The organism is Streptomyces sp. NPDC127129, from assembly GCF_042671585.1.
Taxonomy (GTDB): domain Bacteria; phylum Actinomycetota; class Actinomycetes; order Streptomycetales; family Streptomycetaceae; genus Streptomyces.
Genome location: NZ_JBHXTV010000027.1, coordinates 1 through 44,718, shown reverse-complemented (window position 1 = coordinate 44,718; position 44,718 = coordinate 1). Strand labels below are relative to the sequence as shown.

34 protein-coding genes are annotated in these 44,718 nt (G+C 70.8%); 18 read left to right on the top strand and 16 right to left on the bottom strand.

Annotated features, from left to right (window positions below):
• The first annotated feature begins 286 nt into the window (after positions 1-286).
• Positions 287-3,982 carry a trypsin-like peptidase domain-containing protein gene (locus tag ACFVGW_RS34770; RefSeq protein WP_385854800.1) on the top strand — a complete coding sequence of 1,232 codons (3,696 nt, stop codon included), beginning with the start codon at positions 287-289 and terminating at the stop codon, positions 3,980-3,982.
• 31 nt (positions 3,983-4,013) lie between these two features.
• Entirely contained in the window at positions 4,014-4,970 is a 957-nt protein-coding gene (locus ACFVGW_RS34765; protein ID WP_383228212.1) for a bifunctional riboflavin kinase/FAD synthetase, read from the top strand.
• 27 nt (positions 4,971-4,997) lie between these two features.
• Here the strand turns inward: ACFVGW_RS34765 and ACFVGW_RS34760 are convergent, their stop codons facing one another.
• From ACFVGW_RS34760 to eccE, 8 genes are all read right to left on the bottom strand, one after another.
• On the bottom strand, positions 4,998-6,089 hold the full coding sequence (locus ACFVGW_RS34760; RefSeq protein WP_385854799.1) for an ABC transporter ATP-binding protein: 1,092 nt from the start codon (positions 6,087-6,089) through the stop codon (positions 4,998-5,000).
• Positions 6,086-7,051 carry an ABC transporter ATP-binding protein gene (locus tag ACFVGW_RS34755; protein ID WP_385854798.1) on the bottom strand — a complete coding sequence of 322 codons (966 nt, stop codon included), beginning with the start codon at positions 7,049-7,051 and terminating at the stop codon, positions 6,086-6,088. The genes ACFVGW_RS34760 and ACFVGW_RS34755 overlap by 4 nt, the downstream gene beginning before the upstream one ends.
• Positions 7,048-7,947, bottom strand: a complete 900-nt coding sequence (locus ACFVGW_RS34750; RefSeq protein ID WP_383228218.1) for an ABC transporter permease — start codon at positions 7,945-7,947, stop codon at positions 7,048-7,050. The genes ACFVGW_RS34755 and ACFVGW_RS34750 overlap by 4 nt, the downstream gene beginning before the upstream one ends.
• Positions 7,944-9,005 carry an ABC transporter permease gene (locus ACFVGW_RS34745; RefSeq protein WP_383228219.1) on the bottom strand — a complete coding sequence of 354 codons (1,062 nt, stop codon included), beginning with the start codon at positions 9,003-9,005 and terminating at the stop codon, positions 7,944-7,946. Before ACFVGW_RS34745 ends, ACFVGW_RS34750 begins: the two co-directional genes overlap by 4 nt.
• 12 nt (positions 9,006-9,017) lie before the next feature.
• On the bottom strand, positions 9,018-10,874 hold the full coding sequence (locus tag ACFVGW_RS34740; protein WP_385854797.1) for an ABC transporter substrate-binding protein: 1,857 nt from the start codon (positions 10,872-10,874) through the stop codon (positions 9,018-9,020).
• 177 nt (positions 10,875-11,051) lie between these two features.
• Positions 11,052-14,660: an SCO5717 family growth-regulating ATPase gene (locus ACFVGW_RS34735; RefSeq protein WP_385854796.1), complete on the bottom strand. Its 3,609-nt coding sequence runs from the start codon at positions 14,658-14,660 to the stop codon at positions 11,052-11,054.
• A 227-nt stretch (positions 14,661-14,887) separates the two neighbouring features.
• Positions 14,888-15,772 (bottom strand): hypothetical protein, encoded by an 885-nt coding sequence (locus tag ACFVGW_RS34730; RefSeq protein ID WP_385854795.1) that lies wholly within the window; start codon positions 15,770-15,772, stop codon positions 14,888-14,890.
• The gene (eccE, locus tag ACFVGW_RS34725; protein WP_383228225.1) at positions 15,772-17,085 is read right to left on the bottom strand and encodes a type VII secretion protein EccE; all 1,314 of its coding nucleotides are present in this window, start codon (positions 17,083-17,085) and stop codon (positions 15,772-15,774) included. The genes ACFVGW_RS34730 and eccE overlap by 1 nt, the downstream gene beginning before the upstream one ends.
• A gap of 189 nt (positions 17,086-17,274) precedes the next feature.
• On the opposite strand from eccE, the gene eccB reads away from it, so the two are divergent.
• The 7 genes from eccB (at position 17,275) to ACFVGW_RS34690 (ending at position 23,946) form a co-directional block, all read left to right on the top strand.
• Entirely contained in the window at positions 17,275-18,834 is a 1,560-nt protein-coding gene (gene eccB / locus ACFVGW_RS34720; RefSeq protein ID WP_385854794.1) for a type VII secretion protein EccB, read from the top strand.
• Between the two features lie 12 nt (positions 18,835-18,846).
• On the top strand, positions 18,847-20,088 hold the full coding sequence (gene mycP / locus ACFVGW_RS34715) for a type VII secretion-associated serine protease mycosin (protein ID WP_385854793.1): 1,242 nt from the start codon (positions 18,847-18,849) through the stop codon (positions 20,086-20,088).
• 75 nt (positions 20,089-20,163) lie between these two features.
• Positions 20,164-20,643, top strand: coding sequence for a hypothetical protein (locus tag ACFVGW_RS34710; RefSeq protein ID WP_352191440.1), 480 nt, complete (start codon positions 20,164-20,166; stop codon positions 20,641-20,643).
• Between the two features lie 18 nt (positions 20,644-20,661).
• Positions 20,662-21,987 carry a hypothetical protein gene (locus ACFVGW_RS34705; RefSeq protein ID WP_385854792.1) on the top strand — a complete coding sequence of 442 codons (1,326 nt, stop codon included), beginning with the start codon at positions 20,662-20,664 and terminating at the stop codon, positions 21,985-21,987.
• Between the two features lie 14 nt (positions 21,988-22,001).
• Positions 22,002-23,243, top strand: coding sequence for a S8 family serine peptidase (locus ACFVGW_RS34700; protein ID WP_385854791.1), 1,242 nt, complete (start codon positions 22,002-22,004; stop codon positions 23,241-23,243).
• A 51-nt stretch (positions 23,244-23,294) separates the two neighbouring features.
• Positions 23,295-23,621: a WXG100 family type VII secretion target gene (locus tag ACFVGW_RS34695; RefSeq protein ID WP_383228234.1), complete on the top strand. Its 327-nt coding sequence runs from the start codon at positions 23,295-23,297 to the stop codon at positions 23,619-23,621.
• Positions 23,622-23,637: 16 nt separating this feature from the next.
• Positions 23,638-23,946: a WXG100 family type VII secretion target gene (locus ACFVGW_RS34690; protein WP_383228235.1), complete on the top strand. Its 309-nt coding sequence runs from the start codon at positions 23,638-23,640 to the stop codon at positions 23,944-23,946.
• An 83-nt stretch (positions 23,947-24,029) separates the two neighbouring features.
• On the opposite strand, the gene ACFVGW_RS34685 is transcribed toward ACFVGW_RS34690, so the two are convergent.
• The 6 genes from ACFVGW_RS34685 to eccCa form a co-directional block, all read right to left on the bottom strand.
• Positions 24,030-24,263, bottom strand: coding sequence for a DUF397 domain-containing protein (locus ACFVGW_RS34685; RefSeq protein ID WP_352191445.1), 234 nt, complete (start codon positions 24,261-24,263; stop codon positions 24,030-24,032).
• 86 nt (positions 24,264-24,349) lie between these two features.
• Positions 24,350-25,006 (bottom strand): hypothetical protein, encoded by a 657-nt coding sequence (locus ACFVGW_RS34680; protein ID WP_385854790.1) that lies wholly within the window; start codon positions 25,004-25,006, stop codon positions 24,350-24,352.
• 9 nt (positions 25,007-25,015) lie between these two features.
• A complete protein-coding gene (locus tag ACFVGW_RS34675; protein WP_385854789.1) occupies positions 25,016-25,687 on the bottom strand; it encodes a hypothetical protein in 672 nt (223 codons plus the stop codon).
• Positions 25,684-27,840, bottom strand: coding sequence for a hypothetical protein (locus tag ACFVGW_RS34670; protein WP_385854788.1), 2,157 nt, complete (start codon positions 27,838-27,840; stop codon positions 25,684-25,686). The genes ACFVGW_RS34675 and ACFVGW_RS34670 overlap by 4 nt, the downstream gene beginning before the upstream one ends.
• A gap of 34 nt (positions 27,841-27,874) precedes the next feature.
• Positions 27,875-28,303 (bottom strand): hypothetical protein, encoded by a 429-nt coding sequence (locus ACFVGW_RS34665; protein WP_383228241.1) that lies wholly within the window; start codon positions 28,301-28,303, stop codon positions 27,875-27,877.
• Positions 28,304-28,428: 125 nt separating this feature from the next.
• Positions 28,429-32,382, bottom strand: coding sequence for a type VII secretion protein EccCa (gene eccCa, locus ACFVGW_RS34660; RefSeq protein WP_385854787.1), 3,954 nt, complete (start codon positions 32,380-32,382; stop codon positions 28,429-28,431).
• Between the two features lie 173 nt (positions 32,383-32,555).
• Between eccCa and eccD the strand changes: the two genes are divergently transcribed.
• The 6 genes from eccD to ACFVGW_RS34630 all read left to right on the top strand — a co-directional run bounded on the left by eccD (position 32,556) and on the right by ACFVGW_RS34630 (position 39,620).
• Positions 32,556-34,031, top strand: coding sequence for a type VII secretion integral membrane protein EccD (eccD, locus tag ACFVGW_RS34655; protein ID WP_385854786.1), 1,476 nt, complete (start codon positions 32,556-32,558; stop codon positions 34,029-34,031).
• A gap of 192 nt (positions 34,032-34,223) precedes the next feature.
• The gene (rpsO, locus tag ACFVGW_RS34650) at positions 34,224-34,514 is read left to right on the top strand and encodes a 30S ribosomal protein S15 (RefSeq protein WP_147979976.1); all 291 of its coding nucleotides are present in this window, start codon (positions 34,224-34,226) and stop codon (positions 34,512-34,514) included.
• A 279-nt stretch (positions 34,515-34,793) separates the two neighbouring features.
• Positions 34,794-37,016 (top strand): polyribonucleotide nucleotidyltransferase, encoded by a 2,223-nt coding sequence (locus tag ACFVGW_RS34645; protein WP_352191452.1) that lies wholly within the window; start codon positions 34,794-34,796, stop codon positions 37,014-37,016.
• Positions 37,013-38,392, top strand: coding sequence for a M16 family metallopeptidase (locus ACFVGW_RS34640; protein ID WP_385854785.1), 1,380 nt, complete (start codon positions 37,013-37,015; stop codon positions 38,390-38,392). The genes ACFVGW_RS34645 and ACFVGW_RS34640 overlap by 4 nt, the downstream gene beginning before the upstream one ends.
• Before the next feature lie 17 nt (positions 38,393-38,409).
• Positions 38,410-39,162, top strand: a complete 753-nt coding sequence (gene dapB, locus ACFVGW_RS34635) for a 4-hydroxy-tetrahydrodipicolinate reductase (RefSeq protein WP_352191454.1) — start codon at positions 38,410-38,412, stop codon at positions 39,160-39,162.
• 5 nt (positions 39,163-39,167) lie between these two features.
• Positions 39,168-39,620: a hypothetical protein gene (locus tag ACFVGW_RS34630; RefSeq protein ID WP_383228246.1), complete on the top strand. Its 453-nt coding sequence runs from the start codon at positions 39,168-39,170 to the stop codon at positions 39,618-39,620.
• On the opposite strand, the gene ACFVGW_RS34625 is transcribed toward ACFVGW_RS34630, so the two are convergent.
• Both ACFVGW_RS34625 and ACFVGW_RS34620 read right to left on the bottom strand, forming a co-directional pair.
• Positions 39,610-40,188, bottom strand: coding sequence for a hypothetical protein (locus tag ACFVGW_RS34625; RefSeq protein ID WP_385854784.1), 579 nt, complete (start codon positions 40,186-40,188; stop codon positions 39,610-39,612). The genes ACFVGW_RS34630 and ACFVGW_RS34625 overlap by 11 nt on opposite strands.
• 95 nt (positions 40,189-40,283) lie before the next feature.
• Positions 40,284-40,523, bottom strand: a complete 240-nt coding sequence (locus tag ACFVGW_RS34620) for a hypothetical protein (RefSeq protein ID WP_352191457.1) — start codon at positions 40,521-40,523, stop codon at positions 40,284-40,286.
• Positions 40,524-40,725: 202 nt separating this feature from the next.
• Between ACFVGW_RS34620 and thyX the strand changes: the two genes are divergently transcribed.
• The 3 genes from thyX (at position 40,726) to ACFVGW_RS34605 (ending at position 44,350) form a co-directional block, all read left to right on the top strand.
• Entirely contained in the window at positions 40,726-41,466 is a 741-nt protein-coding gene (gene thyX, locus ACFVGW_RS34615; protein WP_385854783.1) for an FAD-dependent thymidylate synthase, read from the top strand.
• A 178-nt stretch (positions 41,467-41,644) separates the two neighbouring features.
• The gene (dapA, locus tag ACFVGW_RS34610; protein ID WP_352191459.1) at positions 41,645-42,544 is read left to right on the top strand and encodes a 4-hydroxy-tetrahydrodipicolinate synthase; all 900 of its coding nucleotides are present in this window, start codon (positions 41,645-41,647) and stop codon (positions 42,542-42,544) included.
• Between the two features lie 120 nt (positions 42,545-42,664).
• A complete protein-coding gene (locus ACFVGW_RS34605; protein ID WP_383228253.1) occupies positions 42,665-44,350 on the top strand; it encodes a ribonuclease J in 1,686 nt (561 codons plus the stop codon).
• The last annotated feature ends 368 nt before the right edge of the window (positions 44,351-44,718 follow it).

The window sequence follows — 44,718 nt, the reverse complement described above, 5'->3', positions numbered from 1 at the left end:
CGGGGCCCGGGCGGCTCCCCGGGGGGGTGGAGCATATGGGCATGCCAACGCGCCCCCCCTTTTGGGGCTGCCCGGCGCACCTATCTGGGGGGCGGGGCCCCCCCCGGGGCCCCGCTCCACACTCCCCCCGGGTGATCCCCCGATCCCCCCGGGCGAGTATCTATCCACTCCGGTCCGCGTATTCACCCCTTCGGGCGGGCGCTTGGAGTGAAACGGGGGAGCGCTGGGGGGCGCGTTCGGCCTGTGTGGTTCTCGGAGTGATCACCGCCGACCTACCGTCGACACCATGGGACGCGGGGACCTCGGCACGCTGGTACGGATCTGCGATCCGGCGGGCCGACCGCGGGGAACGGGCTTCGTGGCCGACGACCGGGGAACGGTCGTCACCAGTCACGAGGCCGTCGACGGGCTCGTGGGGATCGTCCTGCACGCCCCCGGCGACCGGACACACCTCGCCGGCGCCGACGCCGTCACCGCCCTGCCCGGGACCGGTCTCGCGCTCGTGGCGACGGAGGGGCTCGACGTCAGGCCGATGCCGGTCTCCGCACGGACGGAGGTCGAGCCGGGGACGTACGTACGGATCGCGGCCCACGGCTGGCGCGAGGCGCGGGTCCTCGGCGCGGCGGCCGTCAGCCACACGGAAGCAGGCCGTGGACGGGCCCGCGGCCACGCCTGGGAGCTGGCCATCGGTACCGAAGGCGCGGAGGCCCTGCGGCTGGGCGGACAGGCCACGGGCGGTCCCGTGGTGGACCCGGAGACCGGGGCCGTCCTCGCCGTCCTCGCCACCGCCCTGCACGGCGACCACCGTGCCGCCGGATACGCCCTGCCGCTCGCCCCGGTCGACCGGCTGGCCGAGCTGCTGAGGCGCAACGCGGCGACCGCGCCCTGCTACGGATCCGAGCTCAATCTGGCGGCCGTCCTGGAGCTCACCGCCACCTCCACCGGAGCCGTGGACACCGCGGGGCCGGGTCCCGCGCCCGTCGAACGGGCCGACTGCGTCCGGGAGTTCGCCGCCTTCACCGCCTCCGGCGCGCTGGTCCTCGCCCTCGCCGGCGCCCCCGGCAGCGGCCGCACGACCGCGCTCGACGCCCACCGGGCCGAGCGGGCCCGCGGCGCCGAGCCCGCCCCCACGGTCCGGCTGCGCGGGGCCGACCTGCGGGCTGACGACACCTCCGTCGCCGACGCCGTGCGCCGCGTCCTGAGCCAGGCCGGACGCATCGTCACCGCCTCCGGAGCACGCGGTGACACCACGACCGCCACCCCCGAACGCGCCGCCGCACTGGCGTGCGCTGCCGGCCGGCCGCTCCTGATCGTCCTCGACGGCCCCGAGGAGATGCCCCCGGCCCTCGCGCACCGCCTCCCCGTGTGGACGACGGGCACCGAGACCTGGCTCCGCGCCCACGGCGCCCGGCTGATGCTCGGCTGCCGGCCGGAGCACTGGGACGTGGCGTACCGGCACTACAGCCCCGACTCGCTCCACCGTCCCTCCGACGAGGCGCTGCCCGGAGCGGTGCCCGGTGCCGTACGGCTCGGCGATCTCACCGAGGACGAGGCGCGGCTCGCCCGCGCGCGGTACGGCCTCGACCTCACCCCTCCCACCGCCGACGACGCCCGGCACCCCCTCACGCTGCGGCTGCTCGCCGAGGTACGCGACGCCATGCCCGGGGGAGCGCCCGGGACACCGGGCCGGGAGGAGGTCTTCGCCGCCCACCTCGACCTGATGTGTCTGCGGGTGGCCGTACGGATCGCCGCCGGAACCCGCCCCGTCCCGCACGGCACCGCCGTCCGCAGACTCGCCACGCGCGTCGCCGGGCAGGTCCACGAGGCGGCCCGCAGATGCCTGGGGCCCGGGCAGGGCGAGCTGGACCGCGGCTCCTTCGAGGAGCTGTTCCCCTGGCGGACCGGCTGGGCCTCCGCCGTCCTGACCGAGGGCCTCCTCGTCCCGGCCGGCTCCGGCTACCGCTTCGGCCACGAGGAGCTCGCCGACTGGATCCAGGGCGCCCACCTGGACGTCGACGGAGCGCTCTCCACACTCGCCGAGGTCCCCCCGCCCACGTCGGCCGGTTCGGTCGCCCCGCACGCGCCCGCCGGTTCGGTCGCCCCGCACGCGCCCGCCGGTTCGGTCGCCCCGCACGCGCCCGCCGACCCGGGCTCCCCGCACGCGGCCGCCGGTTGGGTCACCCCGTCCACGCCCGCCGACCCGGGCTCCGCGCACGCCGGCCCGCCGCAGCGCCCGCTGCCCGTGCCGCGTCACCGGATCGGGCCCGTCGTGCAGGCCCTGCTCCTGATGGGCCGCGAGCACGGCTCCGACGCGCTCGGGCTCCGCCTGACCGGTCTCGCCGACGCCCTCGACCGGCTCCGCGCCGAGGGCCGCGCGGTCGGCGACACCGGCTGGTGGGCCTCCCGCCTCCTCGCCCAGACCCTGCTCCGCCTCCCCGACCCCCGGCCCTACCTCCCGGTCCTCCGCCGGCTCGCCGACCGGCTGGGCGCCCCCCGGCCGGCCCCGCGCCCCGGGGAGGGCATCCCCCAGCAGCGCCCCGCGCCGGAAGCCCGGCCCCCGGCCGCCGCCACGCACGCCGACATCCCGCCCGCACCGCGCTCCCACGCCTCCGGGCCGACCGCCCCCGTCTTCGGACCCGCGTTCTGGCAGGCGCTGCGGATCGGGGAGGGGGAGCGGATCGACCTGCTGCGCAGACTCGTCCCGGCCGACCCGCCCGTCGGCGTGACCACGGTGCCCCGGTTCCTCGACGTCGTCGCCGAACGCCTCGTCACCGAGCCCCGTGGCGTACAGCCGCTGCTCTGCCGCTGGTTCGGCGACGGACGCGCCCTCGCCGCCGCCCCGTACGCCACCGTCGGCACCGCCGCCCAGGCCCTGCTCCACACCCATCGGCACCTGGCCGTCGACGACCTGTGCGAGGCGCTCGCCGCCACCGCCCACCCGCTCGCCGAAGGGCTGCTCACCGCCCTCACCGAGGACGAGCCGTCGGCCGTCTGCCGGGCCGTCGACCGCTGGGCCCACGACGACGGCCGGCCCGCGCGCCGCGCCGCGGCCGCCACATACGGCAGTCTGGTCGCCCCGCACGCCACGACCGACCCCGACCGCGAGCTCCTCCGGTACGCCGCCCTCGCCCTGCTCGCCCGCCCCGGCGACGCCGTCCTGCACGGTCCCGCCCTCGGTCTCCTCGTCCGCGACCCGCACACCCGCTCCCGGCATCTGCCCCGCGCCCTGACCCATCCCCGCGTCCCCGCGGACGCCCTCGCCGCCGCGCTCGCCACCCACCCCGAACCCGTCCTCGCCGCCCTCCAGTCCCGCCTGCACGGACCCGGCGAGGCCGCCGGAGAGGCCCTGCGCGCGCTCGCCGAGGTCACCACGCCCGCCCTCGCCCGGCGCGCGGCCGCACTCGTCGGCGCCTACGTCGACCGCCACCCCGACGGCGCCCGGCACGCCGCCGCCTTCGTCGACCGCCGCCTCGAACACGGGCCCGCCGCCCGCGCCGTCCTGTTCCCCCTGGTCACCGGCCTGCTCCGAGGCCGGCCCGTCCAGGTCCGCAGCGCCCTCGCCCCCGTGCTCGCCGCGCCCGGCACGGGGGCCTCCCGCCTGCTGCGCACCGAACTCCTCGACGTACTCCTCGACCACGAGCAGTACGCGGCGCGGGACCTCACCGTGCTCGACGCCCTGCTGCGCGCCGCCGCCCTCGGCTGCGAGAGGCGCCCCGAGGTCCGCACCCGCGACCTCGTCCGCCGCACCGCCCTCCTCCTCGTCCGTACGCCCGAGGGGGCCACCTGCTGCGACCGGCGGCTCGTCGAGCTCGCCCGCGAAGTGCCCGCGTTCGCCGTCCAGCTGGCGCGCTGGATCGCCGACGCGCCCGACGACTGGTCCGTCCTGGTCGGCCCCGCAGCCGCCCGTACGGTCCAGAGCGTCGGCAGGTCCATGCCGATGCGAGGAGAAGGCCGTGGGCATGGCAGTCTTAGACCGGCGTAATCGGCGAACAGGCGGACGAGGAGCGGTCACAGTGCAACGCTGGCGTGGCTTGGAGGACATCCCCCAGGACTGGGGGCGCAGCGTCGTCACCATCGGCTCCTACGACGGGGTGCACCGCGGGCACCAGCTGATCATCGGAAGGGCCGTGGAGCGCGCCCGCGAGCTGGGCGTGCCCTCGGTCGTGGTCACCTTCGAGCCGCACCCCTCCGAGGTCGTGCGGCCCGGTAGCCACCCCCCGCTGCTCGCCCCGCACCCCCGCCGCGCCGAGCTGATGGCGGGGCTGGGCGTGGACGCGGTCCTCGTCCTGCCGTTCACGGCCGACTTCTCGCAGCTCTCCCCGGCGGACTTCATCGTGAAGGTCCTCGTCGACAAGCTGCACGCCAAGGCCGTCATCGAGGGACCGAACTTCCGCTTCGGCCACCGCGCCGCCGGCAACGTCGCCTACCTCGCCGAACTCGGCGTCACATACGACTACGAGGTCGAGGTCATCGACCTCTTCGTGAGCGGCACGGCGGGCGGCGGGGAGCCGTTCTCCTCCACGCTCACCCGCCGGCTGGTCGCCGAGGGCGACGTGGAGGGCGCCGCCGAGATCCTCGGACGCCCGCACCGCGTCGAGGGCATCGTGGTCCGAGGCGCCCAGCGCGGCCGCGAGCTCGGCTTCCCCACGGCCAACGTCGAGACCCTGCCGCACACCGCCATCCCGGCGGACGGCGTGTACGCCGGCTGGCTGACCGCCGCAGGGGAGCGCATGCCCGCCGCGATCTCGGTCGGTACGAACCCCCAGTTCGACGGGACGGAGCGGACGGTCGAGGCGTACGCCATCGACCGCGAGGGCCTCGACCTGTACGGCCTGCACGTGGCCGTCGACTTCCTGGCGTACGTCCGCGGCATGCTCAAGTTCGAGACCCTGGACGACCTGCTCGAAGCGATGGCCGGGGACGTGAAGCAGGCCCGCGAACTCACCGCGGTGTACGACAGGAAGAACTGACCCGACGCCCCCGGCCCGGCCCGGGCGTCAGACCGTCCTCGCGCCGTCCGTCAGCCAGTGGCAGGCCACCTCCCGCGTACCGCCGCCGCCGAGCACCGGCAGGTCCTCGCTCCGGCAGCGGTCCGCGACCGCCGCGGCCTCGCCCGAGGCCAGCACCTGGCAGCGGGCGTGGAAACGGCACCCGGTGGGGATCCGGGCCGGGTCCGGCGGCTCGCCGGCCAGTACCACCGGCGCCCCCTCGGACTCCGGCAGCACCGACAACAGCGCCCGGGTGTACGGATGCTGGGGGGCCGTCAGGACGGACTCCACCGTTCCGGTCTCCACGATCCGCCCCAGGTACATCACCGCGACCCGGTCCGCGATGTTCCACGCGAGGCCGAGGTCGTGCGTCACGACCAGCGCCGAGAGCCCCAGTTCGTCGCGGAGCCGCAGCAGCAGTGCCAGGATCTCGCCCCGTACCGACGCGTCCAGCGAGGCCACCGGCTCGTCCGCGACGATCAGCTCCGGCTGCAGCACCAGCGCGCCCGCGATGACGACACGCTGACGCTGGCCCCCGGACAGCTCGTGCGGATAGCGCAGGAAGAACCGCTCCGGCGGGCGCAGACCGGCACGGGACAGGGCCTCCGCGACGGCCGCCCGCTCGTCCCCGTCGTACCCGTGGATCCGCAGCCCCTCGGCCACCGCGTCGTACACGGTGTGCCGGGGGTTCAGCGAGCCGCTCGGGTCCTGCAGGACCAGCTGGGCGCGCCTGCGGTACGCCTTGAGGGCGCGCGAGGTGTACGCGAGCGGCTCACCGGCGAAGGCCACGGAGCCCGCCGTCGGCGGCACCAGCCCGAGCAGCGACCGCGCGAGCGTCGTCTTGCCGCACCCCGACTCGCCGACCAGGGCCACGATCTCCCCGGCGCCGATGTCCAGATCCACCCCGTCCACCGCCCGCGCGGGGGGAGCGCCCCGCCGCCCGGGGAAGGTCACCCGCAGCCCCCGCGCGGACAGCAGCGGACCGGCGTCCCCCGCCGCGCCCTCCACGGGCGCCGCGGCCACCGACGCGCCCGCGCCCGCACCCGGGCCGGCGCCCGCACCCATGCCCGTCGGTGCGGCGTCCGGTGTCAGCGGGTTCATGAGCCACTCCCTACGTGTACGCAGGCGGCGCGGCGCCCCGCGCCCGCCTCCCGCAGCTCCTGGTCCTGCTCCCCGCAGACCTCCACGGCCGCCGGACAGCGCGGATGGAACGCGCATCCGGCCGGCAGGTCGGCGGGGTCCGGCGGATCGCCCGGAAGGCCGCGCGGCGCCCGGCGCGACCCCGGGTCGCCGATCCTCGGGAAGGCCGACGACAGGGCGCGCCCGTACGGGTGCTCCGCCGCGTCGTACACCTGGCGCGCCGGGCCCTCCTCCACCACCCGCCCCGCGTACATCACCGCGAGCCGGTCGCAGGTGTCGGCGAGGACCGCCAGATCGTGACTGATCATCAGCAGGCTGATGCCGTCGTCGGCCACCAGACGCTCGATCAGCCGCAGGATCTGCGCCTGGATCATCACGTCGAGCGCCGTCGTCGGCTCGTCCGCCACGATCAGGCGCGGATCGCAGGCCAGCGCCATCGCGATCATCACCCGCTGCCGCTGCCCGCCGGACAGCTCGTGCGGATAGGCCGCCGCCCGCGCCGCCGGCAGGCCGACGTGCTCCAGGAGCTCGCCGACCCGTTTCCGCGCCTCCGCCGGGGTCGGCCGCCCGTGCACGAGCAGCGGCTCGGCGATCTGGTCGCCGATCCGCTGCACCGCGTTCAGCGAGTGCATCGCGCCCTGGAAGACGATCGACGCGCCCGCCCAGCGCACGGCCCGCAGCCGGCCCCACTTCATGGCGAGGACGTCCTCGCCGTCGAGCAGGATCTGCCCCGTCAGCCGCGCCGAGGCGGGCAGCAGGCGCAGCAGCGCCAGCGCCATCGTGGACTTCCCGCACCCCGACTCGCCCGCGACCCCGAGCTTCTGGCCGGCCTCCAGGGTGAGATCGACGCCCCGTACGGCGGGGACGGCGGACGCCCCCGACCCGTACGTCACCGTCAGGTTCCGTACCTCGAGCAGGCTCATCGCCCCACCCCCAGCTTCGGGTTCAGCACGGACTCGACCGCCCGCCCGCACAGCGTGAAGGCCAGCGCGACCAGCGCGATCGCGATCCCGGGCGGCGCCAGGTACCACCAGTGGCCGGACGAGACCGCGCCCGCCTCCCGGGCGTCCTGGAGCATGCCGCCCCAGGAGACCACCGTCGGATCGCCGAGGCCCAGGAAGGCCAGCGTCGCCTCCGTGAGGATCGCGGTGGAGATGCCGAGCGTGGTCTGGGCGAGCACCAGCGGCATCACGTTGGGCAGCACGTGCCGGCTCATGACGTGCCCGTGTCCGCCGCCGAGCGCAGTGGCCCGCTCGATGTACGGACGGGACTCCACCGCGATCGTCTGGGCGCGCACCAGCCGGGCCGTGGTCGGCCATGTGGTGACGCCGATCGCGAGGATCACCGTCCACATCGAGCGGGACATCACCGTCGCCAGCACGATCGCGAGGACGAGCGTCGGCATGACCAGGAACCAGTCGGTGATGCGCATGACGACCGTCGAGAACCAGCCGCCGTAGTGCCCGGCGATGATGCCGACAAGGGTGCCGATGGCGACCGACAGGGCGGCCGCGAGCAGCCCTACGAGAAGCGAGATCCGCGCGCCCCAGATCAGCAGACCGAGCAGCGACCGCCCGAACTGGTCCGTCCCGAGGAGGAATTCGGTGCTCGGCGGCTCCAGTGCCGTACCCGGCGCGTTCGTCACGGACTGCACGTCCGAGCCGACGATCAGCGGGGCGGCGAGCGCGAGCAGGGCGATCAGGGAGAGCCCGGCGAGGCCGTAGAGGCCCGCGCGGTGGGTGCGGTACTGCTTCCAGAAGCGGGACACCGTACCGCGTCGGCGTTCCCAGGCCAGAGACGAGAGTGACGAGGAGGTCATCGGCCCACCCGGGGGTCGAGCAGCGGATAGAGCAGATCGGCGATCAGGTTCATCACGATCATCGCGCCGGCGAAGACCACGAACAGGCCCTGGACCAGCGGCAGATCGGGCACGCTGAGCGCCTGGTAGAACAGCCCGCCGAGCCCCGGCCAGGAGAACACCGTCTCCACCAGGATCGAACCCGCCGCCACATGGCCGAGGTTGATGAAGACCATGGTCACCGTCGGCAGGAGCGCGTTCGGCACGGCGTGCCGGCGCCTGACGACGTCGTCGCGCAGCCCCTTCGCCCGCGCCGTCGTCAGATAGTCGCTGCCCATCTCGTCGAGCAGCGACGAGCGCATGACGAGCAGCGTCTGCGCATAGCCGACCGCCACCAGGGTGACGACCGGCAGCACCATGTGGTGGGCGACGTCGAGGACGTACGCGAAGCCGGTCTCACCCGTGCCCGACTCCATGCCGCCGGTCGGGAAGAGACCGGGGACCGGCCCCATGCCGACCGAGAAGACGATGATCAGAAGCAGCCCGAGCCAGAACGAGGGCACGGACCACAGGGTCAGCGCGACGCCCGTGCTCACCTTGTCGCCGAGCCCGCCGTGGCGCCAGGCGGAGCGGGTGCCGAGCCAGAGGCCGAGCGCCGAGTAGATCACCACGGCGACACCGGTCAGCAGCAGCGTCGCCGGCAGCTTCGTCGCGATGAGATCGCCGACCGGGGCGTGGAACTGGTACGACGTGCCGAGATCGCCGCTCAGCGCCTTGGCGCAGTAGTCGGTGAACTGCTGCCACAGCGGCAGATCGAGCCCGAACTGCCGGCGCAGCGTCGCCAGCTGCTCCGCCGAGGTGGGGATCCCGTGCGTCATCGCCTTGACCGGGTCGCCGGGGATGATCCGGAACAGGAAGAAGCTGGTGACCAGGACGGCGAAGAGCGAAACGGCCGCGCCGCCCAGCTTCCCGGCCACGTAGCGGAGGTACTGGAGGGTCGTACCGGTGCGGGACGCGCCGTCCGTGGTGCGGACCTTCTCGGTCCGCACCACGTCGGCGGGGGTGCTTGCTGTCGTCACGTCGCCGCTCGTCTACTCGCGGTCGTCGGCGGTGGTGCGCCGCCGCATGCCGAGGAAGACGCCGACGCCGACCACGACCACCACGGCCGCGCCGATACCGAGGATCACGCCGTTGGAGGACTCGCTCTCCGATCCGGCGGCGGTGGACGCCGGGGTCGGCACGGCCGACCACCAGCTCCAGTAGCCGTCCTGCCCCCAGAGGTTGCCGGCGGCCGCGGGCATGGTCGTGATGGACTTGATCTGGTCCGAGCGGTACGCCTCCAGGGCGTTCGGGTAGGCCATGATGTTCATGTACCCGGTGTCGTACAGTCTCGACTGCATCTGCTTGACGAGATCCGCCCGCTTGGCGGCGTCGTACTCCGCCGACTGCTGCGCGTACAGCGTGTCGAACTGCTTGTCGCAGATGAAGTTGTCGGTGGCGCCGGTGTCCTTCGGGGTCGCGGGCAGCGTGCCGCAGGTGTGGATCGACAGGACGTAGTCGGGGTCGGGGTTGACCGACCAGCCGTCGAAGGCGAGGTCGTAGTCGCCCTTGGTCCAGGGATCGCCGACGTTGTCCAGGCACTCGACCTTCAGCCCGATGCCGAGCTCGCCCCACCACTCCTGGAGGTACTTGCCGACCGCCTTGTCGTTCGGGTCGGTGGCGTGACAGAGGATCCGGAAGTCGAGCGGCCTGCCGTTCTTGCCGACCCGCTTGCCCGCGCCGTTCTTCTTGTAGCCGGCCTGGTCCAGGAGCTGCGCGGCCCTGGCCGGGTCGTAGCCGAGCTTCTGCTCGGCGCCCGGCTTCCAGAAGTACGAGCCGAAGCGCGGCGGGATGTAGCCCTCGCCCTCGACGGCGTGGCCCTGGAAGACCTTGTCGACGATGGTCGTCCGGTCGACGGCGAGGAAGAGCGCCTTGCGGACCGCCGGGTCCAGGAGCGCCGGGTGGCCGTTGCCGAAGGTCTTGCCGTCCCTGGAGCGCGCGCCCGGGTTGGTGGCCAGGGCGAAGAAGCGCCGGCCGGGAGCGTCGTTGACCTCGATGTTCTCGGCGGACTTCAGCGCCGCGGCCTGTGCGGGCGTCAGGTTCGAGACGAAGGACACCTCGCCCTTCTGCAGTGCGGCGACGGCGGCGTCACCGTCCTTGTAGTACTTGAACACCAGCTCGTCGAACTTGGGTGCGCCACGCCAGAAGCCCTTGTTCGGCTTCATCTTGATGTACTGGTCGACCTTGAAGTCCGTGATGACGAACGGTCCGTTGCCGACGATCGGGAACTGCTGGTCGTTGTTGAACTTCGAGAAGTCGCCGACCTTCTCCCACACGTGCTTGGGCACGATCGGCACGTCCAGCGCCGTCATGGTGGCCTGCGGCTTCTTCAGCTCGATGACGAGGGTCCGCGGGTCGGGCGCGGTGACCTTCTTGAAGTTGGACGTGAAGCTGCCGTTCGCGGTGGCGGCGTTCGGGTCCGTCATCATCTTGTTGAAGGTCCAGGCGGCGTCCTCGGCGGTGGCCTTCTTCCCGTCGGACCACGTCGAGTCCTCGCGGATCGTGTACGTCCAGGTGAGCTTGTCCGCCGAGGACGTCCACGCGGTCGCGAGACCCGGGATCGCCCGGGCGTCCTCGGCGTCGTAGTTCGTCAGGTACTCGTACGCCAGACGGTGGATGCTGGTCGAGACGAGCTTCTGGGCGAGGAACGGGCTCAGCGAGTCGACGCTCTGCGAGACGGCGACGGTGAGGGTGGTGCCGCCGCTCTTGGCGTCGCCCTCGGCGGCCGGCGCGGCCTGGGCCGTGACCTGGGGGACGGCCATGAGCGTGGTGGCGGCGACGCCCGCGGCGAGCAGCAGCCGGGGGAGTCTTCGGGAGACGGCGGGGCGGGGCGGGACCTTCGTGACCATGACCATAGGACGTACCTCGCGTCGTGGATCTTGGGCGCCAACTGGTGAAGCGAAGGTCTATCAGCGGTGGACGACGTCGTCAACGATGACTCAAACCCCTTGTGGGCTGCGGGAATGCAATGAGGCCCCGCACCGGGGAGCCGGTGCGGGGCCTCATTGGTCTACTCCTGTGACGCCTTACTGCTGAGGGGCTGGCGGAGCCTGCGGAGGCGTCTGCTGGGGCTGCTGCGGCCACCCGGCGGGCGGCATCGGAGCGTTCGGATCCGCTTGCGCCTGCGGAGGTACGGGCTGCGCGGGGGGCTGCTGCTCCCACCCCTGGGCCGGGCCGGGCTGACCGGGCTGGCCGGGCTGGCCGTACTGAGGCGCCTGTCCGGGTTGCCCCTGCTGTCCCTGCTGTCCCGGCTGAGGAGCGTACGGCTGCTGCGGGTAGGGCTGCGGCTGAGCCTGCGGGTACGGCTGGGGGGCGTACGGCTGACCGGGCTGCGGCGCGTACGGCTGTCCCGGCTGCGGCGCGTACGGCTGACCGGGCGCGGGCTGACCGGGGATCGGCTGCTCCGGCATCTGCTGCTGGCCCGGCATGGGCTGACCGGGCATCTGCTGCTGACCGGGCATGGGCTGACCGGGCATGGGCTGTCCCGGCATCTGCTGCTGGCCCGGCATCGGCGGGGCCATGTTCGGCGGCAGACCGCCCTGGCCGTCGCCCGTCCACAACCCCTGCACCTGCTGCGCTCGCGCGAAGTCCTCGGCGACCATCGCCGACAGGTTGAAGTACGCCTCACGCGTCTTCGGCCGCATCATGTCGAGGTCGACCTCGGCGCCGGCCGACAGGTGCTCGTCGAAGGGCACCACGATCACCCCGCGGCAACGGGTCTGGAAGTGCTGCACGATGTCGTCGACCTTGATCATCTTGCCGGTCTCGCGCACCCCGGAGATGACCGTGATCGAGCGCTGCACCAGCTCCGCGTACCCGTGGGCGGAGAGCCAGTCGAGCGTCGTCGACGCGCTGGAGGCGCCGTCGACGGACGGGGTGGAGATGATGATCAGCTGGTCGGCGAGGTCCAGCACACCGCGCATCGCGCTGTAGAGCAGGCCCGTACCGGAGTCGGTGAGGATGACCGGGTACTGCTTGCCCAGGACCTCGATCGCCCGCCGGTAGTCCTCGTCGTTGAACGTCGTCGAGACGGCCGGGTCCACGTCGTTGGCGATGATCTCCAGACCGGAGGGCGCCTGCGAGGTGAAGCGGCGGATGTCCATGTACGAGTGGAGGTACGGGATAGCCTGCACGAGGTCACGGATCGTGGCCCCGGTCTCACGGCGCACCCGGCGGCCGAGGGTGCCGGCGTCGGGGTTGGCGTCGATGGCGAGGATCTTGTCCTGGCGCTCGGTGGCCAGGGTCGCGCCGAGCGCGGTGGTCGTCGTGGTCTTGCCGACACCGCCCTTGAGGGAGATGACCGCGATCCGGTAGCAGGACAGCACCGGCGTACGGATGAGGTCGAGCTTGCGCTGCCGCTCGGCCTCCTCCTTCTTGCCGCCGAGCTTGAAGCGGGCGGAGGCGGCGGGGTTCCGGCTGGACTTGGCCTTCTGCTTGTTGTTGCGCAGCAGCCGGTCGGAGGAGAGCTCGACGGCGGCGGTGTACCCGAGGGGGGCACCCGGCACGGACCGCTCGCGCTGGTCGTGCGTCACCGGGGTGGGCCAGGCGGCACCGGTCCGCGGGTCGACGGGCGCCTGCGGCGGAACCTGGGCCTCGGGCTGCGGCTGCGGCTGAGGCTGCGCCTCACCGGGCTGCGGGAACCCGTACCCACCCTGAGCCTGCGGAGGCACGGGGGCGGGCTGAGCCTGAGCGGCCGCCACATGTCCCGGCTGCGGGAACCCGTACCCGCCCTGAGGCGGTACGGGGGCGTCGGGTGCCTGCGGTGCGGGCTGGGGCTGCCCGGGCTGCGGGAAGCCGTAGCCGCCCTGCGGAGCTGGAGCCTGGGGTGCTTGTGCCGCGGGCGGCTGCTCGGCCTGTCCGGGCTGCGGGAAGCCGTACCCGCCCTGCGGAGCCGGAGCCTGGGGTGTCTGTGCCGCGGGCGGCTGCTCGGCCTGTCCGGGCTGTGGGAATCCGTACCCGCCCTGCGGTGTGGGGGCGTTGGGTGCCTGCGGTGCGGGCTGGGGCTGCCCGGGCTGCGGGAAGCCGTATCCACCCTGCGGAGCCGGAGCCGGAGCCGGAGCCGGAGCCGGAGCCGGAGCCGGAGCCGGAGCCTGGGGTGCCTGCGCCGCGTACGGCTGCTCGGGCTGGCCCGGCTGCGGGAAGCCGTATCCACCCTGCGGCGGCTGTGCCGCAGGCGGCTGCTCGGCCTGCCCGGGCTGCGGGAAGCCGTAGCCGCCCTGCGGAGCCGGAGCCGGAGCCTGAGGTGCCTGTGCCGCGGGCGGCTGCTGGGCCTGACCCGGCTGCGGGAACTCGTACCCGCCCTGCGGCGGAACGGGAGCAGGCGGCGTCTGCCAGGAGGCGGCGGCCGGCATCGGAGCGGCCGGTGCCGGCGCCGGTGCCGACTGGTCGCCGGGAGCCACCGGGGCGGGCCACTGCGGCGCGGGAGTAGGCGCCGCGGGCTGGAACGCCGGCGGCAGGGGCGGCAGTCCGGCCCCCTCCTGCGGCGCGGGCGCCGCAGCCGCCACGGGCGGCACAACGGCGGGCGGCAACGGCGCCGGAACGGCGTCCTGGGGCTCGGCGGCGGCCGGCAGCGCGCCTGAGGCACCGTCATGCGCCTCACCCGACGGAACGGGGACCGCGGGCGGTACGGGCGCGGAGGGCTCACTCGAGACGGAGGCACCCGACGACGGGGCGCCACCCGGCGTCTCGGCGGCCTCCGGTGCAGCGCCGCTCGCGTCCTCCGTCGCAGCGGAGCCATCGGACACGACGGCCGAAACCTCAGCCGCCGGTGCTTCGTTCTCCGCCGGTCCGGTGGACTCACCCCCGGCAGTGCCGGGGGCCTCGGCGGAAGCGCCCTCCTGCCCGGCGGGGGCGGCGGCGGGCGTGCCATGGGTGTCGAACGTGGACGGAGCGCCGGAAACGGAGACTTCGGACGCCGCACCGTCACCGGGGCTCACGGCAGCCTCCGGCCCGGCCGCCGAGCTGTCGCCCGCACCCCCGTCGGGGGCGGATGCCGCGCCGGCTTGCTCGTCACCCACGTGTGCGGCCGCAGCCGCGCGCTCGGAGATCTCCGCCATCTCGCGCTTCATGGCGGCGGGGGAGAAGCGCATGGTCGCGCCGCTTTCCAGATCGCCGTTCCCGAACGGCCCGTCGACGGCGGGTTCGGCCGGTGCGGCAGGCTGCGTGGGCACGACAGGGCCGGGAGCCGCGGGCACGACGGGGCCCGGAGCCGCGGGAATGGCGGGCACGACCGGACCCGGAGCCGCCGGCATGGCAGGCGCGACCGGGCCCGGATCCACGGGCATGGCCGGAGCGCCCGCGCCGGGAGCCGGTGGCATGGAAGGCACGACGGGGCCCGGAGCCGGCGATGACGGAGGCTGGGGTGCCCAGTTGGGCTCGAATCCGCTGCCCGCCGGAAGTCCCGGAACGGCAGGCTGAGCACCAGGCTGAGCAGCAGGCGGAGCACCATGCGGAGCCGGTGGCGTAGCGCCCCCGGAATCCCCGGAGCCGGCCGATCCCGACGCGTTCTGCGTGTACCAGGCCGGAGGGGTGTAGTCGATGGTGAACTCACCCGTCATCTCGGCGGGATCCGCGTCGGACTGATCATCGGCGGGTGGACTCCAACCCCCGTGGATCTCGTCCCGATCGCCGTTCACTTTGCCTCCTGGTGTGGTCGCGCACCCTTGTGCTGTCGTGGGCGGGCTCTACCCACCCTAAACGCCAACCGCGTTCGTGGGGCAGGCCCGGCTGCCCGCCCGCATCTGTCCTGTAGGTCACGTCTCGCCCCCAAGTGACCTACAGGCACCGCAGAGTGAACCGTCAGGCGATCACCTGGCGATCCAAATCCGCGCATAAAGGGACAGGATGGGGAATCGTCTCGCCGTCAGTCCATCCGGCGTGCGCTGCCCAACAATCCGGTCTCGGCGTCCGTCGCCTGCGTCATCACGAACTGCCGGTCGCGCGGCGTGCACCACAGGGTCACACCGTCGGCGAGTGTCGACAACGCCTCCGACTCCTGACGCGGCAGGCCCATGATCCGGCCGATCTGCACCGCCTCCTCCGGGGACACCCGCTGGATGCCCACCAGGGAGGATTTCTCCAGGAGGCGCGGGGCCACCGGGCTCAGGTAGGGCAGCAAGGTCACCACCGACTGCCAGGGCGCGGACACGACCCGGCCGCGCGGCGGTCGCATCCCGCAGTCCCGCACGACGACCACGGGGCTGCCGGCCGAAGCGCCTTGCGGCGGAACGCGGCCGACGTCGTGCAGCGTGACGCACGGCTGTCCGCCGCCCGCGGCCTGCGCGAGCCCGGTCCAGGCCGGAGCCCGACCGGTCTCCACGGCCACCCTCGCTCCGGTCGCGGCCGCGCGCAGCGCCAGGACCTGAGCCGTCCACAGGCCGCCGATCAGCGTCACGTCGTACGGAGTGGGGCGGTTGATGCCGAGCACCGCGGGCCGGCCCTCGGCGTCCACACCGATGACCATCCCGTCGTCGCCCACCGGAAGGCTCAGTGCCCCGAGTTGCTCCAGCGGCACCGCGTGCCGGTCCCGGCGCGGCCCGACGAGCCCGAAGCCGAACCGCGGTCGTGTCACCCGTCCCGTACCACGCCCGGAAGCAGAACGCCCGGAACTGCCACGCCCGGAAGCGGCGCGCCCACCACCGGTCCCGGGCCCGCCACCGGCACCGGTGGCGCCACTCGTACCGATCCCGGGACCCGTACCCCGGTTGCCGGGAGCCGGCTGCGAGGAAGGTGAAGTGGAGAAGGACATCAGCGCGCACCCCCGAGCGGCAGCGAGGCCAGCATGCCGGGCACCTGTTCGCGGTCGAGCCGCACCAGACCCGTCTTCACCCCACGCGCCGCCCGCTCCAGTTCGTGACGTGCCGACACGAGCTCCTCGTCGCTGCGGCCCGTGATCCGCACATGGCCCGCCACCGTCACCTCCTGGCGGTCGCCGCCGCTCAGCGTCAGGCTGAAGGTCGTCGCGAGGGCCGGGAGCGAGGTCAGCAACGCGATCAGCTGCGGCATCGACGCGCCCGCGCCGCCCTCGCGCCCGAGCTGCGGCCAACGCCCCACCCAGTACGTCGTATGGCGCCGGTCGTCGACCCGCCAGGTACGGGACGTCTCCTGCGTCCGCCGGGCCTGAGTCTGGCCGCGGCCCGCCTGGGCGATCGCCATGGGACTCGCACACGTCGACGTCGCCAGCGCCGCGATCAGTTCCTGCTCGGTGAGCACGGTCGCCCTGAACCCCGCGCCGGCAAGCCGGCTCGCCAACTGGTCCGCGGTCCGCACCACACACTTCTGCGCGCCTTCGAGGCCACCACCGCGGGCGGCGACGGCCTCCGGACACAGTTCGGGGTCCAGCTTCAGCGCCACCCAGGTGATCCGCACCGCCGGCGAACCCGTCTGGGCCTGGAGCGGTACGTAGTTCCGCCTGGCCATCGACTGGGCCGGCAGGTGCGGGGCGGGCGCGGGCTGTGTGTGCTGCACGATCTGCGCGGACTCCAGCCTGATCCCGTCCACGTCCAGGACGTCCCGGACGACTGCGACGGGCAGCGGACGTGTCGCGCGGTCCGGACGCAGAGCCGTGGCCTCCGACTCGACCCGTACCAGGGCGGTGAGGAACGTACCGTCCCCGATCATCCCGACCGGTCGGCGGTCCCGGTCGCTGTACGTGTAGGTCCGCAACGCCGGATCGCACTCCACGACCGGCGCGAGGCCCGGCTCCGTGTCCTCCGGAAGGACGAGCGAGGCCGCCCGGCGCGTGCGCGCACGCAGGGTGAGGAAGGTGGCGAGCCACTCCGGCATCGAACGGTGGTGCCTGCGCACCACCGCGAGCAGCACGAGCAGCGTCGCGACGACGCCGGCGGGGACCAGCAGCAACGGCTCGACGACCCAGGCCACGAGCAGCAGCGCCGCCGCCACCTCAATCAGTACGAGCTGTTGCAATCGGAACGATCCGAAGTGTCCAGGGCGTGCCTGGAGCCGAGGTGAGACGGCCGAGGGCGCTCCCGCCGGAGAGTGCTCCGGGGGCGCGGAGGAGGGTGCGGCAGCCGCGTGCCGCGTCCGCGTCGCGGATGCCATCATGGAGAATCCCCCCATTCGTCCTGATCACCCTGGCCCGCCAGGGCCTTGGCAGCTGGATCACCCTACCCGCCCCTCAGGCGCCTTCGGACAGCAGGCATAGTAGGGGGCCGGTCCGACAGCCGGGGCTCGGGTGCCATACCCCCGAACGCGTCGGTGACGACTGCGCCTGACGAAAAATGGGGACTCATGGCATCACGGCGGGATGAGCTCAACGCGTACACCTTTGCGAAGAAGCGCACGGTGGCCGCATTCCTCCAACCTTCGCCCTCAGGTACCGAGGAGGGGGCGCCGAGGCCGCTGCGCGCGGTTCTGCCCGGCATGATCGTGGGGGCGCTGGTGCTCGCCGGATTCGGTGCCTGGGGCATGTTCAGCCCCAAGGCGCCCAAGGGCTGGGACGCGCCCGGCACGAAGGTGATCGTGGGCAAGCAGTCGACCACCCGGTACGTGGTGCTCACCACCGGGAAGGGCAAGGACAAGAAGACCCTGCTCCACCCCGTTCTCAACCTCGCCTCCGCGCGACTCCTGCTCACGCCGCAGCAGTTCTCCGTCATTCAGGTCGACGACAAACTCCTCGACGCGGGCAATCCGCCGCGCGGTCCGATTCTCGGCATCCCGTACGCCCCCGACCGGCTCCCCAACGCAGACGAGGCAGGCGCCGCCAAGCGCTGGGCCGTGTGCGAACAGCCTGGCGGCGGCAAGGGAGCCAGTGTCCAGAAGGCCACGTTCGTCTTCGCCCAGCGGGACTTCAAGCGCACCGAGGGCGGCGCACAGCTCAAGGACGGGCAGATGATGTACGTCCAGGGGCAGAAGGACAAGGCCCGCTACCTGGTCGACCACCGGGGCACGAAGTACCTGGTGCCGGGCGACCCCGACGAGTCCGCGGGGCTCACCACGGCCCTCGTCGGTCTCAACAAGACGCCCCAGCAGGTCACGGACGACTGGCTGGCCACGCTGCACACCGGAAGCCCCGTCGAGTTCCCGCAGATCCCCGGCAAGGTCGGCGACCCCGCCGGTGTCGGTGGCGGCAACCTCAGCCAGACCGAGGGCCGGGTCGGCATGGTGCTGCTCGGCCAGACCGGATCCGGGCCCCAGCACTACGTGGTCCTGCCCGGCAAGGTCCAGCCGGTCTCGGAGTTCACGGCCTGGCTGCTCATCAACTCGCCGCAGACCGACGCCCTCGACATGGACGGCAGGGCGACCACGGTCGACGCCGCGTCCTTCACCCCGGACTCCGGCACCTTCGGCGCACAGTACCGCTGGCCGACCCGTAAGTCCGAGCAGGTCAACACGGTGACCGGCAAGGGGGCCAGGGACACCGTCTGCAGCGTGCTCAACCGCGTCGACGACAAGGGCCGGGCGACACTGACCACCTGGGCCGGGACGAAGTACCCGGCGGAGATCACCGCCGGCGGCACCAGTACGTACGTCACCCCGGGCAGCGGCCTGCTCTACACGCAGGTCCAGGGCAAGCAGGCGAAGCCCGACGGATCGCTGTTCCTCGTGACCGACACCGGTCTGCGCTACGCGGTGCAGGCCAACGGCGACAGCGACGCCGCGCGGTCGGACATCGGCACCGGGCAGCAGGACGACAAGCAGACCGACGGCCGTCCGGAACCGAGTGCGGCACAGACTCGTCTCGGCTACGAGAAGGTCACTCCGCTTCCCGTCCCGATGGTGTGGTCGGAGTTTCTGTCCAAGGGACCGAGGCTCGACACCAACAGCGCGCGTCAGCCGCAGGGTTCGTAGGGAGGGGGAGTGGTGACGTATCGAACGGCGGCCCTGTTCACCGCCTCGGCCCTCACGGTGATCCTCGCCGCTCCACCTGTGGCCGCCGAGCCGCGGGACCTGGTCCTCGACGGCAGCGGCGAGTGCACGTTCCCGATGAAGAAGCAGATCGAGGGCATCCCCTGGTCGCTGCAGAGGGTCCTGCTCGACGAACTCTGGCAGGACACCAAGGGCAGGGGCATCCGCGTCGCCGTCATCGACACGGGCGTCGACGACGTGAACCCGCAGCTGAAGACCGCTGTGGACGCCAAGGCGGGCAAGGACTACCTGAAGCCGGACAAGAACAGCTCGGGCGCCGAGAACGACCGGCGCGGCAAGACCGACGGCACGGTCGACGAGGTCGGTCACGGGACCAAGGTCGCCGGCATCATCGCCGCACGCCCTCGCTCCGGCACCGGCTTCGTCGGGATCGCCCCCGAGGCGACGATCATCCCGATCCGGCAGAACGACGAGAAGAACAGCGGCAAGTCGGACACGATGGCCCAGGCGATCGACCACGCCGTCGCCGAGGGCGCCCACGTCATCAACATCTCCCAGGACACCACCCAGGCGCTGAGTTCCGACTCCTCGATGGCCAAGGCGGTCGCCAGGGCTCTGGCCGAGGACATCGTCGTCGTCGCCTCGGCCGGCAACGACGGCATGGACGGCACACTCAAGAACACCTATCCCGCGGCCTTCCCCGGGGTGCTCGCCGTCGCTTCCTCCGACCGCAACAACGAGCGGGCGGAGTTCTCCCAGTCCGGAACCTTCGTGGGAGTCGCGGCGCCCGGCGTCGACATGGTCTCCACCGTCCCCGGCGGCGGTCAGTGTGTCGACAACGGCACCAGTTTCTCCGCCCCGTACGTCTCCGGCGTCGCGGCCCTGCTGCGCGCGAAGCACCCGGAGTGGAAGCCGGCCCAGGTCGTGGCCCGCATCGAGCAGACGGCCGTACGGTCCATCAACGGCCGCGACAACCACGTGGGCTGGGGCGTGGTGGACCCGGTCCGGGCCCTCTCCGACGCTCCGGATCCGGCACCGACAGCCCCCACCCCCGACCCGGCCCCGCCCAAGCCACCGGCACCCGAGCCGGCCCGGCTGGCGATGACGGAGACGTCCCAGGAACGCGCGGAGCGCCTCGGCACGTACGCCCTCGGCGTCGCCGCCGTCCTGGTGGCCGTGGTCGCGGGCACGGCGACGGTGATCCGCGACAGCCGGCGCCGGCGACGGGGGATGTGACTTTGCAATTGGAACTGTCGTACCAAATGGCTAGAGTGATGTGCGAGTTCGCGAGCCTGACGAGGGGGCACTGAGGTGGGAGAGCCGGCCGGGGGTGGCAAGCAGGGGCTGGAAGTCGGAGAAGTCACTCTCCAGAGCTTCTACTCGCGCATGCAGAAGCTCGTCGAGGAGCTGAAGGGCTCGCCCGCCGAGCACACGAAGATCGGTGAACAGAAGGTCACGGCCGCCTCGTACGGCACGGGCTTCGCCGCCGCGACGGAACTGCACAGTGCGTACGAAAAGGTGCGTACGCGCCTCGAGGAACTCACGAGGACGTTCGGCGAGACGATCGAGGGCATGGGCCTGGCGGCCACGATCGCCGACAAGGGCTACACCGGCGTGGACGAGGAAGAGCGCCAGCGGTACGCGGCGATCCAGAAGCGCACGCAGCAGGAGTACCGCGAGCGCCACGGCGAGGGCGGCCAGGGCGGCCAGGGGGCCGGCGACGGCAAGGACAAGCCCGAGCAGCCCACCAAGGACACGGACGGCACCGGCGATTCCGGCGGATTCAGCTAGCGGGGGAGTGGCAAGAACATGGCAGGAGAGTTCGAGGGGAAGTCCCTGGACGCCCTCTACGCGATGATCGCGTCGGCCAAGCCGGAGGAGATCACCACCACCGGCACGGCGCTGTCGTCGGCGGTGCCGAAGATCCTCGAGATCGCCGCCGACCTCCGTCTGTACATCAGCCGTGTCCAGTGGGAGGGCGAGGGAGGCAACTCCTTCCGCACCTGGGGCGCCGGCATGGTCTCCGAGACCCTGGTCCTGGGCGACTTCACCAAGGTCGTGGCGGACGAGATGCAGCGCGCGGGCCAGGCCCTGTCGGAAGCGAAGGCCGCGGTCCCGAAGCCGGCGGGCATGTGCTTCGCCGACCCGGAGAAGGAGAAGGCCCGCATCGAGTCGGAGACGGGCCCGAAGCTCCAGGAGGCGATCCACCAGCTGGAGCGGCTGTCGTCGTACTACGACGCGACGCGGAACCGGATGGCGGCGGAGCGGGAGCCGGAGTTCAAGCCGCTTGCCCCTGCGGGCGTCGGAGGAGGCGAACGTGCGTATGGGACGGGGGGTTCCAGCAGCGGGACGACGCAATCGACCTCCGGAACAGGCCTCACTCACGCCGACCGGTCCTCCACCCGTACGCCCGACGCGGCGACACCGAGCCGACCGACCCCTGATGTGACGCTGCCGCCGACGGCTACGAGGCCGCCGGAGCCCGAGGTGAACACGAACCTCGACTCCGTGACCATCACGCCGGACGCTCCGCCCCGCACCCCTGCCCAGCCGCCCACTGCTCCGCCGGTCACGACGGTCGGCCCGCCGAATCCTCCGTTGCCGCCGCTCGCTCCGCCGGTCGGCCCCCAGCCGACGACGAGTCTGCCTCGCGTGAACCCGGGACTCCCGGGTCCCGCGACCGGCGGTCTGAAGGGCCCCGGCCCTCTCGGCATGCCGCCGCGCGCGGAGGGCATCACCGGAGGCCGTCAGGTGCCCGGTCGCACGGGCCTGCCCGGTCAAGGGCCTCGGCTTCCCATGGGCCCGGTGATCGGAGAGGAACGCGCCGGTCAGTACGGTCGCGGTGGGGCGGGGATGCACGGGCCCGGTGCTGGCATGCACGGCGCGCCGGGCGGTAACACGGGCGGTGCGGCAGGCCGTCGGCTGGCCATGCAGCCGGGTGGAACCGTCGGGAGCCCCACCGGTTCCGCCGGACGGGCGTTCACCCCTGGCGGTACCGGCCTGGTCCGCCCCACCTCGACCGAGCGCGGCGAGGACGAGCACCGTACGAACCGTTCCCGCCCTGACTACCTGACCGAGGACGAGGAGACGTGGGATCCCGGCCAGCGTCAGATCGTCCCGCCCGTCATCGACTAGGAGATCCTTCGCCCATGCCTCCGCTCGCCCGAGTCCTTCGCCGCCGCGCGGTCGGCCTGCTCGGCGCCATGACTGCCGTCGTCGCGACGTGGACTGTCATGGCGCCTGCGGCGCAGGCGGAAGACATGCGCGGGCGTCAGTGGTACCTGGACGCGATGAAGGCGGACCAACTGTGGAAGGTGGCCTCCGGCAAGGGGGTCACTGTTGCCGTGCTCGACAGTGGAGTCGACTCGACGGTGTCGGAACTCCGCGACAATGTGCTGCCCGGTCACAACTTCTCCGACGCGGGAGAGGGGCCTGGCCGCATCGACGAGAAGGATGACGATCGGCACGGCACCAACATGGCCCTCGCCATCGCAGGGAACGGGAGCGACGGCGGCGTGAGGGGGATCGCTCCGGACGTGGCGATCCTTCCCGTGAAGGTGGGCGACTACGTCAACTTCGGGATCAAGCCGATGCTCAAGGGCATCCGGTATGCCGCGGACAACGGCGCCCGTGTGATCAACATTTCCATGGCGGGCCCGGCCGACGAGAGCGCGGCCGCGGAATGGCAGGCTGCCGTGGACTATGCCCGCAAGAAGGGCGCCTTGATCTTCGCGGGAGCGGGTAACGACGGCCTCGACGTGCCCCAGTACCCCGCAGCCATCCCCGGAGTCGTAGCCGTAGGCGCTCTCGACACCAAGGGCAAGGTCGCCGACTTCTCCAACTACGGCTCCCACCTCGCCCTCGCCGCGCCGGGAGTCGAGATTCCCGGCCGGTGCACCAACGACAAGAAGCAGTACTGCGCCCACCGGGGCACCAGTCAAGCCACCGCCATCGCCTCCGGCTCCGCCGCCCTCATCTGGTCCGCGCACCCCGACTGGACCGCCAACCAGGTCCTCCGCGTCATGATGGAGACCGCCGGGCACGTGGGCAAGGTGCCGGACAAGTACATCGGCTACGGCTCGATCCGTCCCGCTCAGATCCTCCTGGAGGGCAAGGGCAACCCGGGCGCCCCCGACGTCAACCCGCTGCTCGCCGCGCAGAAGCAGGCGCAGCAGTCGCAGTCGCCCGCACCACAGACTTCCCCCTCTCCTGGCAGCACGGGGGCAAGCGGCACCAACGGGCCGGCCCAGGAACCGAAGAAGCCTGAGTCGGCGGCCCGGCCCGAAGAGAGCGGCTTCCCGCTCTGGGGCATCGCCGCGGGTGCCGTCGCCATCGTCGCCGTGATCGTCGGCGTCGTCGTGGCGGCAGGCAGGCGCAACAGGAGAGCGTAGCCAGAGCTGAGCTACGCGTACGAGTACCTTCCCGACAACGAGGAGCGTCACATGACCAGCCCCGCAGGTGGGTTCGGGCTTGCCGAGGATCCGGTAACCCAGGCCAAGAACAAGATCATGCAGACCGGCGAAGAGGTCTCCAAGCAGGCCCGCGAGATGGCCAACATCCTGGAGACGGTCCACGCGGGCTGGACGGGTGCGGGCGCGGCCGGCTTCAAGACCGCGCAGACGGCCCTCAACGAGGACCACGACACCATTCGGCGCCTGCTCAACGTGCTGCTCAACGCGGTCAACGAGACCAAGAACCTCAGCGCCGCGAACGACTTCGAGGTGTTCCAGACCCTCAAGGCCAACAACTCCGCGCTGAACAACATCTGAGCCTGAGGAGAGCACGATGTCCGGCATCGACCAGAACACCAAGGTCCGGTACGAGAGCGTCCAGGAGATGGCGAACCGTCTCCGGACCGTCTCCTCGAACATCATCAAGGACCTCGAAGAGATGAACGCCGCCCTCCGTGTCGTCACCGACACCTGGGACGGCGAGGCCCACCAGGAGTACGTGATCCTCCAGGGCAAGTACAAGAAGCGTGCCGAGGACATGAAGAACCGCCTCGAGACCGTCGCCAAGCAGATCGAGTCGGGCAAGGACAGCTACCGCGCCACGGACGTCAAGGCGTCGCGGCTGTTCACCGAGGGGTACTGACCCCCGGGACTCCGGTACGCACAGCAGAAGGGGCCCGTTCCTCCCGGAACGGGCCCCTTCGCGTACGCCCTCTATGCGGGCGGCTACTTCAGGTCGAACTCGCCGTCCTTCGCGCCCAGGACGAAGGCCGTCCACTCGGCCTCGGTGTAGCGCAGGACGGTGTCGCGGTCGAGGGAGGACCGCATCGCCACGGCCCCGCCCGGCAGGTGGGCGATCTCCACGCGCTCCTCGTCAGGGCTGGTGCCGGGAGGGCCCTGCCACTCGACGTCGCTGATGTCGAGCGCGTACAGCTCGTCCTTCTCCTGCTGAGTGCCCATCAGGCTGTGCTCCTTAGTGCGGGTGGAACGTCGTCGCACCTCAATGATCGGCCCTGACGGTTCCCGGTGTCAGACGGACGGCGGATTCACTTCGCCTGCGCGGCGAACGTCCGTGCCAGCTCCGCGACCTGGTCCGGCTTGAGCGCGCTCTTGTCGTCCTCGCCGACGGTCAGGAGCAGAGCCACGTCTCCCTTCCCGCCGGAGTCGAGCCGGACGGTCACCACGTTCCCGCCCTTGCTCGCCACGGGCTCGCCGGGCTTCGCGTCGGAGGCCTGCGTGCCGAAGGACTTCACGTCCTCGACGGACATGCCGCCGGCCTGCTGGGCGGTGGGCAGGAGGTAGTTGGTCGCGCTCCCCGCTTCCGTACCGACGGTGTGGACCGTCAGGTCTTCACCGCCCACGTGGTACGAGCAGGTGATGATCCCGCCGGCCTTGCCGGCCAACGGCGACTGCGGGTCCGTCGTCCTTCCGCCCTCACCCGTCGCCATCGGTTCGCCCGCCTCGGCCCCCGCCGCGCCGGCCTCGATCCCCTCGTCGACGTCGGCCGCCTCGGCCGCCTTCCCGGCGTCGTACGGCACCGGGCACGCGTCGGCCCCGTCCTTCCCGACTCCCCCGGCGAGCTCGGCCACCCGGTCCACGCTCAGGGCGCCGGCGGCGTCCGTCCCGTCGCCTCCGCAGGCGACGAGGGTCGTCAGCATGGCTACGCCCGCCGCAACGGCGATCTTTCGCTTGATGTGATTCATGATCGCCTTTCAGCGCTCCGTGGCGAGGGGCTTCACGACCGGCTCCTTCGCCAACGGCTTGTTCTCGCAGCCGAGGGACTCTGTTGCCCTTCGTGCCATGAGATACAGCAGCGTCATCTGCTCGTCCTGTGTTCCGTGATCGTGGACTGGACCGAGATTGACGGTGTACGACGCTTCGGCATGCAGCGAGACCTTCTTGGACCGTTCGCGCAGATCTCCAGGCATGACACAGATGACGTCGAGCGTCGAGGTCACATCGGAGGACGTCCCGAAAGCGTTGACGAAGTCGTAGGAGAAGGTCCCGCTCTCCTGCGACGGCTTGCTCGCGTCGACCCGGGGAACCCACTCGTAATCGATGCTGGTCCTGCCGCCGCCCTTCTGCCCGTTCGGGAGGTACTGACAGGCCGACACCGCGTACATCCTCGTGTCATCAGGGAACAGTTGGAGATTCTCGTTCATCTTCTCCACGAACCTGGACTCCCTGTTGTTGAGGTTCGTCGTGAAGTTCTCCGCCCTCATGATCTGCCGCAACAGTTCCTCTTCGGTCGACTTCGCCGAGATGTCGCACAGGTAGTTGTCCGGACGTCCTGCCTGCGGCGGCGCTTCTTCGGTGCAGGACGTCACGGCGAAGAGTGTGGCGATGGCTCCAAGGAGCCGTAGGCGTGTCTTCTGCATGGTCACACCAGGTATCCCTTGGCGGCGCCGATTCCGGCGTCGTGTCCGTCGCCCGCCGCATCCCTCGCCGACACGAACGGACCCGCGCCCAGGTTCTCGCGCTTGTTCCATTCGTCGAACATGCTGTTCAGGCCGTCCTTTCCGGATGAGTATGTATCACTCGAACCCTTTCGTGCCTGTTCCTCTGCCAGATCCTGCACACCCTTGACCCAGTCGAACTTGGCGGCGTCGATCAAGGCTCCACCTGCGGTACCCACAAACGGAATCTCGCCGATCAGGGCGTTCCCGGCGATTGCCGTGTATTCGCCTGTTTCCTCCGCCCAGTCCGCCTTGTCCTTGCCCTTGTCCATATATACGTCGGCGCCGATTTCGTCGAGGGCACCCATCGCCATACCGACGTTCCGTGAACGATGGTCCCAATCGGCACTCTGTCCGTGCGTGGCATTGGCCTCGAAAGGCGGCGCTTCAGCGAGTTGCTTCGCGGAATAAGCGCGTTCTGCTTCGTACAGCAAGGCGTACGAGGGCCCGTCGTCTGCGATTCCGCGCATGACTCGGATCAGGCTCTCCTGGCCAACCGCGATGTGCGCGTTATCGCCCTTGCCGGTGATGTCGTCCTTGCCCGCCGCGCCGCCGTACGCCGATTCCTGGCCGCTGAACGTGATGTGCGTGTCGGCCACGTAGTCCGCGAGCGCTCGGGCCATCGGCTGCTGCAGGTTCTTGAGGTCATCCTTGGCCCACTCGGCGCCGCCCTTGTCGTCGTCGAGGAACCTGATGGCGTTGTGCATGACCCGCGCCTGCCCCTCGGTGTGGGCACCGACCGGGCCGAGCTTCTCGCCCGGCTCGTGGCCCGTCGCCGCCGCCTGGATGGCGTTTCCGAGGCCCATGGCCTTGGAGGGGTCGTCCATGAACTGGGGAGGACCGTAGGCGTTGTTCAGCCCCACCTTCGGCCATTCACGGTCGGTGAGAAGGAACTTCAGGTGCTCATTCTCGTTTCCGGGAGCCTTGGGGTCCAGGAAGTACTGAGCGTCCGCGGGATCCTTGCTCATGATGTTGAGCAGGCCGTCCAGCGGGTCTGCGGCGACGTTGGGCCGCAGAACGTCCCTGAAGTGCGCCCAGTGGTCAGGGTCCTTCTTTTCGATCTCGATCATGTCGTGACCGAGCTCATTGAGGAATTCCTTGCCGTAGCCGTCCGGGTTCCCCTGGTTCATGAGAGTGACAAGAACCTGGTACCCGTGTGTCGGGACGTTGTCGCCCATTGGGCCGGTGTCCTGCGTGACGACAGTGCCCCCAAGCCGCTTCAGGCCGTCCACGAACGGCCGGTACGCATAGCTGTTCGGGTCCTTAGTTCCCGAGGCGATCGTGTCAGCTAGTCCGGCGTTGATGGAGTTGTAGAACTTCTTGTCCGCTTCTGAGATGCCCCGCTCATTGGCCGCCAGATTCATCCGATCGGCGATCGTCAGCGCGTCCTTGGCGCCCAGCGCGTGCAGGTACGCCTCGCTGAAGTGCTTGTCCTTGGAGTTCTTCTCCAGGATCTCGCGGTACTGCTCCAGCTCCTTGCGCGAGGCGTCGCCGTTGCGCACCTTCTCCGAGAGGGCCAGGGCCTCCACGGCCTCGACGTCGCCCACCGGCTTGGAGTTGAAGCCCAGCGGCGCCGTGCCGTCCGCGCCCGAGGCGTTCAGCAGGGCGGTCTTCACGTCCTGGTCGAACTCGGTGACCGCCTTGACCGCGTCGTTGATCTTCTTCGTGTACGACTGCTCCACCGACCGCAGGTCGGGGTCGTGCCTGATCGTGTAGGCCTCCTTCTCGGAGACCTTGCTGAAGTCGTAACTCGCGACGCCGTACTCCGAGACCTTCATGCCGGCGGTGACCGCCTCGTCCACGGCCGTCTTCACCCGGCCCTTGAGCTCCGTGAGCGTGCTGTGGGCGTCCCGCAGCAGCGACTCCATCGCCTTCGCTTCCTTCTGCGCGGCGTCGAGCTCGTTCCGGGTGATGCCGAAGTTGGTGGCACCGATCTGCTGGGCCTGACCGGTCCACAGCGGACCGCCCGAAGCGACCTTCTGGACGTCCTTCTCGTAGAGGTCCTCGACCTTCTTGAACTTCTCCGCCATGGTCTTCCAGCCGTCGGCGGCGGTGCTCAGCTTGCCGAGGTCGGTCTTCATGATCTCTTCGTACGTCGGCATCGCGACTCTCCCCCTACAGTCCCGAGATCTTCGACTGCGTCACGAGGCCGTTCCCCGTCACGATGTCGTTGCTCTGGAACAGCGTCGACGCGCCCCGCAGAGCGCCCTTCTCCGATTCCAGCCGCGCGTTCAGACGCTTCACCTGGCTGTCCCAGTGCTCGTGCGCCTTCTTCAGCCCGGCGGCGGTCTCCCAGCCCTTGAACGTCGCGACGGCACTGCTGGTGGACTCGTCGGCCGCGTCCGCGGCCGTCTTCAGGTCCGGCTGGATGTGGTTCTCGATGCTGTTGGCCGCCTGCTTCTTCTTCGCGGGCGTGGTCGCCAGATCGGGGCCCGTGCCCCCACCGCCTCCCCCGTCCGCGGGGAGCTGGTTGAGGCGCGTGTTCGCCGACTGGTTCTCGACCGCCGCGTTCTTGGCCTGGGCCCACTCGTCGTTGAACGACATGAATTCCCCCTCGCTGAGTTAGGGCGATGTTTGCAGTGATGAAGTGTCCACGTCCACCGGAGACGACGTCGTCCGCCGACCCCCGGTTGTCGGCGCCGGGTCCGGCGCCCCGCCGCTCCGCGCGCTCATCGCTCCGGCATCCGTCCCGTCTGGATCAGCGACGAGCCGCCCCGGCGCCCCACGAAGAAGCCGCGTCCCGCCGGCATCGGCCGCGGCCGGGCGCTGCCCAGCAGGTCGCCCTCGTTGGGGTCGCCCGACAGGACCACGCCCTGCGCGCCCAGTTCCTTGATGCGCTGCATGAAGGACTCGTACATGGACCGCGAGGCACCGGCGCTGTTGCGCGCGATGATGAAGCGGACGCCCGTGTCCCGGGCGAAGGGCAGATACTCCGCGAGCGCGGCCAGCGGGTTGCCGGAGCTCGTCGCCACGAGGTCGTAGTCGTCGACGACGATGAAGACCTGCGGGCCCGACCACCAGCTGCGGTCACGCAGCTGCTGCGGTGTCACGTCCTGGGGCGGCTGCCGTCGCGAGAAGACTCCCGCCAGGGCTTCCATGTGCATCTGCATCGAGCTCGCCATCGGCGCGTACTCCAGGAGGTGCTCCTCCGGCAGGGCGCCGAGGAGGGCCCGGCGGTAGTCGCCGACGACGAGCTTCGCCTCGTCGGGGGAGTAGCGCTCCGCGATCTGCTTGGTGATCAGGCGCAGCAGGTTCGTCTTGCCGGACTCGCTCTCGCCGAAGATCAGGAAGAACGGGTCCGTGTCGAAGTTGACGAACACCGGCTCCAGCCGCGTCTCGTCGATGCCGATGGCGATGCCGTGCTGCGGGAACTCGAAGCCCTTCGGCAGCTGGTCCGCCGGAACCTTGTGCGGCAGCAGTCGTACCGCGGGAGCGGGCGGGCCGGCCCAGGCATTGCGCACCGCCTGGACGAACGCCGCCGTTCCCTCCGCGAGATCGCCGGAGGTACTCAGCGAGTCGAGCAGCGGCAGGCCGCCCATGAAGTGCAGCTTCTCCGGCACCTGGCCGCGACCGGGCACGCCGGTGGGCACGTTGGCCGCCACCTTGCGGTCGAACTCCGAGTCCATGACGTCGCCGAGGCGCAGTTCCAGACGGCTCAGCATCTGGTCCTTGATCGCGGCACGGACCTCCATGTAGCGGGCGGCCGTGATCACCACGTGGATGCCGTATCCGAGGCCACGGGCCGCGATGTCGGAGACGATCCCCTCCAGCCCGTCGTACTCGTTCCTGAAGCCGCCCCAGCCGTCGATGACGAGGAAGACGTCGCCCCAGGCCTCGCCCGGCAGTTCACCCGCGGCGCGCTTGCGCCGGTAGGTGGCGATCGAGTCGATGGAGTGCGAGCGGAAGAACTCCTCGCGCCGGTTCAGCACGCCGAGCACCTCCGCCACCGTCCGCCGCACCCGCTCGGGGTCCAGCCGGGAGGCGATCCCGCCGACATGCGGCAGTTCGGCCAGCGACACCATGCCGCCGCCGCCGAAGTCGAGTGCGTAGAACTGCACTTCGGCCGGAGTGTGCGTCAGCGCGAAGGACGAGATCAGCGTCCGCATCAACGTCGACTTGCCGGACTGCGGACCGCCGACCACCATCATGTGGCCCGCCGCACCCGAGAAGTCCCGGTACAGCACCTCGCGCCGCTGCTCGAAGGGCTTGTCGATCAGCCCGAGCGGCACCGTGAGCCCGCCCTGACGGGTGTACTCCGTCGCCGTCAGACCGCGGTCGGCGGTCGCCGCGATCCCCGGCAGGAGCTGGTCCAGCGAGGGCGCCCTGTCCAGCGGCGGCAGCCACACCTGGTGCGCGGGCACGCCCTGTCCTTCCAGCCGGCGCACGATCACGTCGAGGACGGTGTCCGCGAGCGCCTCGTCCTCCTCCTCACGCTGCGCCGCCAGGTACGCCGGGTCGGGCGCGGCGTACACCACCGGCACCGGTGTGGCGGTGAAGACCGCGGGCCGCCGCTCGATCGGCAGCTGCCCGGCGGCGAGCCGCGGCCCGCCCGTGCGGTACGTGCCCGAGACGTACGCCGCCTTGAACCGGGTCATCTCGTCCGTACCGAACTTGAGATAGCCCGACCCCGGCACCGACGGCAGGTGGTACGCGTCCGGCACGCCGATGGCCGTGCGCGACTCGGCCGCCGAGAACGTCCGCAGACCGATCCGGTACGAGAGATAGGTGTCCAGACCGCGGAGCTTGCCCTCCTCCAGGCGCTGCGAGGCAAGCAGCAGGTGCACGCCCAGGGACCGGCCGATGCGGCCGATCTGGATGAACATGTCGATGAAGTCCGGCTTCGCGGTCAGCAGCTCGGAGAACTCGTCGATGACCAGGACCAGTGACGCCAGCGGCTCCAGCGGGGCACCGGCCGCCCGCGCCTTCTCGTAGTCGTGGATGTTGGCGTAGTTGCCCGCCGAACGCAGCAGCTCCTGACGTCGCTGGAGCTCACCGCGGATCGCGTCACCCATGCGGTCGACGAGCGTGAGGTCGTCGGCGAGGTTGGTGATGACGGCGGCGACGTGCGGCATCTGGGACATGCCCGCGAAGGTCGCACCGCCCTTGAAGTCCGCGAGGACGAAGTTCAGCGTCTCCGAGGAGTGCGTCACCGCGAGACCGAGGACGAGGGTGCGCAGCAGCTCCGACTTTCCGGATCCGGTCGCACCGACGCACAGCCCGTGCGGGCCCATGCCCTCCTGCGCGGCCTCCTTCAGGTCCAGCATGACCGGCTGGCCGTCCTCGCCGACACCGATCGGCACACGCAGCCGCTCGGCCACGGAGCGGGGCCGCCAGGTCCGCGCCACGTCCACCGAACCGGCGTCACCCAGGTTCAGCAGATCCGTGAAGTCCAGGTTGGCGAGCAGCGGTTCGTCGTCGTCCCCGCCGCCCATCCGCAGCGGCGCGAGCTGCCGGGCCAGCGCCTCGGCCGCCGGCAACGAGATCCCGTCCGGCACACCCTCGTACGCGAAGCCGCCGCCCGACTCCAGGCGCAGCCGCCCGGGCCGCACGACCACCGACAGACCACCGCGCGGCTCGTCCAGTTCACCGGGGATCACCTCGATGATGGTCACGCCCTGCAGGCCTTCGGGCGCCGCGAACAGCGAGTCCGGCGGCACCATCCCGCCGTCGAGGACGACGACCACGTGCGGCTGGTCCAGGACGGGCTGGCTGTCGCGGCTGAACCTCGGCCGGCCGTCGAGCCGCGAGCGGATCATCGACTCCAGCTCACCGAGGTCGTCGCCGAACAGGCGCCTGCTGCCCGCGCCGTCGACCTGACCGGCCACCTGCGTGTGCGGCAGCCACTTCGTCCAGTCCCAGCGCTCGTGCGCACCCCGGGCCGAGACCACGGCCAGCATCAGATCGTCGGGGGAGTGGAGCGTCACCAGCTGGGAGACCATGCCGCGTGCCGCGGACTGTGCCGCCTCCGGCTCCCCGGAGACCGTCACGTGGTAGAAGGCGCGCATCGAGACCGCCATCGGCAGCCCGTCCAGCGAACCGTGCACCGCCAGGAACTGCTGCATCGCCCCCGCGCACAACGGCTCAAGCTCGTCCACCGGTGCCGTGTCCGGGGCGACCAGCGGCGTCGCCAGCTGCTGGGCGCCCAGACCGATCCTCACCTGCCCGAAGTCCTTGTCGCCCACACGGCGTTCCCAGACGCGCGAGCCCTCGGCGACCACCGACCACAGCTGCTCGGGCGAGGGGTGGAGATACAGCTGCGCGTCCCGCTGCCGGCGTGCGGTGCGCCGGACCGTGCGTCGCGTCTGCGCGAGGTATTTGAGGTAGTCGCGCCGGACATCGGCAATTTGCCCCTGCGTACCCTTCCGGAATCGGACGAGCTGCGCGATGACCATTCCGACCGTCGAGACGAGCATCAGCATGCCCATGATGCGCATGAACGGATGCGCTCCAGGCATGAAGAAGAACACCACGGAGGAGCCCATGCCGAGCATCGGCAGGAGCTGCATCAACATGCCCTCCTGCTGCCCGCGCGGCAGTTCGGGCGGAGACTCCAGAACCAGTTCCTCACTGGGTACTTCCGGAGGAAGGGACCTCGGCGGGCGTTTGACGACGATCTGGCTCACCGGCTCATCAATCCCTCGTTACGGGCGGACTTCGTGCGGGAGTTCCGCACCGGCGCCCCGTGAGCGACGGCCTCCCCCATGAGACGGCGATCCTACTTGCAGCCGCATAAGACCGTCCCCGGTAGGGTGGCGCGCGCACTGTGCGCAACCGCGAATCAGGGGGTTCCAGACACGTGAGTACGACTGCAGCGACCGGCTTCTGCCGTGTCACCGTCGTGGCGCCGGACAGTCGTATCGACGTGGCACTCCCTGAGGACATCGCCGTCGCCGACGTCTACCCGGAGATCCTGCGGCTCACCGGCCAGACCCAGGCCCCCGGCACTCCGACCGGCTACCACCTCGTCCGGCGTGACGGCTCCGTCCTCGACGGCGCGCGCACCCTCGCCGCCCAGCAGGTCCTCGACGGCGAGATCATCTCGCTGCGCCCGTTCGCGCAGTCGCTGCCGCCGGCCGTCTTCGACGACGTCTCCGACGCCGTCGCCTCCGCCGTCACCCGTGACCGGCACCTGTGGAGCGACGACCTGCTGCGCGGCGCCGGACTCGTCGGCGGAGTGCTGCTGCTGGTCCTGATGGGCTTCGTGCTCTGGTTCGCCGATCCCGTGCGCCACGACATGCACAGCCTTCCCGGTGTCATCGCGGGCGCCGCGGGCGTCCTGCTGACCGCGTTCGCCGGCGTACGCGCCCGGGTGTACGGAGACCGGGCCACCGCCGTCGCCCTCGGGCTCGGCGCCCTCCCGCTGCTCCTCATCGCCGGCTCGGGCATCATCGGACCCGACGCCGGCCAGGGCCCCGGGCGCCTGCAGTTCCTGCTCGGCTGTGTGACCGTACTGGTCGTCTCCGTCGCCCTGGTCGCGCTCACCCCCAGTGGCGACGCGCCCTTCGTCGCCGCGACCTTCCTGGCCGCGGTCGGCACCCTCGCCACCTTCCTGGCGATCGTCTCGGAATCCTCCGCCACCGAGACCGCCGCCGTCTGCGCCCCGGTCGCCGTCGGCCTGGTCGCCTTCCTGCCCGGCCTCTCCGCACGCTTCGCCCGGCTGCCCATCGGCTACGCATCGCCGCGCAGTGCCGCCGACGACGACTTCCACGCCGACCCGGCCCGTGCGGCCGACGAGGCCCAGCCCGTCGACGGCGAACGCATCGCCCTCCAGGCCCGGCGCGGCCACGAGATGCTCCTCGGCCTGGTCGGCGGATGCGCCGCCGTGGTCGTCGGCTCCGCCGCGGTCCTCGGCTTCGCCGGCAACGTCTGGGGCCAGCTCCTCGCCCTGGCCGCCGGCCTCGCGATGCTCCTGCGGGCCCGGCTCTTCCGCTACACCTCGCAGGTCGCGTGCGTCCTCGTCGCCGGAATCGCCGCGATCAGCCTGCTGATCCTGGGCCTCTCCCTGAATCCGCCGGTCGACCTGGTCAAGGACCTGCTGATCTACGGAGACCGCGGAGGCCTCGACATCCGTACGATCTGGCTCACGGCCGCCGTCGCCGCGGGCGCCGCCCTGGTCACCGCGATCGGACTGATCATCCCGAGGAAGGGCCTCTCTCCGTTCTGGGGCCGCCTGCTCGACCTGACCGAGGGCTTCGTCCTGCTCTCCCTCGTCCCGCTCTGCCTGGCCGTACTGGACGTCTTCATGGCGGCCCGCTCCCTCACCAGTAAGTAAGGGCTCTGCACACACCTGGTACCCTGTGTAACGGCCGTTTGTGTACGCGCTCCCGGAAGTGCCCCGAATCCCCGGATTCGACGGATTCTCTGGGAGCTGCGCTCATCGGACCTTCGCCTCCGAGTCACGGAAGCTCCCCTGAGACCAAGACCAGGGGCACTCGTGGGCGCACGAACACCAGAGGAGTACCGAGTGTCTCTCGACGCCGCTACGAAGAAGCAGATTTTCGCCGAGTTCGGCCAGAAGGAGGGCGACACCGGCTCCCCCGAGGTTCAGGTCGCGATGCTCTCCCGCCGCATCTCGGACCTGACCGAGCACCTCAAGCAGCACAAGCACGACCACCACTCCCGTCGTGGTCTGCTGATCCTGGTCGGCCAGCGTCGCCGCCTGCTGCAGTACCTGGCCAAGAAGGACATCCAGCGCTTCCGTGCCCTGGTCGACCGCCTCGGCATCCGCCGCGGTGCGGCCGGCGGTGCCAAGTAAGGACGCCGTGAAGGGAGCGGTTCCCACTTTTAGGGGGCCGCTCCCTTTGCTGTACGTGCGCGATGTGCCGACCGGCACTTAGTCTGGTCACACAACGCCACATTCACGAGTGAGAGGCCGCCGGCACGCCGCCGGTCCTCGGTAGTGGCCCCCGGACCCCACAATCCCCGGGTGCTTCGATCGAAGACCGGCCCGCATACGAAGGCGCGCTTCTCCTCCACCACCGTCCCCGGCCACACGGGCCGACGGACGAAAAGACGAAAGTAGGAGAAACCGCTAGTGGAGAACGAGACCCACTACGCCGAGGCCGTCATCGACAACGGCACCTTCGGCACCCGCACCATCCGCTTCGAGACGGGCCGCCTGGCCAAGCAGGCCGCCGGCTCCGCCGTGGCGTACCTGGACGACGACACGATGGTCCTTTCGGCCACCACCGCGTCCAAGAAGCCCAAGGACCAGCTCGACTTCTTCCCCCTCACGGTGGACGTCGAGGAGCGGATGTACGCGGCCGGCAAGATCCCCGGCTCTTTCTTCCGCCGGGAAGGCCGCCCCTCCGAGGACGCCGTCCTCACCTGCCGCCTGATCGACCGCCCGCTGCGCCCCTCCTTCAAGAAGGGCCTGCGCAACGAGATCCAGATCGTCGAGACGATCATGGCGCTCAACCCCGACCACCTCTACGACGTGGTCGCCATCAACGCCGCCTCCTGCTCCACGCAGCTGGCCGGCCTGCCCTTCTCCGGCCCGATCGGCGGCACCCGTGTCGCCCTGATCAACGGCCAGTGGGTCGCGTTCCCGACGCACACCGAGCTCGAGGACGCCGTCTTCGACATGGTCGTCGCCGGTCGCGTCCTGGAGGACGGCGACGTCGCGATCATGATGGTCGAGGCCGAGGCCACCGAGCGCACGATCGAGCTCGTCAAGGGCGGCGCCGAGGCGCCGACCGAGGAGGTCGTCGCCGCCGGTCTCGAGGCCGCGAAGCCCTTCATCAAGGTCCTCTGCAAGGCCCAGTCGGACCTCGCCGCCAAGGCCGCCAAGCCCACCGGCGAGTTCCCGGTCTTCCTCGACTACCAGGACGACGTCCTGGAGGCGCTCACCGCCGCCGTCCGGAACGACCTCGCGCAGGCGCTCACCATCGCCGGCAAGCAGGAGCGCGAGGCCGAGCTCGACCGCGTCAAGGAGCTCGCCGCCGAGAAGCTCCTCCCGGCCTTCGAGGGCCGCGAGAAGGAGATCTCCGGTGCCTACCGCGCGCTGACCAAGAAGCTGGTCCGCGAGCGGATCATCAAGGACAAGGTCCGCATCGACGGCCGTGGGATCACGGACATCCGTACCCTCGCCGCCGAGGTCGAGGCCATCCCGCGCGTGCACGGCTCGGCGCTGTTCGAGCGTGGCGAGACCCAGATCCTGGGCGTCACCACCCTCAACATGCTCCGCATGGAGCAGCAGCTGGACACCCTCTCCCCGGTGACCCGCAAGCGCTACATGCACAACTACAACTTCCCGCCGTACTCCGTCGGTGAGACCGGCCGCGTGGGCTCGCCCAAGCGCCGCGAGATCGGCCACGGCGCGCTCGCCGAGCGCGCCATCGTGCCGGTGCTGCCGACGCGCGAGGAGTTCCCCTACGCGATCCGCCAGGTGTCCGAGGCCCTCGGCTCCAACGGCTCGACGTCCATGGGCTCGGTCTGCGCCTCCACCATGTCGCTGCTGAACGCCGGTGTGCCGCTGAAGGCCCCCGTCGCCGGTATCGCCATGGGTCTGATCTCCGAGGAGATCGACGGCAAGACCCACTACGTCGCCCTCACCGACATCCTCGGTGCGGAGGACGCCTTCGGCGACATGGACTTCAAGGTCGCCGGTACGAAGACCTTCGTCACCGCGCTCCAGCTCGACACCAAGCTCGACGGCATCCCCGCCTCGGTCCTGGCCGCCGCGCTGAAGCAGGCCCGTGACGCGCGTCTGCACATCCTCGACGTGATGAACGAGGCGATCGACGTTCCGGACGAGATGTCCCCGAACGCGCCGCGCATCATCACCGTCAAGATCCCGGTGGACAAGATCGGTGAGGTCATCGGCCCCAAGGGCAAGATGATCAACCAGATCCAGGAGGACACCGGCGCCGACATCACGATCGAGGACGACGGCACCATCTACATCGGTGCCGCCGACGGCCCGGCCGCCGAGGCCGCCCGCGCCACGATCAACGGCATCGCCAACCCGACCATGCCGGAGGTCGGCGAGCGCTACCTGGGTACGGTCGTCAAGACCACCACCTTCGGTGCGTTCGTGTCCCTGCTCCCGGGCAAGGACGGCCTGCTGCACATCTCGCAGATCCGCAAGCTCGCCGGTGGCAAGCGCGTGGAGAACGTCGAGGACGTGCTCGCGGTCGGCTCCAAGGTCCAGGTCGAGATCGCCGAGATCGACCAGCGCGGCAAGCTCTCCCTGATCCCCGTGATCGCGGACGAGGACGGCGCTGCCGAGGACGCGAAGGACGACACCGACCAGTGACGTCCCGTAGTTCCCGTGTGACGGCCCGCCCCTCTTCGGAGGGGCGGGCCGTCGCCCGTACCCAAACGCTTCTCCCGGGCAGGGACGGCATCGGCACGGTCCGCCGCACCACCCTCCCCGGCGGCCTGCGGATCGTCACCGAGACCCTCCCGTCCGTGCGCTCCGCCACCTTCGGCATCTGGGCCCACGTCGGCTCGCGCGACGAGACGCCCACGCTCAACGGCGCCACGCACTACCTGGAGCACCTCCTCTTCAAGGGCACGAAGCGACGCAGTGCCCTCGACATCTCCTCCGCGCTCGACGCGGTCGGCGGGGAGATGAACGCCTTCACGGCGAAGGAGTTCACCTGCTACTACGCGCGGGTCCTCGACACCGATCTGCCGCTCGCCATCGACGTGGTCTGCGACATGCTGACCGGCTCGCTGATCCTCGAGGACGACGTGGACGCCGAGCGCGGCGTCATCCTCGAAGAGATCGCGATGACCGAGGACGACCCGGGCGACGTCGTGCACGACCTGTTCGCGCAGACGATGTTCGGCGACACCCCGCTGGGCCGCCCCGTCCTCGGCACGGTCGACACGATCAACGCCCTCGACCGGGGCCGGATCGCCCGCTTCTACAAGAAGCACTACGACCCGACGCACCTCGTCGTCGCCGCCGCGGGCAACATCGACCACGCCACCGTCGTACGGCAGGTCCGCCGCGCCTTCGAGAAGGCCGGTGCCCTCTCCCGTACGGACGCGGTCCCCGTCGCCCCCCGCGACGGCCGGCGCACGATCCGCACCGCGGGCGCCGTCGAGGTCCTGAGCCGCAAGACCGAGCAGGCCCATGTGGTCCTCGGCATGCCGGGCCTGGCCCGCACCGACGAGCGTCGCTGGGCCCTCGGCGTACTGAACACGGCCCTCGGCGGAGGCATGTCCTCGCGCCTCTTCCAGGAGGTCCGCGAGAAGCGCGGCCTGGCCTACAGCGTGTACTCGTACACCTCCGGCTTCGCCGACTGCGGCCTCTTCGGGGTCTACGCCGGCTGCCGCCCCAGCCAGGTCCACGACGTGCTGAAGATCTGCCGCGACGAGCTCGACAAGGTCGCCACGGAGGGTCTGACCGACGACGAGATCACCCGCGCCGTCGGCCAGCTCTCCGGCTCCACCGTCCTCGGCCTGGAGGACACCGGCGCGCTGATGAACCGCATCGGCAAGAGCGAGCTGTGCTGGGGCACCCAGATGTCGGTCGACGACATGCTCGCCAGGATCGCCGCCGTCACCCCGGACGAGGTCCGCGAGGTCGCCCGTGATGTCCTCGGACAGCGTCCCTCGCTGTCCGCCATAGGGCCGCTGAAGGACAAGCAGGCGGCACGCCTGCACGAATCCGTCTCCTAGAAGGAGTTCAGAGAGCAATGAGCAAGCTGCGCGTGGCGGTCGTCGGAGCCAAGGGCCGCATCGGCTCCGAGGCCGTACGGGCCGTCGAGGCCGCCGAGGACATGGAACTGGTCGCGGCGCTCGGCCGCGGCGACAAGCTGGAGACGCTCGCCGAGGCGGGCGCCCAGGTCGCGGTCGAACTGACCACCCCGGACTCCGTGATGGGCAACCTCGACTACTGCGTGCGCCACGGCATCCACGCGGTCGTCGGTACGACCGGCTGGACCGAGGACCGCCTCGCGCAGCTGAACTCCTGGCTCGCCGCCTCCCCGGAGACGGGCGTCCTGATCGCCCCGAACTTCTCCATCGGCGCCGTGCTGACCATGAAGTTCGCCCAGATCGCGGCCCCGTACTTCGAGTCCGTCGAGGTCGTCGAGCTGCACCACCCGCACAAGGTGGACGCCCCCAGCGGCACCGCCACCCGTACCGCCCAGCTGATCGCCGCCGCACGCGCCGAGGCCGGCCTCGGCGACCAGCCGGACGCGACCGCGACCGGTCTGGCCGGGGCGCGAGGCGCGGACGTCGACGGCGTCCCGGTGCACGCCGTACGGCTCAGGGGCCTGCTGGCCCACCAGGAGGTCCTGCTCGGCAGCGAGGGCGAGACCCTGACGATCCGTCACGACTCGCTGCACCACTCCAGCTTCATGCCGGGCATCCTGCTGGGCGCCCGCCGTGTCGTCTCCACCCCGGGCCTCACCTTCGGCCTGGAACACTTCCTGGACCTGGGCTGACGGCCATGGGTGGAAAGATCACGTACGCCTTCCTCGCCACCGTCCTCGTCCTCGTCTTCGGCGTGGTGGCGATGGAGGGCGTCCTGCTCCTGCTGACCGGCGAACCCCTCGCCATGGGTATGGGCGCGATCGCGTTCCTGCTGCCCTGCGTGGGCGGCTGGTTCCTCTGGAAGAACACCGCCTTCGCGCGGAACGCGCAGCGGCTCGCCCGCGAGCTGGAGGCCGAAGGCGGCCTGCCGGTGGACGAGTTGAGGCGTACGGCCGGCGGCCGCATCGACCGGGAGTCGGCCGACGAGGTCTTCGCGAAGCGTCGCGCCGAGACCGAGGACGCGCCGGACGACTGGCGCTGCTGGTTCCGGCTCGCGGTCGCCTATCACGACGCCCGCGACACCCCGCGCGCCCGCAAGGCCATGCAGCGCGCGATCGCCCTGCACGCGGGCCGTACGGTCAGCGCGTAGCGGCGGGGGCGGCGGGGGCGGTTGCGACGCCGTACTCGGCGTTCCACGCCTCGACGGTGTCCGCCGCGCGGTCGAACGCCTCGATGCGGGAGAGGAAGTCGGCGTTGTGGTCGGTGAGCAGAGCGATCTGCTCACCACCCTGCCGTCCGAGAATCAGGGCCTGGCCCTGGACGGTCCGCGGCAGCCCCAGCCACCGGACGGGCTGCTGCGCCGTACGCACCTGCGTCACCCGGGCCCACGCCACGGTGGTGGTCGAGAGGAAGCCGACCCGGCGCACGCCGTGCCGGCTCACCCAGGTGCCCACCCGCAGCATCCGCAGCGCGGAGGCGATGATCAGGGCGGCCAGGACGAACGTGACGACGGCACCGCTCATCGTGCCGGCTGCGACGGTGATCACCGCGGCGAACAGCACGAACGAGGCGAGCAGCAGCGCGAGCGCCGCCGCCCCGACGCGCCAGGGACCGGGCCGGTAGGGCCGACGCCACTGGTCGTGGTCGTCGAACGGCAGCGCGACATCGTCGTCATTCGCGTCAAAAGCGCGGTCGGCCGTCAGAAAAGGCAGGGGCACGACTGGTCCTCACTCACAAGCACGCTCGAAGGGGCTGTGCCCGGTGAGGCTACCCAGGTGGTCTCGACCGGGCCACCTCAGGGGGGCCGTTCTGATCAGCGGCCGTCGGAGGCTTGGGACTGCTGCCGGTGACCGTCGGCCGCCCCCGACTCCATGGACGGCATCCCGAAGAGCAGAGATCCGACGAGACCGGCCACGACGGTCAGCCCGACCAGCGTACGGCCCGCCACCTGGGAGACGCTGAGGCGCTCCCTGGGCGGCGGAGTGACGTTACTGCGGAAGCGGTCGGCCTCGGCGACGAATGCGAACGGGACGGCCTCTCGCCGGCTGAACATCTGGGCCACTCTCCTCGGAGCTCGTGCAGTGTGCGCTGTCACGGATAAAGACGACCAAAGTCACCGTTCGGTGCCCGATTTCCCCGAATTGGCCAAAGAAAGTGGTCCGGGTGGGTGGGGGAGCAGGTGAGGGGCTCGGCTGTCAGTGGCTCCCCGTAGAGTGGGCGCCGCCCGAGCGACGCACTTTGGAAGGACCCCGCCGGTGAGCGACACCCCCGCAGCAGATATCAAGCCCAGTTTCCGCAGCGATGTGACCGTCGAGCTGGTGAAGCACAGCGCCGCCGACTCGGACGTGCTGTGGGCGGCCCGCGTCTCCACGGCGGGTGAGCAGTCGCTCGAGGAGCTGCAGAAGGACCCCGAGCGGTCCAGGGGGCTCATCAACTACCTGATGCGGGACCGGCACGGCAGCCCCTTCGAGCACAACTCGATGACCTTCTTCATCAGCGCCCCGATCTTCGTCTTCCGCGAGTTCATGCGGCACCGCGTCGGCTGGTCGTACAACGAGGAGTCGGGCCGCTACAGGGAGCTGGAGCCGGTCTTCTACGTTCCCGACGCCTCCCGCAAGCTCGTCCAGGAGGGCCGCCCCGGCAAGTACGTCTTCGTCGAGGGCACCGAGGCGCAGCAGGAGCTGACCGGCCGCGTCATGGAGGACTCGTACGTCCAGGCGTATGCGGCGTACCAGGAGATGCTCGCCGCGGGCGTCGCCCGTGAGGTGGCCCGATCGGTCCTGCCCGTCGGTCTCTTCTCCTCGATGTACGCCACGTGCAACGCGCGCTCGCTGATGCACTTCCTCGGCCTGCGCACCCAGCACGAGCTGGCCAAGGTGCCGTCCTTCCCGCAGCGGGAGATCGAGATGGTCGGCGAGAAGATGGAGCAGCACTGGGCGCAGCTCATGCCGCTCACGTACGACGCGTTCAACAAGAACGGCCGTGTGGCCCCATAAAGCACAGATGTACGACCACGTCACGCGAAGTGTCCGTATTGCGACGTTTCACGAAGTTCATCTAGGCTGATCAAACGGACCCGGCACTGCTTGAACCCCCGAGCAGGCAGTGCCGGGCTCCCTTTCTCACGTCCCCCGAGGGGACACCGGGCGATGAGCAGCGAGTAGCGTGTTACCCATGGCTCCGATCTCCACTCCGCAGACCCCCTTCGGGAGGGTCCTCACCGCCATGGTCACGCCCTTCACGGCTGACGGCGCACTCGACCTCGACGGTGCCCAGCGACTTGCCGCCCATCTGGTGGACGCGGGCAACGACGGCCTCGTCATCAACGGCACCACCGGCGAGTCCCCGACCACCAGCGACGCGGAGAAATCGGAGCTGGTACGGGCGGTACTGGAGGCGGTCGGCGACCGCGCCCACGTCGTCGCCGGCATCGGCACCAACGACACGCACCACTCCATCGAGCTGGCCCGCACCGCCGAGCGCGACGGCGCACACGGCCTCCTCGCCGTCACGCCGTACTACAACAAGCCCCCGCAGGAGGGCCTGTACCGGCACTTCTCGGCCATCGCCGACGCCACCGGCCTCCCGGTCATGCTCTACGACATCCCGGGCCGCAGCGGCGTCCCCATCGACACCGAGACGCTCGTCCGGCTCGCCGAGCACCCCCGGATCGTCGCCAACAAGGACGCCAAGGGCGACCTCGGCCGCGCCAGCTGGGCCATCGCCCGATCCGGCCTCGCCTGGTACTCCGGCGACGACATGCTCAACCTGCCGCTGCTCTCCGTGGGCGCCTGCGGCTTCGTCTCCGTCGTCGGCCACGTCGTCTCGCCCGAGCTCCGCGCCCTCCTCGACGCCCACCTGAACGGTGAGGTCCAGAAGGCCACCGAGATCCACCAGCGACTGCTGCCGATCTACACGGGCATGTTCCGTACACAGGGCGTCATGACCACCAAGGCCGCGCTCGCCCTCCAGGGCCTCCCCGCGGGCCCGCTGCGGCTGCCCCTCGTGGAACTTTCTCCCGAGGAGACCGCACAGCTCAAGATCGATCTCGCCGCCGGCGGGGTAGAGCTCTAGATACAGACTTCACAACTGAATATCCGATCGACGAACGATCGACTGACAACAGCAAGTGCACGAATGTCATGCGCGCCACGTGCCCAAGCGGTACGTGGCGCGTGTGGTGAGGAGAGTCTTTTGAGTCATCCGCATCCTGAACTCGGCGCCCCGCCGAAGCTGCCCAAGGGCGGCCTGCGCGTCACCCCGCTCGGCGGGCTCGGTGAGATCGGCCGCAACATGACGGTCTTCGAGTTCGAAGGCCGGCTGCTGATCGTCGACTGCGGCGTCCTCTTCCCCGAGGAGGAGCAGCCCGGCGTCGACCTGATCCTGCCCGACTTCACCACCATCAAGGACCGCCTCGACGAGGTCGAGGGCATCGTGCTCACGCACGGCCACGAGGACCACATCGGCGGCGTCCCCTACCTGCTCCGGCTCAAGCCGGACATCCCGCTCATCGGCTCCAAGCTCACCCTCGCGCTGATCGAGGCGAAGCTCCAGGAGCACCGCATCCGCCCTTACACCCTCGAGGTGAAGGAGGGCGACCGGGAGGCCCTGGGCCCCTTCGACTGCGAGTTCATCGCGGTCAACCACTCCATCCCGGACGCCCTCGCGGTCGCCATCCGCACCCCCGCGGGCATGGCCGTCGCCACCGGCGACTTCAAGATGGACCAGCTCCCGATGGACGGCCGGCTCACCGACCTCCACGCGTTCGCGCGGCTCAGCGAGGAGGGCATCGACCTCCTGCTGTCCGACTCGACGAACGCCGAGGTCCCGGGCTTCGTCCCGCCGGAGAAGGACATCTCCACCGTCCTGCGGAACGTCTTCGCCAACGCCCCGAAGCGCATCATCGTGGCCAGCTTCGCCAGCCACGTGCACCGCATCCAGCAGATCCTCGACGCGGCGCACGAGTACGGCCGCCGCGTGGCCTTCGTCGGCCGCTCGATGGTCCGCAACATGGGCATCGCGCGCGACCTGGGCTACCTGCGCGTCCCGGCCGGTCTGGTCGTCGACGTGAAGACCCTCGACGACCTCCCGGACGACGAGGTCGTGCTGGTCTGTACCGGCTCCCAGGGCGAGCCGATGGCCGCGCTCTCCCGGATGGCCAACCGCGACCACCAGATCCGGATCGTCCAGGGCGACACCGTGATCCTGGCGTCGTCGCTGATCCCGGGCAACGAGAACGCGGTCTACCGCGTGATCAACGGCCTGACCCGCTGGGGCGCCAACGTCGTCCACAAGGGCAACGCCAAGGTCCACGTCTCGGGCCACGCCTCCGCCGGCGAGCTGCTGTACTTCTACAACATCTGCAGGCCGAAGAACCTGATGCCGGTCCACGGCGAGTGGCGCCACCTGCGGGCCAACGCCGAGCTCGGCGCGATGACGGGTGTCCCCAAGGACCACATCGTCATCGCCGAGGACGGCGTCGTGGTCGACCTGGTCGACGGCAAGGCCAGGATCGTGGGCAAGGTCCAGGCGGGCTACGTCTACGTCGACGGCCTCTCGGTCGGGGATGTCACGGAGTCCTCCCTGAAGGACCGCCGCATCCTCGGCGACGAGGGCATCATCTCGGTCTTCGTCGTGGTCGATGCCTCGACCGGCAAGATCGTCAGCGGCCCGAACATCCACGCCCGTGGTTCCGGCATCGACGACGCGGCATTCGACGCCGTGATCCCGAAGGTCGAGCAGGCCCTGAACAAGTCGGCCCAGGACGGCGTGGTCGAGCCCCACCAGCTCCAGCAGCTGATCCGCCGCTCGGTCGGCAAATGGGTCTCGGACACCTACCGCCGGCGACCGATGATCCTCCCGGTGGTCGTGGAGGTCTGACGGACGGCTCAGGCCCCGGCCTGACCAGCGCCAACTGGGAGCGGGGCGCCTCGATTTGCATCGGGGCGCCCCGCTCCAGTACGTTTACGGCTCCGCCAGCAAGGGAATCCCCGGCACCTTCGTGTGTCCGGACGGATGACCGAGCGGGGCGGGAAATCCGACTCAGAACTTCTGATAAAGTCGGATCAACGCCGGAAAGCGGATCGGGAAAACCGAGAAGCCGGAAAGCACCGAGGAAATCGGATCGAAAAGATCTGATAGAGTCGGAAACGCAAGACCGAAGGGAAAAGCCCGGAGGAAAGCCCGAGAGGGTGAGTACGAAGGAAGCGTCCGTTCCTTGAGAACTCAACAGCGTGCCAAAAATCAAC

What these genes read in the sequence shown, in the direction of transcription:
- ACFVGW_RS34770 (WP_385854800.1), top strand. Translation starts at nt 287, where the DNA reads ATGGGACGCGGGGACCTCGGCACGCTGGTACGGATCTGCGATCCGGCG.
- ACFVGW_RS34760 (WP_385854799.1), bottom strand. Translation starts at nt 6,089, where the DNA reads ATGAACCCGCTGACACCGGACGCCGCACCGACGGGCATGGGTGCGGGC.
- ACFVGW_RS34755 (WP_385854798.1), bottom strand. Translation starts at nt 7,051, where the DNA reads ATGAGCCTGCTCGAGGTACGGAACCTGACGGTGACGTACGGGTCGGGG.
- ACFVGW_RS34750 (WP_383228218.1), bottom strand. Translation starts at nt 7,947, where the DNA reads ATGACCTCCTCGTCACTCTCGTCTCTGGCCTGGGAACGCCGACGCGGT.
- ACFVGW_RS34740 (WP_385854797.1), bottom strand. Translation starts at nt 10,874, where the DNA reads ATGGTCACGAAGGTCCCGCCCCGCCCCGCCGTCTCCCGAAGACTCCCC.
- ACFVGW_RS34730 (WP_385854795.1), bottom strand. Translation starts at nt 15,772, where the DNA reads ATGTCCTTCTCCACTTCACCTTCCTCGCAGCCGGCTCCCGGCAACCGG.
- eccE (WP_383228225.1), bottom strand. Translation starts at nt 17,085, where the DNA reads ATGGCATCCGCGACGCGGACGCGGCACGCGGCTGCCGCACCCTCCTCC.
- eccB (WP_385854794.1), top strand. Translation starts at nt 17,275, where the DNA reads ATGGCATCACGGCGGGATGAGCTCAACGCGTACACCTTTGCGAAGAAG.
- ACFVGW_RS34705 (WP_385854792.1), top strand. Translation starts at nt 20,662, where the DNA reads ATGGCAGGAGAGTTCGAGGGGAAGTCCCTGGACGCCCTCTACGCGATG.
- ACFVGW_RS34700 (WP_385854791.1), top strand. Translation starts at nt 22,002, where the DNA reads ATGCCTCCGCTCGCCCGAGTCCTTCGCCGCCGCGCGGTCGGCCTGCTC.
- ACFVGW_RS34695 (WP_383228234.1), top strand. Translation starts at nt 23,295, where the DNA reads ATGACCAGCCCCGCAGGTGGGTTCGGGCTTGCCGAGGATCCGGTAACC.
- ACFVGW_RS34690 (WP_383228235.1), top strand. Translation starts at nt 23,638, where the DNA reads ATGTCCGGCATCGACCAGAACACCAAGGTCCGGTACGAGAGCGTCCAG.
- ACFVGW_RS34685 (WP_352191445.1), bottom strand. Translation starts at nt 24,263, where the DNA reads ATGGGCACTCAGCAGGAGAAGGACGAGCTGTACGCGCTCGACATCAGC.
- ACFVGW_RS34680 (WP_385854790.1), bottom strand. Translation starts at nt 25,006, where the DNA reads ATGAATCACATCAAGCGAAAGATCGCCGTTGCGGCGGGCGTAGCCATG.
- ACFVGW_RS34670 (WP_385854788.1), bottom strand. Translation starts at nt 27,840, where the DNA reads ATGAAGACCGACCTCGGCAAGCTGAGCACCGCCGCCGACGGCTGGAAG.
- ACFVGW_RS34665 (WP_383228241.1), bottom strand. Translation starts at nt 28,303, where the DNA reads ATGTCGTTCAACGACGAGTGGGCCCAGGCCAAGAACGCGGCGGTCGAG.
- dapB (WP_352191454.1), top strand. Translation starts at nt 38,410, where the DNA reads ATGAGCAAGCTGCGCGTGGCGGTCGTCGGAGCCAAGGGCCGCATCGGC.
- ACFVGW_RS34630 (WP_383228246.1), top strand. Translation starts at nt 39,168, where the DNA reads ATGGGTGGAAAGATCACGTACGCCTTCCTCGCCACCGTCCTCGTCCTC.
- ACFVGW_RS34620 (WP_352191457.1), bottom strand. Translation starts at nt 40,523, where the DNA reads ATGTTCAGCCGGCGAGAGGCCGTCCCGTTCGCATTCGTCGCCGAGGCC.
- dapA (WP_352191459.1), top strand. Translation starts at nt 41,645, where the DNA reads ATGGCTCCGATCTCCACTCCGCAGACCCCCTTCGGGAGGGTCCTCACC.